The 57671-nt window shown below is 38.9% G+C and carries 48 protein-coding genes, 2 tRNA genes and 1 pseudogene (1 of these 51 running past the window's edge); 30 read left to right on the top strand and 21 right to left on the bottom strand.

Annotated elements, in window-relative coordinates:
* From DC53_RS0120585 to DC53_RS07860, 3 genes are all read left to right on the top strand, one after another.
* Positions 1 to 720, top strand: the 3' portion of a protein-coding gene (locus DC53_RS0120585; protein WP_007378515.1) for a family 16 glycosylhydrolase. It extends 483 nt beyond the left edge of the window; only the last 720 of its 1203 coding nucleotides appear in the window; its start codon lies beyond the left edge, outside the window; the stop codon is at positions 718 to 720.
* A gap of 80 nt (positions 721 to 800) precedes the next feature.
* Positions 801 to 1754 carry a hypothetical protein gene (locus DC53_RS07855; protein ID WP_033023827.1) on the top strand — a complete coding sequence of 318 codons (954 nt, stop codon included), beginning with the start codon at positions 801 to 803 and terminating at the stop codon, positions 1752 to 1754.
* Between the two features lie 473 nt (positions 1755 to 2227).
* Positions 2228 to 2995, top strand: a complete 768-nt coding sequence (locus tag DC53_RS07860) for a hypothetical protein (RefSeq protein ID WP_007378513.1) — start codon at positions 2228 to 2230, stop codon at positions 2993 to 2995.
* A gap of 149 nt (positions 2996 to 3144) precedes the next feature.
* On the opposite strand, the gene DC53_RS07865 is transcribed toward DC53_RS07860, so the two are convergent.
* The 4 genes from DC53_RS07865 to DC53_RS07880 all read right to left on the bottom strand — a co-directional run bounded on the left by DC53_RS07865 (position 3145) and on the right by DC53_RS07880 (position 6153).
* A tRNA-Val gene (locus tag DC53_RS07865) sits at positions 3145 to 3221 on the bottom strand.
* 357 nt (positions 3222 to 3578) lie between these two features.
* A tRNA-Val gene (locus tag DC53_RS07870) sits at positions 3579 to 3655 on the bottom strand.
* Positions 3656 to 3767: 112 nt separating this feature from the next.
* Positions 3768 to 4820, bottom strand: coding sequence for a DUF3080 family protein (locus DC53_RS07875; RefSeq protein ID WP_007375652.1), 1053 nt, complete (start codon positions 4818 to 4820; stop codon positions 3768 to 3770).
* Positions 4798 to 6153, bottom strand: coding sequence for an MATE family efflux transporter (locus tag DC53_RS07880; RefSeq protein ID WP_007375653.1), 1356 nt, complete (start codon positions 6151 to 6153; stop codon positions 4798 to 4800). Before DC53_RS07880 ends, DC53_RS07875 begins: the two co-directional genes overlap by 23 nt.
* Positions 6154 to 6281: 128 nt before the next feature.
* Between DC53_RS07880 and DC53_RS07885 the strand changes: the two genes are divergently transcribed.
* A complete protein-coding gene (locus DC53_RS07885) occupies positions 6282 to 6908 on the top strand; it encodes a riboflavin synthase (RefSeq protein ID WP_033015721.1) in 627 nt (208 codons plus the stop codon).
* A gap of 1 nt (position 6909) precedes the next feature.
* On the opposite strand, the gene DC53_RS07890 is transcribed toward DC53_RS07885, so the two are convergent.
* Both DC53_RS07890 and DC53_RS07895 read right to left on the bottom strand, forming a co-directional pair.
* Positions 6910 to 7113, bottom strand: a complete 204-nt coding sequence (locus tag DC53_RS07890; RefSeq protein ID WP_007375655.1) for a CPXCG motif-containing cysteine-rich protein — start codon at positions 7111 to 7113, stop codon at positions 6910 to 6912.
* Positions 7114 to 7228: 115 nt separating this feature from the next.
* Positions 7229 to 8101, bottom strand: a complete 873-nt coding sequence (locus DC53_RS07895) for a fructosamine kinase family protein (RefSeq protein ID WP_007375656.1) — start codon at positions 8099 to 8101, stop codon at positions 7229 to 7231.
* 124 nt (positions 8102 to 8225) lie between these two features.
* Here DC53_RS07895 and DC53_RS07900 point away from each other — a divergent pair, with 124 nt between their 5' ends.
* Complete coding sequence (locus DC53_RS07900) at positions 8226 to 8918, top strand: hypothetical protein (RefSeq protein ID WP_007375657.1); 693 nt, start codon at positions 8226 to 8228, stop codon at positions 8916 to 8918.
* Positions 8919 to 8976: 58 nt separating this feature from the next.
* Here the strand turns inward: DC53_RS07900 and DC53_RS07905 are convergent, their stop codons facing one another.
* Positions 8977 to 9336 (bottom strand): DUF3718 domain-containing protein, encoded by a 360-nt coding sequence (locus tag DC53_RS07905; protein ID WP_007375658.1) that lies wholly within the window; start codon positions 9334 to 9336, stop codon positions 8977 to 8979.
* A gap of 250 nt (positions 9337 to 9586) precedes the next feature.
* Here DC53_RS07905 and DC53_RS07910 point away from each other — a divergent pair, with 250 nt between their 5' ends.
* The 3 genes from DC53_RS07910 to DC53_RS07920 all read left to right on the top strand — a co-directional run bounded on the left by DC53_RS07910 (position 9587) and on the right by DC53_RS07920 (position 13115).
* Positions 9587 to 10372, top strand: coding sequence for a hypothetical protein (locus DC53_RS07910; RefSeq protein ID WP_002962505.1), 786 nt, complete (start codon positions 9587 to 9589; stop codon positions 10370 to 10372).
* A gap of 100 nt (positions 10373 to 10472) precedes the next feature.
* On the top strand, positions 10473 to 11855 hold the full coding sequence (locus DC53_RS07915; RefSeq protein WP_007375660.1) for an amidohydrolase: 1383 nt from the start codon (positions 10473 to 10475) through the stop codon (positions 11853 to 11855).
* Positions 11856 to 11867: 12 nt separating this feature from the next.
* Entirely contained in the window at positions 11868 to 13115 is a 1248-nt protein-coding gene (locus tag DC53_RS07920) for an amidohydrolase family protein (protein ID WP_007375661.1), read from the top strand.
* 291 nt (positions 13116 to 13406) lie between these two features.
* On the opposite strand, the gene DC53_RS07925 is transcribed toward DC53_RS07920, so the two are convergent.
* A complete protein-coding gene (locus DC53_RS07925; RefSeq protein WP_033030415.1) occupies positions 13407 to 15629 on the bottom strand; it encodes an NADP-dependent isocitrate dehydrogenase in 2223 nt (740 codons plus the stop codon).
* A 530-nt stretch (positions 15630 to 16159) separates the two neighbouring features.
* Positions 16160 to 16378, bottom strand: a complete 219-nt coding sequence (gene cspD / locus DC53_RS07930) for a cold shock domain-containing protein CspD (protein WP_002962500.1) — start codon at positions 16376 to 16378, stop codon at positions 16160 to 16162.
* Positions 16379 to 16587: 209 nt separating this feature from the next.
* Between cspD and clpS the strand changes: the two genes are divergently transcribed.
* Together clpS and clpA are read left to right on the top strand one after the other, a co-directional pair.
* Complete coding sequence (clpS, locus tag DC53_RS07935) at positions 16588 to 16896, top strand: ATP-dependent Clp protease adapter ClpS (RefSeq protein WP_007375663.1); 309 nt, start codon at positions 16588 to 16590, stop codon at positions 16894 to 16896.
* Positions 16897 to 16964: 68 nt separating this feature from the next.
* Positions 16965 to 19226: an ATP-dependent Clp protease ATP-binding subunit ClpA gene (gene clpA / locus DC53_RS07940; RefSeq protein WP_033030412.1), complete on the top strand. Its 2262-nt coding sequence runs from the start codon at positions 16965 to 16967 to the stop codon at positions 19224 to 19226.
* 214 nt (positions 19227 to 19440) lie between these two features.
* Here the strand turns inward: clpA and infA are convergent, their stop codons facing one another.
* The 4 genes from infA to trxB all read right to left on the bottom strand — a co-directional run bounded on the left by infA (position 19441) and on the right by trxB (position 22211).
* Entirely contained in the window at positions 19441 to 19659 is a 219-nt protein-coding gene (gene infA / locus DC53_RS07945; protein WP_002962494.1) for a translation initiation factor IF-1, read from the bottom strand.
* Positions 19660 to 19749: 90 nt separating this feature from the next.
* Positions 19750 to 20454 carry an arginyltransferase gene (locus tag DC53_RS07950; protein ID WP_033015719.1) on the bottom strand — a complete coding sequence of 235 codons (705 nt, stop codon included), beginning with the start codon at positions 20452 to 20454 and terminating at the stop codon, positions 19750 to 19752.
* Positions 20447 to 21163 carry a leucyl/phenylalanyl-tRNA--protein transferase gene (aat, locus tag DC53_RS07955; RefSeq protein ID WP_007375667.1) on the bottom strand — a complete coding sequence of 239 codons (717 nt, stop codon included), beginning with the start codon at positions 21161 to 21163 and terminating at the stop codon, positions 20447 to 20449. The genes DC53_RS07950 and aat overlap by 8 nt, the downstream gene beginning before the upstream one ends.
* Before the next feature lie 97 nt (positions 21164 to 21260).
* Positions 21261 to 22211: a thioredoxin-disulfide reductase gene (trxB, locus tag DC53_RS07960; protein ID WP_007375668.1), complete on the bottom strand. Its 951-nt coding sequence runs from the start codon at positions 22209 to 22211 to the stop codon at positions 21261 to 21263.
* Between the two features lie 287 nt (positions 22212 to 22498).
* On the opposite strand from trxB, the gene pssA reads away from it, so the two are divergent.
* Complete coding sequence (gene pssA, locus DC53_RS07965; RefSeq protein WP_033030410.1) at positions 22499 to 23824, top strand: CDP-diacylglycerol--serine O-phosphatidyltransferase; 1326 nt, start codon at positions 22499 to 22501, stop codon at positions 23822 to 23824.
* A gap of 108 nt (positions 23825 to 23932) precedes the next feature.
* Here the strand turns inward: pssA and ald are convergent, their stop codons facing one another.
* Positions 23933 to 25054 (bottom strand): alanine dehydrogenase, encoded by a 1122-nt coding sequence (ald, locus tag DC53_RS07970; protein WP_002962982.1) that lies wholly within the window; start codon positions 25052 to 25054, stop codon positions 23933 to 23935.
* A gap of 142 nt (positions 25055 to 25196) precedes the next feature.
* Between ald and lrp the strand changes: the two genes are divergently transcribed.
* From lrp to DC53_RS08010, 9 genes and pseudogenes are all read left to right on the top strand, one after another.
* Positions 25197 to 25676 (top strand): leucine-responsive transcriptional regulator Lrp, encoded by a 480-nt coding sequence (gene lrp, locus DC53_RS07975; protein WP_033014887.1) that lies wholly within the window; start codon positions 25197 to 25199, stop codon positions 25674 to 25676.
* A gap of 171 nt (positions 25677 to 25847) precedes the next feature.
* Positions 25848 to 28349: a DNA translocase FtsK gene (locus tag DC53_RS07980; protein ID WP_033030408.1), complete on the top strand. Its 2502-nt coding sequence runs from the start codon at positions 25848 to 25850 to the stop codon at positions 28347 to 28349.
* Complete coding sequence (lolA, locus tag DC53_RS07985) at positions 28346 to 28972, top strand: outer membrane lipoprotein periplasmic chaperone LolA (RefSeq protein ID WP_033030406.1); 627 nt, start codon at positions 28346 to 28348, stop codon at positions 28970 to 28972. Before DC53_RS07980 ends, lolA begins: the two co-directional genes overlap by 4 nt.
* Positions 28965 to 30308: a replication-associated recombination protein A gene (locus DC53_RS07990; RefSeq protein WP_033030403.1), complete on the top strand. Its 1344-nt coding sequence runs from the start codon at positions 28965 to 28967 to the stop codon at positions 30306 to 30308. Before lolA ends, DC53_RS07990 begins: the two co-directional genes overlap by 8 nt.
* Positions 30301 to 30681: a fluoride efflux transporter CrcB gene (gene crcB, locus DC53_RS07995; protein WP_021032117.1), complete on the top strand. Its 381-nt coding sequence runs from the start codon at positions 30301 to 30303 to the stop codon at positions 30679 to 30681. The genes DC53_RS07990 and crcB overlap by 8 nt, the downstream gene beginning before the upstream one ends.
* A gap of 9 nt (positions 30682 to 30690) precedes the next feature.
* Complete coding sequence (gene serS, locus DC53_RS08000; protein ID WP_008133608.1) at positions 30691 to 31995, top strand: serine--tRNA ligase; 1305 nt, start codon at positions 30691 to 30693, stop codon at positions 31993 to 31995.
* 592 nt (positions 31996 to 32587) lie between these two features.
* Positions 32588 to 32782: pseudogene (locus tag DC53_RS0120580) on the top strand (transposase); the annotation flags it as partial.
* 232 nt (positions 32783 to 33014) lie between these two features.
* Complete coding sequence (locus DC53_RS08005; protein WP_033030401.1) at positions 33015 to 33434, top strand: hypothetical protein; 420 nt, start codon at positions 33015 to 33017, stop codon at positions 33432 to 33434.
* A gap of 117 nt (positions 33435 to 33551) precedes the next feature.
* Positions 33552 to 33983, top strand: a complete 432-nt coding sequence (locus DC53_RS08010) for a hypothetical protein (RefSeq protein WP_033030399.1) — start codon at positions 33552 to 33554, stop codon at positions 33981 to 33983.
* A gap of 111 nt (positions 33984 to 34094) precedes the next feature.
* On the opposite strand, the gene DC53_RS08015 is transcribed toward DC53_RS08010, so the two are convergent.
* Complete coding sequence (locus DC53_RS08015) at positions 34095 to 35285, bottom strand: PQQ-dependent sugar dehydrogenase (RefSeq protein WP_033030397.1); 1191 nt, start codon at positions 35283 to 35285, stop codon at positions 34095 to 34097.
* On the opposite strand from DC53_RS08015, the gene DC53_RS08020 reads away from it, so the two are divergent.
* A complete protein-coding gene (locus DC53_RS08020; RefSeq protein WP_007375682.1) occupies positions 35270 to 35740 on the top strand; it encodes a hypothetical protein in 471 nt (156 codons plus the stop codon). The two genes, DC53_RS08015 and DC53_RS08020, sit on opposite strands and share 16 nt — an antisense overlap.
* Before the next feature lie 87 nt (positions 35741 to 35827).
* Here DC53_RS08020 and DC53_RS08025 read toward each other — a convergent pair whose 3' ends face one another.
* From DC53_RS08025 to DC53_RS08035, 3 genes are all read right to left on the bottom strand, one after another.
* Positions 35828 to 37090, bottom strand: a complete 1263-nt coding sequence (locus DC53_RS08025; protein WP_033030395.1) for a valine--pyruvate transaminase — start codon at positions 37088 to 37090, stop codon at positions 35828 to 35830.
* 136 nt (positions 37091 to 37226) lie between these two features.
* On the bottom strand, positions 37227 to 37886 hold the full coding sequence (locus tag DC53_RS08030) for a glutathione S-transferase (protein WP_033030393.1): 660 nt from the start codon (positions 37884 to 37886) through the stop codon (positions 37227 to 37229).
* A gap of 10 nt (positions 37887 to 37896) precedes the next feature.
* Positions 37897 to 40191 (bottom strand): peptidase U32 family protein, encoded by a 2295-nt coding sequence (locus DC53_RS08035; protein WP_033030391.1) that lies wholly within the window; start codon positions 40189 to 40191, stop codon positions 37897 to 37899.
* Between the two features lie 307 nt (positions 40192 to 40498).
* Here DC53_RS08035 and DC53_RS08040 point away from each other — a divergent pair, with 307 nt between their 5' ends.
* Together DC53_RS08040 and DC53_RS08045 are read left to right on the top strand one after the other, a co-directional pair.
* Positions 40499 to 42103 carry an ATP-binding protein gene (locus tag DC53_RS08040; protein WP_033030389.1) on the top strand — a complete coding sequence of 535 codons (1605 nt, stop codon included), beginning with the start codon at positions 40499 to 40501 and terminating at the stop codon, positions 42101 to 42103.
* Positions 42104 to 42227: 124 nt separating this feature from the next.
* Complete coding sequence (locus DC53_RS08045) at positions 42228 to 42935, top strand: response regulator (protein ID WP_033030387.1); 708 nt, start codon at positions 42228 to 42230, stop codon at positions 42933 to 42935.
* Between the two features lie 58 nt (positions 42936 to 42993).
* Here the strand turns inward: DC53_RS08045 and DC53_RS08050 are convergent, their stop codons facing one another.
* On the bottom strand, positions 42994 to 43665 hold the full coding sequence (locus DC53_RS08050; RefSeq protein WP_033030384.1) for a hypothetical protein: 672 nt from the start codon (positions 43663 to 43665) through the stop codon (positions 42994 to 42996).
* A 296-nt stretch (positions 43666 to 43961) separates the two neighbouring features.
* Here DC53_RS08050 and DC53_RS08055 point away from each other — a divergent pair, with 296 nt between their 5' ends.
* The 7 genes from DC53_RS08055 (at position 43962) to DC53_RS08085 (ending at position 53496) form a co-directional block, all read left to right on the top strand.
* Positions 43962 to 45089, top strand: a complete 1128-nt coding sequence (locus DC53_RS08055) for an endonuclease/exonuclease/phosphatase family protein (RefSeq protein ID WP_007375689.1) — start codon at positions 43962 to 43964, stop codon at positions 45087 to 45089.
* 47 nt (positions 45090 to 45136) lie between these two features.
* Positions 45137 to 45814, top strand: a complete 678-nt coding sequence (locus DC53_RS08060; RefSeq protein WP_007375690.1) for a L,D-transpeptidase family protein — start codon at positions 45137 to 45139, stop codon at positions 45812 to 45814.
* A 339-nt stretch (positions 45815 to 46153) separates the two neighbouring features.
* Positions 46154 to 47158 carry an HlyD family secretion protein gene (locus tag DC53_RS08065; RefSeq protein WP_033030382.1) on the top strand — a complete coding sequence of 335 codons (1005 nt, stop codon included), beginning with the start codon at positions 46154 to 46156 and terminating at the stop codon, positions 47156 to 47158.
* Complete coding sequence (gene rbbA / locus DC53_RS08070) at positions 47158 to 49971, top strand: ribosome-associated ATPase/putative transporter RbbA (RefSeq protein ID WP_033030381.1); 2814 nt, start codon at positions 47158 to 47160, stop codon at positions 49969 to 49971. The genes DC53_RS08065 and rbbA overlap by 1 nt, the downstream gene beginning before the upstream one ends.
* Before the next feature lie 2 nt (positions 49972 to 49973).
* Positions 49974 to 51095 carry an ABC transporter permease gene (locus tag DC53_RS08075; RefSeq protein ID WP_007375693.1) on the top strand — a complete coding sequence of 374 codons (1122 nt, stop codon included), beginning with the start codon at positions 49974 to 49976 and terminating at the stop codon, positions 51093 to 51095.
* 154 nt (positions 51096 to 51249) lie between these two features.
* Positions 51250 to 51669, top strand: coding sequence for an MAPEG family protein (locus DC53_RS08080; RefSeq protein ID WP_007375694.1), 420 nt, complete (start codon positions 51250 to 51252; stop codon positions 51667 to 51669).
* Between the two features lie 459 nt (positions 51670 to 52128).
* On the top strand, positions 52129 to 53496 hold the full coding sequence (locus DC53_RS08085; protein ID WP_239462850.1) for a hypothetical protein: 1368 nt from the start codon (positions 52129 to 52131) through the stop codon (positions 53494 to 53496).
* Positions 53497 to 54038: 542 nt separating this feature from the next.
* On the opposite strand, the gene DC53_RS08090 is transcribed toward DC53_RS08085, so the two are convergent.
* Positions 54039 to 54911, bottom strand: coding sequence for a LamG domain-containing protein (locus DC53_RS08090; protein ID WP_045984435.1), 873 nt, complete (start codon positions 54909 to 54911; stop codon positions 54039 to 54041).
* Positions 54912 to 55676: 765 nt separating this feature from the next.
* Positions 55677 to 57524, bottom strand: a complete 1848-nt coding sequence (locus tag DC53_RS08095; protein WP_033030379.1) for an ABC transporter ATP-binding protein — start codon at positions 57522 to 57524, stop codon at positions 55677 to 55679.
* Positions 57525 to 57671 lie beyond the last annotated feature (147 nt).

The raw sequence follows: 57671 nt of genomic DNA, 5'->3' as shown, positions 1-57671 counted from the left end.
GAAATAGATGTAGTGGAGCTAACTCAAAAACGCTCGGTAAGAGAGTCAGACCATGATCTGCATAATATTGTAGTAAAAAATGGCAAGCCTACTTGGATGCGCCCTGGTACATTTCCTGATACAAACCATAGCGGCTACCACCTACCTTTTGATCCGCGTAATGATTTTCATACCTATGGAGTTAATGTAACTAAAGATGACATTACGTGGTATGTAGATGGCGTTGTTGTAGGTCAGAAAAAAAATCTTTATTGGCATCGCCAAATGAATCTAACTCTATCGCAAGGTCTTCGCGCCCCGCATACCGAGTGGAAGTGTAATCAATTTTATCCATCAGCTAATAACTCAGAGCAAGGTTTTCCAACGTCTATGGAAGTTGATTATGTTAGATCATGGGTAAAAGTTGGGAATAATACAAATCCAGATGGAGGGGATTCTCAGGGCGGGAATTCATGCCCTGATACGTGGGTTGGTGTTAACAGTGTGAGTATAAGTTCACCAACACAAGCGTTGAGAAAAGGCCAGTCAGCAACGATTGAATCGACGGTGTTACCTGCCTGCGCAACGAACAAAAATGTTATTTATTCTACTAGCAATAAAAATGTAGCTACCGTGAATAATGCCGGAGTTGTTAAAGCCAAAAATAAAGGCAGCGCGACAATTACGGTTAAAACTAAAAATAAAGGCAAAATAGATACTTTAGCCGTGAGTGTAATATAAATTAAAACTAATTAGCCTCAAAAGGATTTGAGGCATGCTATTTTCAAGTCGCAGAGCAATGATTTTAGGGACTTAATAATATGACGAATACAAATTTACGCCGCTTGGGTCTTACTTTTATGTGCTTAATAATAGCTTGTGTATGTATACATTTGGCAAATAGCCCTAATGATAAGCCAATAGAAGATGGTAATATTAAATTTTATAAAGTAGACGTTCCCCCACGTTTTACAAAAAAAATACTTAATAGCAACAGTGCCTCTAAGTCTATAGTTAAAAAGCCGCAATATATAATTATGTTGAATAAAGCGTTATTAATAGGCGCTCAACAACAACGTATAGAAAAAATAAGCGACATTTTAAAAATGTGGATAAAAAAAGCGCCTTATTCTTGTTTGAGTTGGCTTAATCAGCAACGTGCTACTAAGGAACGTACGTTATATATCAGTAAAGTAATGCGTATATTAATCTCAGAAAATTTATCAATAGCAAGTGACATCATCTTAAGTACACAAGAGTTTTATTCAAATTTGAATATTGTTAACGAATACTTAAATGCACAGGCGAAAGTAAATCCTTATTATGCAATTGATTGGCTAAATGCATTAGATAATTCCAATATCAAAAAAGAGGCTGAACTCAGCTTGTTAAAAGTGTGGGCAAAACACGATCCTATTCAGTTACTAGAATACCTTGAAATAAATACACAAATAAAAGCGAATGATCGTAAACTAATTCAACATGAACTAGCGCTACAATTAACGAGTCAAAACCCACAAAAGCTACAAGATGAATTTTATACTTACCCATCATTATTACAGCCAGATTTAGCGTACTCTATTATTAGTCAATGGCCAGAAGGTGAACTTAATAAGGCACTAGAATGGATACATATGTTAGAGGGTGAGGAAGCAAAATTTTACGCGATACAGAGCTATATTGACTATACAGGCTCATCCATAGTTGGCCTTACTCCGCTAATAGAGCAAATTCACAACCCAACATTGCGTGCCCGTTTGTTTGATAAATTGTAATAAACCTATAATAAGCAAAGCTAAACAATACACTTAATGTATGTAAATGTAGTATGTTTTGGTGTGTATGTTGCTGCATGATTATCAGGAAATACTTAATCTAAAAGCCGTACTTTGAATAGAAAATGCTTAGGTCGTGTTGAACTTGGGAGGTTGAATTTACAGCAATTTGTTTGGTTTTTAGGCGGCGCAGAGCCTGTGTAGTGTGGTTATTCCCAATAAATAGTTGATAACGCAGCATAAATACCAAACATTCGCGCCCTTGGGTTCTTTCTAGGGATGATTAACTCTTTGTTGCTTATATTGATGCAGATAAGGGGCGTGAGCAGGACACGGAAGCTTTACTCGGTTTTTACTTATTCTTACATGAATGTAAGCCAGTAGAGTAACGCAGGAGCAGTTATCGAGCTCACTAGGTTACAAACTTCACGCCGTGATTAAGCCTTGTTATAAATTGATTTAATAGGAATAAAATGACTAACTCATCAAAGTTTACCAGTATTGCAAAGTATTTATTGAATAAAAGAGGGCACAATAATGAAGTTTCAGATTTCCCTGAAAACCTGACTATTAGCTCAATGAATGACGTAATTAATGTACAAAAATTAATGATTAAGCTAAATAATAACACGGTTTATGGCTGGAAATGTATGTTGCCATTAGACAATGGTGCATACATTTTAGCTCCTCTTCTTCACATGCCAATTAAATCGATCGAACATTGCGAGCTTATTACAAAGAACGATAAAGCATTAATGGAGCCTGAAATTGCCTTTGTGTTGAATAAAAATTTAGATATCTTTAAAGAATATAAAAATGAAGAGGTAGATAATGCAATTGGTAGTGCCCACCTTGCTTTAGAGCTTATTCAAAATAGATTCACAGACGATTATTCGGCTACACATTTCGAAAAATTAGCGGATGGTTTGTCTAATCAAGGTGTTTATTTAGGCCCTAAAGTAGACATTAAAAAAGTATATGAGAGCAGCAACATACATATTACTGTTAAGCAAGGCGATAGGGAGTCAAATCATATTGGTAAACACCCAGCTCACTTGCCACAGGAGCCACTTTATTGGGCTATAAATTTCTTAGCGGCTAATGGCTTTGAATTAAAAACAGATCAAATTTTCATTACCGGTTCTTATAACGGTGTGATGGAGTTAGATATAAATGAGGTAACGTCAATTAAATATGAAGGTTTAGGCGAGTTTAAAGTCGAATTTGTTTCTAATAATTAGAGCAAATCCTAAAGCAGAACCTATGGGTAGTGCTTTTTTTGGTTTTTTATTACTTTGAATTGGTACGACTGAGTGGATTGGAACCATCGACCTTTGGAGCGGGTGATCAAGAGTGGGTAGTGTTTTTTTGGTTTTTTATTACTTTGAAGTGGTACGACTGAGTGGATTCGAACCACCGACCCCTACCATGTCAAGGTAGTGCTCTAACCAACTGAGCTACAGTCGTACAATTTTTGAGGTTTAACTTAAATAGATTTACTCTTTAAGTTAAGAATAAATGTTGGTACGACTGAGTGGATTCGAGTTACTGACCCTTGGACCGGGTGGTCAAGAGTAGGTAGTGCTCTTTCCTTCAGATGTACTTTTATTTATTTTACTTAAACGTTGGTACGACTGAATGGATTCGAACTACTGACCTTTGGACCGGGTGATCAAGAGTAGGTAGTGCTTTTTCCTTCAGATGTACTTTTATTTATTTTACTTAAATGTTGGTACGACTGAGTGGATTCGAGTTACTGACCCTTGGACCGGGTGGTCAAGAGTAGGTAGTGCTCTTTCCTTCAATTATACGTTTCATCAATGTTGGTACGACTGAGTGGATTCGAACCACCGACCCCTACCATGTCAAGGTAGTGCTCTAACCAACTGAGCTACAGTCGTATTACTGTTTAAGTAAGTTGTTAATTACTTAACAACGGCGGCTAATATATAGCGTGGCGGGTGGTGAATCAAGCAAGTTTGTTATTTTTGAGTTTATTTGCCGTTTTTTTATTCATATTGGGCTTATTTCACACGTTTTATAAAATTTTTGCCACCAAACTACATGATCTACTGCTGAGCCTTTTAATTGATTTAGTAAATTGTTGGGTGAGTTTTCATCTATTAAATAATTAATTTGCTTAACCGTTATATTTTCTTCAAACCAAAGTCGGTTGTAAAGTGGTTGTAATACTTCAAGGTATCCGGTCAGTTGTGCTTGGTATGGCTGAATTTGTTTTAAATAATATTTTTGAAATACATTACTTATTATTTTAGCTTCTTTTTTATTTTTACCCGTAGGGCAAAGATCGCCGAAGCTTATTGTTTTTACAAACTGTGTTGCGCTGTTGTTGAGTGCTATTTGTTGCCTAGCGGATTGAATAAGCGCTTGGTTAAATCTGTATTTGTTGAGTTGCTCTAATGCATTAAACAGGCTGTCAGTATTAACTTGACTAAATTGCTGAGATTTTATCTGTTTTTTTATAGTAACAAGTTGCGTAAGCGCCTCTACAGTGTCGCTATACCCTGCAGGTTGCATTGAAAGCTCGTTTGATGTGAGTAACCAAGTGCGGTTGAGCTCAGGCTCTTTAAATAGCATGGTATTAAAGTAGTGCATTAAGTGTGCTTGCTTTTGTTTTTTTGCGTCACTTATTTTGCTATAAATAGCGGTATTGTCATCAAGTGTATTTAAGCAATTATCAGCGCTTTGAATGAAATTTATTTGGTACTTTAGTTGGCTCGCCGCAGTTGCTGTTTTGCCAAGTTGATTATTGTGCTCGCTTATAAGTACATTAAGCCTACAGCGGGTAAGCCCAGCAAATTCAACTATGCTTAGGGTAATTTTGCTCTCGCTGAGCACTGACGGTCTTGTTAGTTTTAATTGCTCAAGCACTACCGGTGTAATGGGGGAGGTGTTAAGTGTGTCACTTAAACGCGTTATGTAGGTATTATTTATTGAGCTAGGTGCTTTACTGCAACTAGTTAGCGTAAAAACGCTCACTAACAGCAATATAACGACTGGTAGTGAGCGCTTTATTATTAATTTACTCGGTAATGAATGGTTCACGTTTAAAGCGCTTATTTACTGTGAGCATCAACAATACGGCGGCAACGGTTAGCCCGACTATTATTCCGACCCAAAAACCGTGTGGCCCCATTGCTGGCACTATTATGTCTGTTCTTGCCAATACGTAACCTAAGCTAAAGCCGATTAACCAATACGATATAAAGGTGATATAGGAAATAGGTGCTGTGTATTTTAAACCCCGTAATACACCGTTTGCTGCTACTTGCAGAGCATCAGGTAGTTGATAAACACAGGCTAAAATCATAATTGAGGTAGCAAGGGCAATTACTTCGGGACTATCTGTGTACAACTGGCTAATTAAATCACGACCTGTAAATGTAATAAGTGCTAAAAACAGTGCGATAACAATCGCTAAAATATAACTGGTCGACACGGCGACCCTTAATTGCTTTAAATGATTTTGACCATATAGATTACCAATACGGATACTAATAGCGATAGAAAGGCTTAGCGGCATCATAAACAATAATGTAGTTACACTGGCTGCTATTTGATGACCTGATACAGCCACAGCGCCTAAATGCGCTATAAATAGAGGAATACAGGCAAATAAGGTTACTTCAAAAAAGGTGGCTAATGAAATTGGAATACCTAATTTTGTAATAGTTACAATGGTGGCTAGGTTAGGTTTTTCAAATGGAGTAAGCAGGCCTTTAGCGTCTACTTTTTTACTTAGTTGGCAGTAAGTCACTTGTGCAATTGCCATAACAGTTAAAACAATTGCTGTTGCAATACCACAACCCGCGCCGCCGTAGGCAGGTAAACCAAACAAACCATTTATAAAAATATAATTTACCGGAATATTCACAGCTAAACCCAGCAAGCTTATGTAAAAAGCGGGTTTAGTCATGCCCATGCCTTCGGTCATGTTTCTATAAGTGGTAAAAATTAAAAAGCCGAATACACCCCATTTAACAAAATGAATGTAGTCAAAAGCAAGGCTTGCAATTGCTGGGCTGGTATCGAGCCTTAATATAATTATGTCGGCTAGATAAGTGATACCGAACCCTATAGCACTCAATAGTACGGTTAAATAAAGGGCTTGTTGAAAATAATGGCTAATACCTTTTTTGTCATTCGCACCTGCGCACTGAGCAATGATACCGGTGAGCGCTAATAAAATGCCTTGTAATGCAAGTAACAAAGGATTCCAAATACCTGTGGCAATAGACAGTGCCGCTAAATCTGTAGGACTTACTTGACCGGCCATAATAGTGTCGACCACCGACATTAAAACAAGGGTAACTTGAGCTAAAAAAACAGGAAGAGCAAGAGAGAGTAAGCGTTTAGCTTCCCAATTACAAAAGGTCATAAAAACAGCTATTTAATAAAACAGAACACAATTGTAATCTATTGTGTTTCAAATAAAAATCTCAGTTGTGAATGATTTTATTAGTTGATACGTTAAACTATCACTTTGTAATAATTTTAAGTGATTTTATGTTTACAGGAATAGTGCAAACGCAAGCAACAGTGGTTTCTAAAACTCAAACAGCCGGCGTTCTACGTTTAGTTATATCGGTAAGTGATGAATATGTAAAACACCTAGATTTAGGCGCAAGTATAGCTATTAACGGGTGTTGCTTAACTGTTGTGCAAGTTGAACTAAGTAACCATGATGTGGTGGCGCAAGTACATTTTGATGTGATTGACGAAACCCTAAAGCTAACTAATTTAGGGTTGCTTGAGCTAGGCAGCTTAGTTAATTACGAGCGCTCAGTTACGTTTGGTACTGAATTGGGTGGGCATATAGTGTCTGGGCATATTCATTGTACGTCACAAATCTCTCAAATTGTGAAGCTTGAGAATAACTGTAAAATTCAATTAAGCTTACCAAAAGAGTGGAAAAAGTATGTGTTATATAAAGGCTTTGTTGCTATAAATGGCGCAAGCTTAACCGTGGGTGAAATTGACGAGCAAGGATTTTGGTTACACCTTATTCCCGAAACGCTCGCTATTACAAACATTGGTGCAGCACAAGTAGGTGATAAGCTAAATATTGAAGTAGATCAGCAAACTTATACTATTGTAAACACGGTAGAAAATTACTTACGCCATCAGGTTTAAATTAAAATATTTGTTCGTCGTCGCTGTCTACGTGTAGCTCTAATTTATTGTTAGCATAGTCTATATGCATGTTTAAATGAATTGGGTTACAGCAGGCTGCACAGTCTTCTATATAATCTTGATCGCCCATACTTGCATCTAAGTCTAAATGAATGTGGTGTCCGCAATGTGGGCAGGCGATTCGTTGTGACAAAAAGTCTTTCATAATCACTCCAGTTATAAATAATTAAGTGGTTGCAAATAACTCTAGCAAAAACTTAATGGATCAAAGCTGAACTCCTTACTTTACTAAATATAGTCGGTCTGGAGGATTGTGACACTTATTTTACATTGGTTGCTGTGAGCATTTCTATATGTTGTTTTGCTTCAGTGAGATAGTGTCCAGCAAAAATGTTAGCGTGATTTAAAATTGGGTATAATTGATAAATCAATTTTCGTTTTTGATAGTTTTGCGAAAGCGGATATTGCTGATTGTAGGCAGTATAAAAATTTTCAGGGAGCGGGGCAAACAACTCGCTCATCGCAATATCAACTTCCCGATCACCATAATAACAAGCTGGATTAAATACGGTTGGAAGCATATTGATAAACCCCATGTTTCCGCGCCAAAAATCACCGTGCAGTAATGATGGCTTTACTTGATGGCTATGGAGTTGTTCTTTTATCGTATTTATTAAGCGTTCGGGTTCAACAAAGTTAATGCCTTTTTCAGCGAGTAACTGTAATTGCCAGCCGATACGTTCTTCGGCATAAAATACGTCCCATTTTTTATGCCAGCGGTTAGGTTGTATGGTTGTAGCTAAATAATTGTCTACATCAAAACCAAACATAGCCTGTTCATGTATGGTGTGCATTTTAGCCAAGTTTTTACCCATAGCAGACCACGTATCATGAGGTTGTTTATCAAGTACTAGCCATTCTAAAACGATAAACGAAAATTCTATGTTTGCACCTGTTACAATGCAATCGGGCACCATAAATACACTATTTTGTGCTAAAAGTTCTAAACCGATAGCTTCACTTTCAAAACGTTCGAGTTCATTTTTTAATGCTACTTTTACTAAGTAGTTTTGTGTACCGTTACTTAAATGAAATAGTTTATCGGAGCTGGAACTTTGTAGTTGGCGTTTGTGGGTGTGTTTAAAATCATAATGAATAGCTTGGCTGATGTGCTCGTTTACTGTTTTCCACATAACAATTGCTCACCTTTTAAACAGATAGTTAAACTATGGCAAAAAGGAATTAATTTAACAATCTAAACGTTGTAAAATTAACGGCTATATTGCATAAAACTACATTTACTGTAATGGAGTAAGAATGAACAAAAGTTTAATAACCAATTCGCTAGCAGGTTTATGTGTTGTTGTAGGTTTTGTGTTTAACCAAGCAATTGTGCTATCTGTTGGTTTATTTGCACTTTCTGGTGCGGTAACTAATTTATTGGCTATTCATATGTTATTCGAAAAGGTTCCGTTTTTATATGGCTCAGGCGTTATAGCACTTAAATTTGAAAGTTTTAAAGTGGCCATAAGAAACTTAATATTAACGGAGTTTTTTTCAGAGCAAAAAATTAATAATTTACTAAATAAAGCACAGCCAAATATCGACTTTGAGCCAATAATTAGCAATGTTGATTTAAACCCTGCTTTTGACAATTTGTTAGAAGTAATAGAGCAATCTCAGTTTGGCAGTATGCTAGGAATGTTTGGCGGTACAGCGGCAATAGAGCCAATGCGTGAAAAGTTTATTGAAAAAATGCAACTGTCGCTTGGTGAGATCTCTCAAACTGACGATTTTAAAGCATTAGTAACCCAAACACTTTCACAAGGTAACAGCGCAGAGAGTTTATATAAAACAGTGCTTAAACTAGTTGATGAGCGCTTAGATGAGCTTACCCCTAAGATGGTGAAAGAGATTATTCAAACTATGATCCGCGAGCACCTAGGCTGGCTTGTTGTGTGGGGCGGTGTATTTGGTGGTTTATTTGGCTTAATAGCGGTGATTATCTAACTTAAAATGAATTAAGCAAGCGGTTTAACAGCCTGCTTAATTGCTTTTTAGCTGCCATTTATTTAGGGCTTGTAATAATAGTTACTGTAGGCATGTTTACTTTGGCTAAATCTTTAATTGATGTGCGTGTTGTCGCTTCAATATTTAGATAATTAGCGCTTTTATCTAAATTATAAAGTGATACAAATTCTGTTATTGGTAAGTTATTACATTGCAGTTTGTTGATGGCGGCTTTACTGGTACGTAAATCACGCAGTGTTGCACGCAATTTATAGGCTTTATTAGACGCAACAGCCATACAAGCCTGTGTACCTGGGCTTGTATCAGCAGCAACAAATTTTGCTGCTAAAGTTGGCGTTGTAATAAGTGCCGCGCTTAATACTAAGCCAGTATATAAAGTTGCTTTTAATATGTTCATAATTTATTCCTCATTATTTGCGGGTGCAGGGTAAGTATTAAACGAATTGAATAAAAAAGCTGTTAACCAAATGCAACAAGCTGTAAGCAAGTATGTGATTAATACACACTTATAATTAGATGTATGAATTAATAGCAATTTAAGTATGTTTTTTGACACACTTATATAAATTTTTTTATTACAGCTGATTTATTTTTTCAGGCTGTTATTATCGCCCCCATAATTTAGTCGTGTTTTTTTAGGAGCAACGGTGAGCAAAACGTTAGCCAGTTATTATCAGCAAGCATACGCTTGCGATCAGCAGCATTTTAACCAGTGTTTTTATTGTGGTTGTGAAGCAACAGAGCGCGACCATTGTCCACCATTGCATATGCTACAAAGCATTGTTGATTTAGGTGAAGAGGCTGACTTTATCTCTATCCCTGCGTGTTATGAGTGTCATGCACTTTTACATAACGAAAGACTGATGACGATTGATGAGCGTTTTACCAAGCTTAAAAAAAAGCTCTCAAATAAATATGCTAAACCACTGCGCGTTTATAACATGTGGGAAGAAAGCGAACTTGGCGACATGAGCGACGAGTTTGCCCATAGTATTCAAGCGGGTATGAAATTAGGAAAAGAAGCCGCTGAGCGTTTAGCCTTTACGGGTTTTAGCTATGCCACAGAAGATGCCAAAGTAGCTGTGCGTGAAAAAACGAAAGAGTTTGATGTAGAGGGCATGATATTTACCGACTTTAAAGAAGCGCTAAATTACTGCATTAATGATTTAAACGTACAAAAAAGTGACTTTTATAAAATTTTGGTTGAAGACTACCAAGGTGATTTTAATAAAGCATTGAGCCAGTATCGTCACCGTCATGACAAAGTAACTGCAGCTAAAGACGGTAATACACTTATTAAAGATTTTTCAAAGCTACATAAGCAAAACTCTGATTTTGTGACGCGTACGGTAAAGCACTTTATAAGCAAAGACCCCTCGCTTACCACCGAAGGTGCGCTTGAAAAGTTGTATAACAATTATATAAAGAAATAATTACAGATATTCATCTTAATTAACTGCGTTTTCACCTGTTTTTTTGGCTTTATTCCTTAGCTTTCGCTAAAGTAGCAAAAAAACAGGAGATCCAAACAACATGCAAAAATTTGCACCTTCTTTATTAGCAGTGGGCTTAGCTGCTGCACTTGTAGGTTGCCAAGAAAACGGCCCGCAAGACGATAAAATAACAATTAACAAAAACCCTTACCCAAGTACTTATCAGCCAGTTTCTACATCTAGCACATTAATTACCAATGCCACCGTTTTAACAGGTACTGGTGAGCGTTTAGATGAAACAGATGTATTACTTGTTGACGGCAAAGTACAACAAGTCGGTAAAGACTTAACAGCCACTGCTGATATTACAATTGATGCACAAGGCAAATGGGTAACACCGGGTATTATTGACGTACATTCACATTTAGGCGCATACCCAAGCCCGTCGGTTGAGTCGCATCAAGATGGTAACGAAATGACCAGCCCTAACACTGCAGAAGTGTGGGTTGAGCATTCTGTCTGGCCACAAGATCCAGGCTTTAACCGCGCCCGCGAAGGCGGCATTACTTCTCTGCAAATTTTACCAGGCTCAGCTAACTTATTTGGTGGTCGCGGTGTTACGCTTAAAAATGTACCTGCACACACTATGCAAGGCATGAAATTTCCTGGCGCGCCGTATGGTTTAAAAATGGCATGTGGTGAAAACCCTAAACGTGTTTATGGTCGCAAAGGCGTGCTGCCTTCAACTCGTATGGGTAATATGGCTGGTTACCGTATGGCATGGGCTGAGGCTGCTGAATACAAACGTGCATGGGATAAGTACGATGCCGATTACGCGGCAGGTTTAAACCCAGAAGCACCAGTACGTGATATTAAACACGATACGCTACGCGGTGTGCTTGAAGGCGAAGTGATGATTCATAATCATTGTTATAAAGCTGAAGAAATGGCAATGATGATTGACCTGTCAAAAGAATTTGGTTACCACGCAGGTACTTTTCATCACGGTGTAGAAGCATATAAAATTGCTGACTTACTTGCCCAAAATGGTTCGTGTGCTGCACTTTGGCCAGACTGGTGGGGCTTTAAAATGGAAGCCTACGATATGGTACAAGAAAACGTGGCTATTGTTGATGCGGTTAAAAACTCGTGTGCAGTTGTTCACTCAGATTCAGATACTACTATTCAGCGTTTAAACCAAGAAGCGGGCAAGGTTATGTACCGCGCTAACGAAAATGGTTTTGATATTTCTGAGCAACACGCTATTAAATGGATCACGTCTAACGCTGCTAAATCGTTAGGTATTGATGACAAAACAGGTTCACTAGAAGCCGGTAAGCAGGGCGATGTTGTTATTTGGAATCAAAGCCCATTTAGTGTTTATGCTAAAGCTGAACAAGTGTTTGTTGATGGTGCAAAAGTTTACGATAGAAACGACAGCGCGTATCAAGCAGTAAGTGATTTTATGTTAGGTCAACAATAAGGAGCACCCAGAATGAAAAATTTATCACGTTCGTTTTCGCTTTCTCTGGTTGCTGCAGGATTATTAGCATCTGGTGCTGTAAGCGCACAATCGCTAGCAATTATTAATGCAACATTACATACGTCATCTGATCAAGGTGTATTAGAAGCGGCAAGCATTGTAATGACAGATGGTAAAATCACCGCGATTAACCCAACTGAAGTGAAAGCCGATAAGGTTATTGATGCAAAAGGTCAAATTGTAACCCCTGGCTTTATTGCAAGTATTAACCAACTTGGTTTAGTTGAAGTAAGTGCAGTTGCGGGCTCGCGCGATGCAGGCGAGGATAAAGCCGGTATCGATTTTGACGTAAGCTTGGCTTACAACGCTCATTCAAGCTTAGTGCCTTATGCTCGTAAAGGCGGCGTAACACGCGATGTAATTACTCCACATGGCGGCGATAGCATTTTTTCAGGCCTTGCGAGTGTTGTTGATTTAAGTGGTAGTTTTGACAGCGACATACAAAAACAGGCCGCTTTAATTGTTTACTTAGGTGAGCGCAGCAAAGGCTCTCGTGCTTTTACTTTGCAAACACTGATTAATAAGCTTGATGAGCACAAAACTAAAGCTGGTAAAAAAGCCAAAAAAGATGATGACAAACCAAGTACTGAAGATAAAGTCATGGCAAAAGTACTCACTGGCGAAATGCCATTAGTGGTTGGCGTATCACGTGCGGCTGATATTATTGAGCTCATTAAAGTAAAAGAGCAATTTGGCATTAATTTAGTGCTTAACGGTGCGCAAGATGCTGTTGTAGTTAAAGAGCGCGTTGCTAAAGCAAATATCCCAGTGATCATTAGTGCAATGGATAGCTTACCAGGAAGCTTTGATTCGCTTCATGCGAGTTTAGATAATGCTAGTGTGCTTGAAAAAGCGGGCGTTAAAGTATTACTAACAGTAGGCGGCGATGCAAGCCACAACATTTATCAGCTACGTTTTGATGCTGGTAATGCTGTGTCGTACGGTATGAGCCAAGAAGGTGCGTTAAAAGCGGTTACATCAAACGTTGCTGATGTATTTGGTATTAATGCAGGTAGCCTTGAAGTTGGTAAAGCCGCTGATGTAGTAATGTGGAGTAATGACCCGTTTGAACTAAGCAGTCATGTGAGCAAAATGTTTATCAATGGGGTTGAGGTATCTACACAATCTCGTCAAGATAAACTTCGTGACCGCTATACGACAGATTCAAAAATGCCACGTGCTTATACCAACCCGCAATAATACTTAATCAATTTGAGGGATTAAATCTGACGGTAACTGCGTTAAAAATTTCTGATATAGAGCAACTAAATAACGAAATTTTTGCCTTGTTATCGACAAGATTTTCTTGCCTCAAAGTTGATCACTTAATTAAGCGAATTGGTATGATACTAAATAATTAATTAATTAAATAAATAAATTTAATTATTCAAAGGCCGCTATTTTATAAATAGCGGCCTTTTTTTGTAAAGTTTAGACATAAAAAAGCCGCTTACTTTTGCAAGTAAGCGGCTTTTAAATTTAAACCGATATTTATACTAATTTAGCAAGAATATCGTTAAATGTAGTGCTTGGACGCATCGCTTTAAACGCTGCATCATCGTTAGGCTGGAAGTAACCGCCTAAATCAACTGCAGGGCCTTGCGCATCGTTAAGCTCACTTACGATTTGCTCTTTATTAGACTCAAGGTCGCTAGCAATTTGAGTAAACTGTGCTTTAAGTTCACTGTCATCATTTTGCTTAGCAAGTTCTTGTGCCCAGAATAAAGATAGGAAGAAATGAGAACCACGGTTATCAATTTCTTTCACTTTACGTGAAGGAGACTTGTTTTCAGCAAGGAATGTGCCAGTCGCTTTATCAAGCGTATCAGCAAGTACTTGTGCCTTGTTGTTACCCGTAGTTACGCTAAGGTGCTCAAGTGATGCAGCAAGTGCTAAAAATTCACCTAAAGAATCCCAACGTAAGTGATTTTCTTTTTCGAATTGTTGAACATGCTTAGGTGCAGAACCACCCGCGCCAGTTTCAAATAAGCCACCACCGTTCATAAGTGGAACAATTGAAAGCATTTTAGCACTCGTACCCAACTCTAAAATTGGGAATAAGTCTGTAAGGTAATCACGTAATACATTACCTGTTACAGAAATCGTGTCTTTACCTTCTTTAATACGCGCTAATGAGAACAATGTTGCTTCAAGCGGTGCTAAAATTTGAATATCTAGGCCAGCGGTATCGTGATCTGGTAGGTATTTGTTTACTTTTTTGATTAGCTGCGCATCATGTGCACGGTTTTCGTCTAACCAGAAAATAGCTGGAACGCCTGTTGCGCGAGCACGATTTACTGCAAGCTTAACCCAATCTTGGATTGGTGCGTCTTTAACCTGACACATACGCCAGATATCGCCTTGCTCAACACTGTGCTCAAGTAATGTATTACCATTTGCATCAACAACACGGATAGAACCGTCCGCTTTAGCTTCAAATGTTTTGTCGTGTGAACCGTATTCTTCAGCTTTTTGAGCCATAAGGCCAACGTTTGGAACGCTACCCATTGTTGTTGGATCAAACGCGCCATTTTCTTTACAAAAATCGATAGTTGCTTGGTAAACACTTGAGTAACAACGATCAGGAATTACAAAGCTAGTGTCTTGTAATTTACCATCGTTATTCCACATTTGACCGCTTGAACGGATTGCTGCAGGCATCGATGCATCGATGATCACGTCACTTGGTACGTGTAAGTTTGTAATACCACGGTCAGAATCAACCATAGCAATAGCAGGGCGGTTAGCGTAAACAGCTTGAATGTCTGCTTCGATTTCTTCGCGCTTAGCATCGTCTAATGTTTGAATTTTAGAATATACGTCGCCTAAACCATTATTTACATCAACACCTAGCTCTTCAAAAAGCTCACCGTGTTTAGCAAACACATCTTTGTAGAATACTTTAACAGCGTGACCGAAGATGATTGGATCAGATACTTTCATCATTGTCGCTTTCATGTGAAGCGAGAATAAAACACCTTTTTCTTTAGCAGCATCAATTTCAGCAGCCAAGAAAGCTTGAAGCTTAGAAGCGCTAATGCTTGATGCATCAATTACTTCGCCAGCTAAAAGAGGTGTGCTTTGTTTAAGAACAGTAACGTCACCGTTAGTTGCAACATGTTCAATACGCACATCAGTGGCTGTATCTACAGTGACTGATTGCTCAGACCCAAAGAAATCACCTTCGCTCATGCTTGCAACGTAAGACTGAGAATCTTTGCTCCACGCACCCATTGAATGTGGGTTGTTACGTGCATATTCTTTTACAGAACCTGGTGCGCGACGATCAGAGTTACCTTCACGTAGTACTGGGTTTACTGCACTGCCTTTAATTTTGTCGTAAGCAGCTTGAATTGCTTTTTCTTCATCATTTTTAGGTTCAACAGGGTATTCTGGAAGCGCGTAACCTTTTGCTTGAAGCTCTTTAATTACAGCACGCAGCTGTGGAACAGATGCACTGATGTTTGGTAATTTGATGATGTTCGCTTCTGGTGTTTTAGCAAGCTCGCCAAGTTCAGCAAGTGCATCGCCAATGCGTTGTTCTTGTGTTAAATAATCAGGGAAGCTAGCAATTACACGACCTGCTAATGAAATGTCGCGAGTTTCAACTTCAACACCGGCCGCATTTGTATATGCTTGGATGATCGGTAGCAACGAGTAAGTTGCTAGTGCCGGAGCTTCGTCCGTTTTTGTATAGATAATTTTTGATGTCATCATCATTCCTAGATAGTCGACCGATATGGTCTTATTCAACAATGCAAAGAAAATCATTACTAATGAGTAAATATTATTAAACAAGTTAATAAACACGTACGCTCGTAATGAATAGTTTGTTAGGTGTTGGTACTCAGCGTTGCTACTCAGCGTTGCTTTTTTATAAAAGCAGAATAGTCACACCTGACGAACTAGAATTGTATTTATAGCTAAAAAATCAACAAAAATAAATCAGCCTTTAGCCTAGTACATTTAAAACTGGCAAAAGTATGATAACTGTTGTGTTAATGCGCTGTTCTAGCATTAAGAGTGTAACAAGCTTAAATAAAAAGGGCCAGAGTATGAACGAGCTCAATACTCAGTTAAACAATTAACTCTTAGAACATTGGGGTATATAAAATAAATTCAAGGAAAAGGGTTGAATTTGGGCAAAAAGGGGCAATAAATAAGGGTGAAGAGATAAAAAGTATGCTTAAGGAATTAAGCGAGGATCTAAAAAGGTCACTCGCTTTAGTCGAACAGAACATTGTTCACTCTATAATGTCGCCATCAGGGGCAATATTTTTAGCGTGGAGGCCCTTAGGCCCTTGTTCTAATTCGAAAGTTACATCTTGACCAGCTTTAAGTGTTTTATATCCGTCCATTACAATAGTTGAGTAATGAGCGAAAATATCATTCTCGCAGCCGTCTTCTACGATGAAACCAAAACCTTTGGCGTTGTTGAACCATTTAACTTTACCGCAAGCCATACTTCTACATCCTTCAATAAGTTGACTAATTTAGTTATTCTAAACCGTATAATTTGCTAGACTGATTAAGGTTTAATCAATCTATGTTTGACTGTAGTTTATTTAGCCAACCAGTCAAGTGTTTTGAGTTATTTTTTTAACATTTTATTTATTTTTTATTCAAGTTTGCTTGAGTTACAAAGACAAGACTATATTTAATTATGAGTGGTATGAAAGATTCAGGTGTAATTGACACAGTTCGCGACAGTGAAAAGCAAAAGCTACAACCACCGCGAAAATATAAAGTTGTTTTAAATAACGACGACTACACGCCGATGGACTTTGTAATAGAAGTTTTAACGACGTTTTTTAATATGGATAGCGATAGAGCAACCGACGTGATGCTTCAGGTTCATGAAAAAGGTAAGGGTATTTGCGGTGTTTACAGCGCCGATGTAGCCCATACTAAGGTTGAACAAGTTAACCGCTACGCGCGTGATAACGAGCATCCACTGCTTTGTAGTTGTGAGCAGGAATAAATACCAATTAGGGTGATCAAACATCCGATTGTTGTGGTATAAATTATTATCTCAGTAAGGGGTTGCCAATGCTAAACAAAGACTTAGAACTCACATTAAATGCCGCGTTTCGTGAAGCGCGCACTCGCCGTCATGAGTTTATGACCGTAGAGCACCTTTTACTTGCGCTGTTAGATAATCCTTCAGCAGGAGAAGCCCTAAATGCGTGCGGTGTTAATCTTTCTGGCTTAAAAACCGAATTATTAGAATTTATTGACGAAACAACACCCGTCATCCCAGATCTAGAAGAAGAACGTGAAACTCAGCCAACGCTTGGTTTTCAGCGTGTATTACAGCGTGCGGTGTTTCATGTGCAATCGTCAGGTAAAAATGAAGTTACTGGCGTAAACGTGCTAGTTGCTATTTTTTCTGAGCAAGAGAGCCAAGCTGTTTATTTACTTAAAAAGCAAGATGTATCGCGTTTAGATATTGTTAACTTTATTTCACACGGTATTTCTAAAGCCGATGATGAGTTAGGGGATGACACCGATGATATTCATGAAGAAGTGCAAGAAGTACAAAATGAAGAAGCAAGCAAGCTAGACAGCTTTACAACCAACTTAAACGTTCAAGCACGTGAAGGCAATATAGACCCTTTGATTGGACGTGACAGCGAAGTAGAGCGCACGGTACAAGTATTGTGTCGTCGCAAAAAGAACAACCCATTACTAGTTGGTGAAGCAGGTGTTGGTAAGACAGCAATTGCCGAAGGCTTAGCGTATCGTATTGTTAACGAGCAAGTACCAGAAGTAATTGCAGATGCAGTTGTGTACTCGCTAGATATGGGGGCATTGCTTGCGGGTACTAAATACCGTGGCGATTTTGAAAAGCGCTTTAAAAGCTTATTAAAAGAGCTACAAGCACAGCCTGGGTCTATTTTATTTATTGATGAAATACATACCATAATTGGTGCCGGCGCAGCGTCTGGTGGCGTTATGGATGCATCAAACTTGCTTAAACCACTGCTTTCAAGTGGAAAGTTACGTTGTATGGGTTCAACAACTTACAATGAGTATAAAAATATTTTTGAGAAAGATCGTGCACTAGTACGTCGTTTTCAAAAAATAGATGTGCTTGAACCAAGTGTTGCCGATACCACCAAAATATTAAATGGCTTAAAAGAGCGTTACGAAGAGCACCATGGTATTCGTTATACTCAAAAAGCATTAAAAGCAGCAGCAGAGCTAAGTGCTAAATACATTAATGAACGCCACTTGCCAGATAAAGCAATTGATGTAATTGATGAAGCCGGTGCAAGTCAGCGCCTGCAACCTAGCTCTAAACGTAAAAAAACCATTGGCGTGGCAGATATAGAACTAATTATATCTAAAATGGCACGTATCCCAGCGCAAAGCGTATCATCAACAGATAAAGAAACGCTTAAAAACCTAGACCGTAATCTTAAAATGCTTGTGTTTGGGCAAGATCAATCTATTGACGCGCTTACATCAGCTATTCGTTTATCTCGCTCTGGTTTATCAAGCGAAGAAAAACCAGTTGGCTCGTTCTTATTTGCAGGACCTACCGGTGTAGGTAAAACAGAAGTCACTAAACAGCTTGCTAAATGCATGGGTGTTGAGTTTATTCGTTTTGATATGTCTGAATATGTAGAGCGCCATGCTATTAGTCGGCTAATTGGTGCTCCACCAGGATATGTTGGCTTTGAGCAAGGCGGTTTATTAACAGAAGCTGTTATTAAAAACCCACATGCAGTTGTACTTTTAGATGAGATTGAAAAAGCGCATCCAGACATTTATAACATCCTACTACAGGTAATGGATCACGGTACGTTAACCGATAATAACGGTCGTAAAGCCGATTTTAGAAATGTAGTTGTGGTAATGACAACTAACGCTGGTGTGCAAGAAACCACACGCAAGTCGATTGGTTTTACAGAGCAAGATCATACGCATGATGCAATGGGCGAAATTAATAAAGTATTCTCGCCAGAATTTAGAAACCGTTTAGATAACATCATTTGGTTTAATCACCTTGAACGTGAAGTTATTTTAATGGTGGTTGATAAATTTATTGTGGAACTGCAATCCCAGCTTGATAAAAAATCGGTTAACCTTGAGCTTACGTCTAAAGCACGTGAGTGGTTGGCAGATAAAGGCTACGATAAAGCAATGGGTGCACGACCAATGGCACGTGTTATTCAAGAAGAGCTTAAAAAGCAATTAGCTAACGAAATACTGTTTGGTGAACTTGTTGATGGCGGTACGGTTAAAGTATCGGTTAAAGACAAGAAGATTCGGTTTGATTACGAGAGTAGCTTAACACCAGCGTAAAACGTTAATTAAAAAAGTTTAGTTAAATAAAATGGCTCGCTACATAATAGCGGGCCATTTTTTTGCCCTTTTTTATAGGCAACAAAAAACCCAGTAAAAACTGGGCTTTTTGTTTATTAAATGTAATTGCTAGTCAATGTCTATCAATTACATTTAATAAACGCTTAAAGCTAGTAAACACTAGCCAAAAACTAAATCTCGTTTACGCACTTACTTAGCGAGCACGGAATACGATACGACCTTTCGATAAATCGTAAGGAGTCATTTCTACCGTTACTTTATCGCCGGTTAAAATACGGATATAGTTTTTGCGCATTTTGCCTGAAATATGAGCCACAACTACGTGACCATTTTCTAGCTCAACTCGGAACATTGTATTTGGTAAAGTATCAAGGACTGTCCCTTGCATTTCGATTACGTCTTCTTTCGCCATGTTTAGCGTAACACCTCTTTAATAGTTAAACGCTGCAGATTTTGCCCAAAATACACCAATAAGTAAAGGCGCAGGGGCTATATTTGCAAATTAAATAGCCACCCACTCATCATTAAGCTGTTTTTGAGCTGGTAAAAACTGAGTTTTGTACTTCATTTTGTTGCATTCATCAATTTGATAGCCCAAGTACACGTATTGCTTATTTTGCTCTTTTGCAAATCTAAGCTGCTCTAATATCATCACAGAGCCTAAACTATAGTGTTCAAAATCGGGGTCGAAAAAGGTATAGATTGCAGAAATAGCGCTATTCATACAATCAGTTACGGCAACTGCGACTAAAGTATCTTGGTGCCATAGTTCAATAAATGTGATTTTGAGCCAACTGCAAAGTAAAAAGCTTTGAAACTGTTCTTTTTCAGGAGGATACATACTTCCATCCTGGTGACGCATTGTTATGTACTTACTATAAAGCGGATAGTACTCAGGTCGCTCTTGCGTCGAATATTTCACTTCAAACTGGCTTTTTGCTTTGTTTAGTTTACGTTTTTGCGATTTTGAGGGGATAAAGTCTTGTGCTAATACACGTACAGAATTACATGCACTGCATATTGGGCAATGCGGACGGTATATTTGGTTACCACTGCGACGAAACCCCAAACCTAATAATGACTCAAATTTGTCGGTACTGTAGCAACTAGGATCTAGAATAACTAAAAGTTGTTCTTGTCTGTTGGGCAAATAACTACAGTCAAACTCTTGGGTTAAACCAACACGTGCAGGAAGTTGTTCATTCATAGATTGCGTCAAGTTCTTGTGGCTCCCACATAATAGGGTTAACGATATAGTTATGTGCAGCTTTTAGTTTAGTCAAAAATGTTGAGCGAGGAATTACTTGTGCACCGAGGGTCATTAAATAAGGGTTTTCTAACTGGCAATCAATAAAATGCGCATTGTGACGTTTAAGCCAATTTACCAGTGCCCACATCGCAAGCTTAGAGCAATTGGTTTGATGATGAAACATCGACTCGCCACAAAATACACCATTTTGCATAATACCGTATAAGCCTCCTGCAAGCTCTCCGTTACTCCACACCTCTAAACTATGAGCAATGCCCGCATTGTGTGCATTAACGTAAGCGCTGAGCATGTCAGAAGTGATCCAGGTACCATCGGTGTCAAGGCGTTGATCGCGACATGCTTCTATCACCTCTTCAAAGGCATTATTAATGGTTACTCTCACAGGGTGCTTTTTTAAATGCTTACGCAGACTCTTACTTATATGAAAATCATCCAGTTCAAAAATCCCGCGTTCGCTCGGCGACCACCACATAATAGGCTCATCTTCACTAAACCAAGGGAATATTCCGCTTTTGTAGGCATTACTTAGGCGAGGTAAACTTAAATCTCCGCCAATTGCGAGTAAGCCATCAGGGGATTCTAATGCGTATTCCGGATTGGGGAATGCTATATCGTTTTCGCTTAATTGGTATAGCTGATTTCTCATACAGTACTTATCTTATAATTGATCGTAAAAGTGTAACTATATTTTAGGCATAAAAAAAGGGCTGAATAATCAGCCCTATAATAATTTATTTAATTGCTTATAAATTATCTAAGAAACGTTCTGCATCAAGGGCAGCCATACAGCCTGTACCCGCTGATGTGATTGCTTGACGGTAAATGTGGTCAGATACATCACCAGCAGCAAAAACGCCTTCTACACTTGTTTGAGTCGCGTTACCGTTCAATCCAGACTCTACAACTAAGTAGCCATCTTTCATTTCTAGTTGGCCAACAAACATATCTGTATTTGGCTTATGGCCAATAGCAATAAATACACCAGCTAAATCTAGTTCTTCAGTTGCATCAGAGTGTGCATCTTTAATACGAACGCCTGTTACACCCATTTGGTCGCCTAATACTTCGTCAAGCGTGCGGTTGTAATGCATTACAACGTTACCGTTTGCTGCTTTTTCAGCAAGGCGGTCTGCAAGTATTTTTTCACTGCGGAAACTATCACGACGATGAATAACATGTACTTCGTCAGCAATGTTAGATAAGTAAAGCGCTTCTTCAACCGCCGTATTACCACCACCAACAACCGCTACTTTCTGACCTTTATAGAAAAAGCCGTCACATGTAGCACATGCTGAAACACCACGGCCTTGGAAATTAGTTTCAGACTCTAAGCCTAAGTATTTAGCAGACGCACCCGTTGCAATGATTAACGCATCACATGTGTAAGTACCTTGGTCGCCAGTTAGTGTGAAAGGGCGCTTAGATACATCTACTTTATTAATGTGATCAAACACAATTTCAGTTTCAAAGCGCTCAGCGTGCTCTTTCATACGATCCATTAATGCAGGACCTGTTAAGCCGTGTGCATCACCAGGCCAGTTTTCAACTTCAGTCGTGGTTGTTAATTGGCCACCTTGTTGAATGCCTGTAATTAAAACAGGGTTTAAATTTGCACGTGCTGCATATACTGCGGCAGTATAACCAGCTGGGCCAGAGCCTAAAATTAGTAGCTTACAATGTTTTGCTTCAGTCATTATTTTTTCCTAAACGTTTAATACGGTCTTTAATGCGCTCGATTCTAAGAAAAACAAGGCAGAAGTAAACAAAATCCGAGATTATTTTTTTTAGCAAATCGAAAAGCTGTGCAGTATTGTGTACTAGAGATTGTGGCTTTTGCGTTTAATAAAGTAAAGTAGCTCAATAAATAGACTAACAGGCAACAAAACAACGTTAATTCATGACCACTTTGATTTTTTTTGTTATGTTTTACCTAATTTTATTTGTCACTGATAAATCATGTGACCCAAGTGAATAGGCAACTATGTTATTTTGGCAGGAAAAACCCGCATTCGGGTTGACTTCAAAAGACGTTAACGTCTTAACCAATGCGCAAGATTACCGAACGCAATTGCTACGTTTGATCAGTAGCGCAAAAAAACGAATTTATATCACAGCGCTTTATTTACAAGATGACGAAGCAGGTCGCGAAATTTTAGAAGCTTTGCACCGTGTGTCATTAACAAACCCAGCACTTGAAATAAAAGTGCTGGTGGATTTTCATCGTGCGCAACGTGGTTTAATTGGTGCAGAGAAATCTGATGGTAACGCAAGTTTATACTGTGACGATTTAGAAAAGTTTAAATTGAACGTACAAGTTTATGGCGTACCTGTAAAAGCTAAAGAATTATTTGGCGTATTACATTTAAAGGGTTTTGTCATTGACGATACCTTACTTTACAGCGGCGCAAGCTTAAACAACGTGTATTTGCAGTATAACGAGCGTTACAGACTCGATCGTTACTTTTTAATAACGCAGAGCGAGCTGTGTGATTCAGTGGTTGATTTTATTGAGACAAAGCTAATTAGCTCCGTTGCTGTGCCACGCATAGACACACGACCGCTTAAGCGTTTACACGACTTCAAACTTGATCAAAAGCAATTAATGCGTGATTTAAAAGTCGCAAGTTACAACGCAGCAGAGCAACTAAATACGCAAGCATTAGGTATTCGTTTGTTTTTAGGGCTTGGTCGTCGTAATAACGAATTAAATCGTTTAATAAAAGCGTTATTTGATACCACAGAGCAAGAGCTTGTGTTGTATACGCCATACTTTAATTTTCCGGCGCCACTTATGCGATCACTGCGCCGATTATTAAAGCAAGGTAAGCAAGTTACTATTGTGGTGGGGGATAAAACAGCCAATGACTTTTATTTACCGCCAAGTGAGCCGTTTAGTAAAATAGGGGCATTACCTTATTTATACGAAACTATTTTGCATAAGTTTGTAAAAACGCAAAAACGTCACATCGATAACGGTAATTTAAATGTGTATCTGTGGAAAGATGAAAGTAATTCGTTTCATTTAAAAGGTATTTGCTCAGATAGAACAAAACATTTACTGAGTGGGCATAACTTAAATCCGCGTGCATGGGGTCTTGATATCGAAAACGGTATTTTAATAGAAGATCCAGAGCAAACAATTATGGATGCTATTGATAACGAAAAGCAGGAAATTTTACAACACTGCCGACGTTTAACAGGCCCAGATGATTTAGAAACAATGGATGATTACCCGCAGCCAGTTAAAAAACTACTTGGCCAAGCTAAGCGCGTAAAAGTAGATTTTATAATTAAGCGTTTCATATAAATTTACTTTAAATCAGACATAAAAAAAGCAGCTAATTAGCTGCTTTTTTTATGGGTTGTAGTTAGGTAGCTACATTACTTAATACCAACCTAACTACGAAACGCTAAATTATGCGTTTTCTACCGCTGTGCGTGGGTCAACATATTCCATGTTGAACGCTTCAGCTACTTCTTTGTAAGTTACTTGGCCTTTAATTACGTTTAAGCCTTTTAAGAAGTGAGCGTCATCTAGTAGCGCCTTTTTATAGCCTTTGTTTGCAAGGTTAATGATGAAAGGCAATGTTGCATTGTTAAGTGCAAACGTAGATGTGCGTGGAACTGCACCTGGCATGTTAGCAACACAGTAGTGAACAACTTCATCAACGATGAAAGTTGGATCAGCATGCGTAGTTGCTTTAGAAGTAGCAATACAGCCACCTTGGTCGATTGCAACGTCAACAATTGCAGAGCCAGGTTTCATTGCTTTAATGTGCTCTGCAGTGACTAGTTTAGGTGCAGCTGCACCTGGGATTAGTACGCCACCAATTACTAAATCAGCTTCTAGTACGTGTTTTTCTAGTGCATCAGCAGTTGAGTAAATAGCTTTTACTTTATTACCAAATTGCGCGTCTAGTGCACGTAATACGTCGATGTTACGATCAAGAACCACAACTTCAGCACCAAGGCCAACAGCCATTTGAGCAGCGCTACGACCAACCATGCCGCCGCCAATTACAACAACTTTAGCTGCTTCAACACCTGGTACGCCACCTAATAGCATGCCGCGACCGTGGTTAGATTTTTCTAGCGCTTGTGCACCAGCTTGAATAGACATTCGACCAGCCACTTCGCTCATAGGCGCAAGAAGCGGTAAACCACCGCGAGAGTCAGTTACAGTTTCGTATGCAATACAAATAGCTTTACTTTTTACAAGGTCTTCAGTTTGTGGAAGATCAGGTGCAAGGTGTAAGTAAGTGAAAAGGATTTGGTCTTCACGCAACATTGCACGTTCAACAGCTTGCGGCTCTTTTACTTTTACAATCATGTCGGCTTTAGCGAAAACATCAGCAGCAGTTGCTAAAATTTCAGCACCTGCTTGTGTGTAGTCTTCGTTAGTAAAACCAATGCCCATGCCTGCATCAGTTTCTACAATCACTTGGTGACCGTGGTTTACTAATTCACGAACACTCGCAGGAACCATACCTACACGGTATTCATGGTTTTTAATTTCTTTAGGTACACCAATAATCATAACATTTGCCTTATTAAGAACGGATTAACATTTTTCACTATTATATTCATCATAAGCCAGTGTGTCTCACCTTTTTTAAAGTGGGTTCTAGTGTTATTATCTAAATAATAAAAATAAACAGCATAAAAAACTAGTTGGTACTATGCATCAGTTATTAGATAGAATTGACCGAAAAATTTTGATGGAATTACAACATGATGGGCGCCTTTCCAATGTTGAACTGGCCAGACGAGTTGGCCTAAGCGCCACGCCCTGTCTCGAACGGGTAAAAAAACTAGAACGAGAAGGTTACATATTAGGTTACAAAGCAGTGGTCGACCCTGCTAAGCTTGGGCAAGGTTTATCGGTGTATGTAGAGGTAACAATTACCAAAACATCACCCGATGTATTTGATGAGTTTAGTGCTGCTGTAAAAAAGCATGAAGAAATTATAGAATGCCATTTGGTGTCGGGTAATTTCGACTTTTTACTTAAAACACGCGTAAATGATATGTCAGAATACCGTGGCGTATTAGGCGACATACTATTGAAACTTCCAAATGTAAGTGAAAGCCGTACTTATGTAGTAATGGAAGAAGTAAAAGGTGAAGAAGGTGTAATTATTCGCCCGTATATTGCTTAACAGTATTTATAATAGGCTGACATTTGCTTTTATCTGCCTAAATTATAAAAACGTGTTCATAATCAGGCCATCAAGGTTAAGATAAAGTGCAACAAATTGCATTTCCTGCTAAGGTATTTCACTGCTAAGTAAGTGTGAATAAAATAGAATAATAAAGAGGAATAGGGAACTATGCGCCTAAACGGTGTGCAAAGACTATTAGAAACAGGGCTGATTATCAGTACCTTTACAGCAATATTTATTTTATGTGCCTTAATCAGCTTTGATCCAGTTGATCCTTCGTGGTCGCAAACTGGTGAATTTAGAAACGTAAAAAATATTACGGGCACAGCTGGTGCATGGATAGCTGACATTTTATTACTTACTTTTGGTTGGTTGGCTTATTTAGTACCTGCTGCCATTCAATTATTTGGCTACTTGTTATTTAAACAACCTCACCGCATTTTACAGCTTGATTACACTACTTTAGCGCTGCGAGTTATTGGTTTTGCTTTATTTATTACCTCAGCTACCGCTATTAGCAGTATCAACTTTGACGATATTTATAACTTCTCTTCTGGTGGGGTAGTGGGCGATGTTATTGCATCAGCCATGATGCCTGCATTTAACTTTACCGGTACATCTATATTATTGCTGTGTTTCTTTTTTGCCGGACTAACTCTATTAACGGGTGTATCGTGGGTTGATTTTGTTGATTATCTTGGCGATTTAATGGTTAGGTTTTATCGTTTTATCGTGTCGTATGCAAAAGGCTGGATGCACCGAGAACACGCTGCAGGTACAGTAAATAATAACGATGAAGTAGACGCCCATTTTGAAGACGATATAAAAGAGCAAATAGAGCTGCCTGCATCGGCTAAAAAAGCAGATAAACAAAAAGCAATTAACAAACCGCAAACGCCATTTAGCGAGCCACAAATTAGTGACGACTTTATGCCGTTTGATGAACTCGACGATATACTCGATCAAGAAATTGGCTTTAGCGCCATAGACGACGAGCCAATGGACACGGCTGCTGCATTAAATGCACTTGATCAAAGCCAAGTTGTAGAACCTGAAAAGCCAGTTACAACGGTTGTATCGCCAGCAAGGCCAATGCCTAAGCCAAAAGCAGCCTATCAGCCACCACCAACAGCAAAAGAAAAATTTGAGCAATTATTAACGCAAGAGCCACCACCGGGGCCATTACCGTCACTTGATTTACTCGATAGACCGGACAAAGCTAAAAACCCAATTTCGCAAGAAGAACTCGATACAGTATCGCGCCTAGTAGAGACAAAGCTGCTCGACTTTAACGTACAAGCAACTGTTGTAGCGGTATACCCAGGCCCCGTTGTTACACGTTTTGAACTTGATTTAGCGCCAGGTATAAAAGTGTCTAAAATTACGGGCTTGGCTAAAGATTTAGCCCGTTCGCTTTCGGCAATTAGTGTACGTGTTGTAGAAGTTATTCCGGGTAAAACCTATGTTGGTATTGAACTTCCAAATAAACACCGTGAAATAGTTCGTTTATCAGAAGTTATAAACGCCCCTAAATTTGAGCAAAATCCGTCGCCACTTACCATGGTGCTTGGTAAAGACATTGCCGGTCAGCCGGTATGTGCTGATTTAGGTAAAATGCCACACTTATTGGTGGCCGGTACTACTGGTTCAGGTAAATCAGTGGGCGTTAATGTCATGATAGTAAGCTTGCTGTACAAATCGGGTCCTGACGATGTACGTATGATCATGATTGACCCTAAAATGCTTGAGCTTTCAGTATATGAAGGCATTCCGCATTTATTGTGTGAAGTAGTGACCGACATGAAAGAAGCCGCTAACGCACTGCGTTGGTGTGTTGGCGAAATGGAACGTCGTTATAAATTAATGTCAGCATTGGGTGTGCGTAACTTAAAAGGTTACAACCAAAAAGTGCTTGAAGCCAATGAAGCGGGTTACCCAATTCTTGATCCATTATTTAAAGACACTGATGGCATGAAAGAAGGCCCCGACGAGCTAGGTAAATTACCAAGTATTGTTGTAGTAATAGACGAATTTGCCGACATGATGATGATAGTAGGTAAAAAAGTAGAAGAACTTATTGCACGTATAGCCCAAAAGGCACGTGCGGCAGGCATTCACTTAGTGCTTGCTACGCAGCGTCCGTCGGTAGATGTAATTACCGGCTTAATTAAAGCTAATATTCCAACACGTATGGCGTTTCAGGTATCGAGCAAAATAGATTCACGGACAATACTTGACCAACAAGGCGCCGAAAACTTACTAGGTATGGGTGACATGCTTTATTTACCGCCAGGCACTAGCGTACCAGAGCGTGTGCACGGCGCATTTGTAGACGACCACGAAGTACACGCCGTAGTAAACGATTGGAAAGCGCGTGCTAAACCAAATTATATTGATGAAATACTCAATGGTGATGCCAGTGAAGATATTTTATTACCAGGTGAAGCTAGCGAAAACGCAGATGAAGAATCAGACCCGTTATACGACGAAGCTGTGTCGTTTGTAATTGAAACCGGCAAAGTATCGGTATCGTCAGTGCAACGTAAATTACGTGTTGGCTATAACCGCGCAGCACGTTTAGTAGAACAAATGGAAACATCGGGTATCGTGAGTTCACCAGGTCATAACGGTGCTCGCGATGTATTAGTGCCTAATGGAGCAAATTCATGAAAAAAGTTAACGCCTTATTATTAGTATTAGGCAGCGTACTTGCCGCACCAAGCTTTGCTGACGGCAGCCAAGCATTACAAGACAGACTTGCCATTTTAAAAAGTTTCAAAGCGCAGTTTGCACAAAAAGTAACAGACAAAGAAGGCCAAGCTGTTATGCAAGGCGAGGGCACAATAGCGCTTCAACAGCCTATGATGATTCGCTGGCAGCAAACAAACCCAGACGATACGTTATTTGTATCAAACGGTGATAAAACTTATTACTTCGACAGCTTTGCTGAGCAAGTAACGATTATGAAAACCAGCGGTTTAATCGATTCAACACCGTTTGTGTTACTTACCTCAAAAGATCCAGCACAATGGGAAAAGTACAGCGTACTTGCAACAAATACAGGTTTTAGCGTAACACCAAATAAAGGCGTAGAAAGCCAAGTTGAGCAACTTGATATAACCTTTGCAGGTAATGAGCAAGGCCTTGCTAAATTAGTAGTTACCGACAATTCAGGGCAGTTATCGTCATTTACATTTAATGATGCACAAGTTAATGCGCCGCTTGATAAAAGCACGTTTGAATTTACGCCTCCCGAAGGTGTTGAAATAGACGATCAGAGTAACGGTGAGTAATTTAGGTTTTAACTTTGGGCCTGATGTACGCCCACTTGCCGCGCGTATGCGCCCTACAACGCTTGATGAATACATTGGTCAGCAGCATTTATTAAGCGCTGATAAACCACTGCATCAAGCCATTGTCGCAGGGCGATGCCATAGTTTAATTTTATGGGGTCCGCCTGGTGTGGGTAAAACAACACTTGCGCAAATAATTGCCAACCATGCTGATGCCTCACTTATTCAAATGTCAGCGGTAACCGCAGGCGTAAAAGATATACGCGATGGCGTAACGCAAGCGCGGGACAACCTAGAAAGCCGTGGCCAACGCACCCTTATGTTTGTTGACGAAGTTCATCGCTTTAATAAATCCCAACAAGATGCCTTTTTACCGCACATAGAAGACGGCACCTTTATATTTGTAGGTGCAACCACAGAAAACCCATCGTTTGCCCTTAACAACGCTATATTGTCGCGTGCACGCGTGTATGTTTTAAAATCGCTTGCCGATACCGACTTATACACCGTAATAGAGCGCGCACTTAAACAAGACGAGCAGCTAAGCCAAAAGCACATCACTATTGCCGACAACGCTAAAAAGGCACTGTGCCAAGCAAGTGGCGGCGATGCGCGTAAAGTACTTAATTTACTTGAACAAGCAGTTGATTTAACGTCCGAGCAAAACGGTCAATACAACGTAGATGAGCACGTACTTAGCCAAGTGCTACCAACGCACTTAGCTAAATACGATAAAGGCGGCGATGAATTTTACGATTTAATATCAGCCTTTCACAAATCAGTACGAGGTAGCTCCCCCGACGGTGCACTGTATTGGTATTGCCGAATTTTAGCCGGTGGCGGCGACCCTTTGTATGTTGCAAGGCGATTACTTGCCATTGCAACAGAAGACATTGGTAACGCCGATCCGCGCGCAATGGAAGTTGCCCTAAATGCATGGGATATATTTCAACGTGTTGGCCCAAGCGAGGGCGAGCGTGCAATTGCACAAGCCACACTGTATTTAGCCAGCGCACCTAAAAGTAATGCGGTGTATATGGCGTTTAATCAAGCAAAAGCAGATGCCAAAAACGAGCCAAGTTACCCAGTGCCGGAGCACTTACGTAATGCCCCAACTAATTTAATGAAAGACTTAGGGTATGGCGCTGAGTATCGTTATGCGCATAACGAAGAAGGTGCATTTGCCGCAGGTGAAAAATATTTACCACCAGAGATGGACGGCAAAGAGTATTACTTACCGAGCGAGCGCGGACTTGAGCAAAAAATTAAACAAAAACTCGATTACCTAAAAGAGCGCGATGCGCAAAGCCCACTTAAACGATATGAAAATGATTAAACTTTATATGATGATCGCCCTTGGCGGAGCCTCAGGTGCGTGTTTACGGTTTTTTATTAGCGAAAGCATGCTAAAACTCCTCGGTAGGGGATTCCCTTTTGGCACGTTGACGGTTAATATTCTGGGTTCATTGTTAATGGGCATTTTGTACGGTTTGATAGATAAAGAAATTATCACCGCAAGCCCCGCCAAAACCCTTATCGGTATTGGCTTTTTAGGTGCATTAACCACCTTTTCAACATTCTCAATGGACTCGTTGTTGTTATTACAACAAGGTCACTTTATTAAAATGGCCCTCAATATCATCTTAAACGTGATGGTGTGTATTTTTATGGCTTGGCTGGGCCTTCAGCTAGTAATGCAAAAAGGTTAAAAAACTAACATGTTAGATTCTAAATTTTTACGTCAAGACATCGAACAAACTGCAGCACGTTTAGCGGCGCGCGGTTACGAACTCGATGTAGCGACGGTAACGGCACTTGAAGAAAAACGTAAAACATTACAAGTAAAAACGCAAGAACTTCAAAGTCAACGTAATGCAAGCGCAAAAGCAATTGGTCAAGCCAAAGCAAAAGGCGAAGACGCACAGCCATTACTTGATGCAGTGGCTAACTTAGGCAGTGAGCTAGACGCCGCTAAAACAGAGCAAGATGAAGTATTAGCCGCTATTAACGACATTGCGTTAGCAATTCCAAACTTGCCAGACGAGTCAGTACCTGCAGGTAAAGACGAAGATGACAACGTTGAAATTTTAACGTGGGGCACACCTAAAAAGTTTGATTTTGAAGTTAAAGACCACGTAGATGTAGGCCAAGACCTAAACGGTTTAGACTTTGAAATGGGCGTTAAAATTAGTGGTGCACGCTTTACCGTAATGCGCGGCCAAGTTGCGCGTATGCACCGTGCACTAACGCAATTTATGCTAGATACACACGCTGATAAAAACGGCTATACAGAAATGTATGTACCGTACTTAGTAAATAGCGCAAGCCTTTATGGCACAAGCCAATTACCTAAATTTGCGGGCGATTTGTTCCACACATTAGGCCTTGTAAACGACGACGGCGAACAACAAGCCGGCTTTAGCTTAATTCCTACAGCTGAAGTACCGCTTACAAACAGCGCCCGCGACGAAATTTACGATGAAAGCGATTTACCAATTCGCTTAGTTGCCCACACTCCATGTTTTAGAAGCGAAGCAGGCAGCTATGGTCGCGATACACGTGGCTTAATTCGTCAGCACCAGTTTGATAAAGTTGAACTAGTACAGCTTGTAAAACCAGAAGACTCAATGGCAACACTTGAAGAGTTAACAGGTCACGCAGAGCAAATACTACAAGCGCTAGAACTTCCGTACCGTAAAGTAATTTTATGTATGGGCGACATGGGCTTTGGCTCAGCTAAAACATACGATTTAGAAGTATGGCTACCTGCGCAAGACACATATCGCGAAATTTCATCATGTTCAAATATGGCTGACTTTCAGGCGCGTAGAATGCAAGCACGTTTTCGTCGTGAAGGTGTTAAAAAGCCAGAGTTACTACATACACTAAATGGTTCAGGCTTAGCCGTTGGCCGTACATTAGTAGCCATACTAGAAAACTACCAACAAGCCGATGGGTCAGTAGTCGTACCAGAAGTATTACGCCCATACATGGGTGGACTTGAAGTAATTGGTAAACAATAAAAATCAAGTTTAAGTTAAGCAAGCTTTAAGCTTGTAAATCTTAAGACGAAAGCCGCTGTTTGCAATGAACAGCGGCTTTTTTGTTTTAGGTTAAAAAAGGTAATAATAAGGTTCAGCTAATATGTAGGACGTGCTTTAGCGCGTTACAGCTCTTTGACAAAAATATACGCCTGTCCCTTTTATCAGTTTCTTGCGCTACATTTTGCGAATTTACCAAATGGTTTAAACATAACATAACTTCACTTGAGTATCTCCCATAGAGCCAGGGTGGTAATCCGGCCTCACAAGCAAGTTACTGTGAAAATCTAAACCGGCATCATGCAGTCATTTTCATGCGTGTAATTTAGGTTTAAGACTGCCAATGATTTATTTAATGAGTCAAATGAAAGTAATTCAGTGGTAGATTTTTATCTGTTCAATTAGAGTAGCTGTCCTGTTTAAATACTGTCTAAATACAAATACGATTGTCCTAGCTATCGACATCATGGGCATGATCCAAACCAGTACCGTATGAGTGTAGTGGGACAGTGATTTTGGCCACCCATTAAGAAAGAAATGTTATGCTAATAAGCATACCAGTTTGGGTGAAAAAATGACGAAATTAAAACGCGCAACGTATTCAGCGGCAATTAAATTAGAAACGGCTCAGCTTGTAGTCAACCAAGGTTACACACAAGACGATGCAGCCAAGGCTATGGGTGTTGGTAAATCAACCGTAAGTAAATGGGTTACTCAATTAAAGCAAGAACGTAATGGTCAGTTACCATCGGCTTCACCAATGACGCCCTAACAAATTGAAATCCGTGAACTTAAGGTGGCTGTCTGGTTTGGTCCATGATTTACAATTGGAGTGGCTGTCTAGTTTAATGCGGTCTAGTTTAATGCGAGCTTTGATATTACGCGTAAACATTCAACAACCGATTGTACCCAGATAGAAATCCGGCTATGGTTTGTTTATCAAGATAAATAAACAAGCTAATTTACAGGTTTGCTATGTCTCACGAAGGTTTTATCGCTCTATGAATGTTTTTCTAATAATTGCAGGTACATTAAGTGGTGTTGTAGCAACTTTGCATTTAGGTTGTATTTATTTTGGAGGTTCTTGGTATCGGTTCTTCGGTGCAGGAGAGCAAATGGCATTACTTTCTGAGCAAGGAAGTATTAAACCAACTCTTATTACTAGTGTAATTTTTCTGATTCTATCAACTTGGTCATTGTATGCATTTTCAGCCGCAGGTGTTATTTTTACACTTCCATTCATCCGCCTAGCTCTTGTATTAATAACTTTAATTTATTTAGCCCGAGGTGTTGCAGGGTTCTTTTTAATAAATAACCCTATGGGGCGTTCGCCTGAGTTTTGGGTTTGGAGTTCTATTATTTGTTTATCTTTTGGTATTGTTCACCTTGTTGGTTTAAAACAACAATGGGCAAGCTTGTGAGTAGAGTGTAATCTAATAAAGAATCAAACGAGGGCTATTACAATTGGCTTTTGGTAAAGCATTATATTTATAGTTAACTACTTCTCACCAATAATTGACTGAACAAGGAATATTAAAATGGATAAAATGTCAGTTCACATAAACTCTAAACCTTTAGAAATTTACCCGCAAAAACAAACTTTAAAGGTGGTAGCTGATGAAGTAACCGAAAAAGCGACTGTGCACAAAGTAGCTGTTCAAAGTGACCAAGTGGATATATCCGAAGAAGGAAAAGAAAAAAGTCTGGAAGACCAAAATCGAGAGGCGTTACGTAAGTTATCAGGCAATGAAGATGTAAATCAAGCATCACAATCTGAAGAAGATCCTATTGATGAACAGATTGCTGAAATACAAGAAAAGATAGAAAAACTACTACAGGAAACTGCATTATTACGCAGCAAAGAAGATGAAGAGTCGCAGGCTAAAGTGAAGGTACTAGAAGCCGAAATTACAGGGCTTAGCACTCAACTTATTGAGTTATTGAAACAGAAATTAGAATCGGGCAAATAACAAGCACAGTAAGTATATGGTACGCAGTTGAAAACTTAAAAACGTTATTAAGTACGTAATAAAGCCGCTACCTTACTCTAAAAGCGCAGCGGCTCTTATCTCCTTTGTGAATTAATTTGATGTCATCAACATTAGCTTTGCCTCTTTGCCGTCTGTTAATACCGCGACGTTACCTTTATCAGTTATAAACACATCTCTTAACCTGCCTGCGGCCTTGGGAAATACGTGAGACTGCGTAAATTCACCACTTGCCAGATTAACGCTGTAGAGCTTTTTATCAACAAGGGTAGTGATAAGCACATGTTGCTGTAACGAGGGAAAAGTTGCATGTTTAGAGCCGTAATATGCCATGCCGGAAGGCGCTATTGATGGCGTCCAATTAACACTTGGTTTTTGCATGCCTTTATATTCGGTAAATGGTGAAATACGCGCTTGTGAGTAATCTTTGCCATAGGTGATTACCGGCCAGCCGTAATTAGTGCCAGCGTTTAAGTAGTTTAGCTCGTCACCGCCTGCAGGGCCGTGTTCGTGGCTTACAATTTGCTGCGTATCGTAATCATAAACTAAGCCTTGAGGGTTACGATGACCAAGTGAGTAAACAGCATGTGCATTTAGCTTTTTGTGATAAATAAATGGGTTATCTGTTGGAATGGTGCCATCTAGGTTTATACGTAATATTTTACCAAGTTGGCTGGTGATAACCTGTGCTTGCTCTCTAAAATCAAACCCATCGCCTGTTGAAACTAATAACGTATTGTCAGGTAGGACAAGGGCGCGTCCTGCGTAATGTTGCGGTATGTTTTTATCAGTCGCTACTTTATAAATAACGTTAGGCTTTGAAAAGTCAGTACCATTAAACGTGGCTTTGGCAACAACAAGCCTGTTTGCGCTTGCATCACCTTGGGCATAAGTAAAAATAACTTCTTTTGAGTCGTTATAATCTGGTGATAATACAATGTCGAGTAAACCACCTTGGCCTGCAACGTATAAACCTGTTAGGTTTAATTTTACTCTTGATTGCGCATTGTTTTTAACTATAACGACGTGACCATCACGCTCTGTAATTAACCACGTGCCGTTTGGTAGTTCAACCATGCTCCACGGAGACTGTAATTGCGTAGCCAGTGTTTTTGTACTGTATTGCTCCTTTGGTAACGCAACATCGGCATTAACAGAAAACGAAAAAAGCGAAAGCAAAGTAAAAAAAGAGATACATTGTTTACGGGGCAAGCCTTTGCTAGCATGGCCAGTATAGGAAAAAAGCTTTATTTTAAGTTGAGATAACCATGTCGTTTTTAACACGTATATTGCCTTCATTTTTAGTTTCTTGGTTACTTACATTCACACTTGCTAGCTTGTTTCATAGTCAATACGTTGTCAATCAATTAGTTAATGTAGGTGTGGTGGTGGGCTTTAGTGATCGTGCTAGTTTAACCCTTGATGATTGGTTAGGCTTATTACCTACCTACGGCGCTATTATTGCCGTAGCACTTGCCATCGCTTTTTTTGTTACCGTAAAGCTTAACAAAAAGGTTCAAAAATACAGTACTCAGTTATTTATTATCGCTGGCATTGTGGCATTTACTGTTGTGTTAATTGCCATTGAATCAATTATGAATATTCATATTATAGCGGGCGCAAGGGGCTGGGGTTTTTATGCTCAACTGCTTGCAGGCGCAGTAGGGGGCTTTGTGTTTGCGATGCTTACTAAGGCCCTAAAAACTAAGGCAATAAAAGAGCCTCAACCTTCTACTTAATAAAGCTAAGTGGCCTTATAGTAAGTGGGGCTTATAAAATGTGATTAAAGCCTACGATAGTAGACTCTCACCACAGCTTTTATAAATTCACGCCATAACTGCTTTAATTGCTTCTAAGCCTTTTTTTAGGGTATCTGCATCGGTAGCGTAGTTAATACGAATACACTCGTGCTTGTGCGCCCAGCTGTCGTCAATACCAATAAAAAAGTTGTGACCTGGGATCACATACACGTCTTGCTCTTTAAGTTGTTGATACAGTACCTCGCTTGTTATTTTTGCATCTTTAAACCACAGCCACATAAAAAATGCGCCTTCAACTTTGTGTAAATAAACAGGCAGTTCGGCAAATACTTCATCAAACAACTCAATCGCTATGTGTGCTTTATTGCGATAAAAAGGCAGTACAACGTTGCGGCACAGTGGGAGTAGTTCGTTGTCGTTAATTAAGCGTGTCACTAAACTTGGACCAATACTATTTGGCGATAACACCATGCTGCCATTTACGCGGCCAATTGCTTTAATAATCTTATTGTTTGCAACCACAATACCGCTGCGTAAACCCGGTAGGCCCAGTTTTGAAAGTGACATACATAAAATTATATTTGAGTTCCACGTTAGGTTTGCGTCGGTGTAAATACAACCTGGGAACGGATCGCCGTATGCGTTATCAATAATGAGTGGAATACCATATTGCTTAGCAAGCAAATCAAGGTGTTTTACTTCATCGTCAGTAATTACATTACCTGTTGGGTTGGTAGGGCGTGATACGCACAGCGCGCTTATGCTGCTGTCGTTTGCTAATGTGTTTTCAACCGCTTTAAAATCAATGACGTATTTAAACTGTTTTGATGTGCTACCTGTATTTAAAATTTCGATATCAGGCTTTATGGCAACAAACATATCAGCCGATAAACCTTGGTCGGCATAACCTATATACTCTGGCGCGAGGGGGAATAAAATCTTTTTGTGGCTGCCATCCGGCATTTCGCCTGCCAACATATTAAACAACACAAAAAAGTTAGCTTGGCTGCCATTGCCAAGTGCTACGTTATCGGCGCTAATATCCCATGCGTACTCTTTACTTAGCTGGCCTGCTAATGCAGCTCTAAACTCGTCGTTACCGGTTGGGCCATCGTAAAGCCCAAATACTTGCGATACTTTATTGCTGGCAACTAGTTTTTGTAATTCACTTAAAAAAACCTCATTTACTTGTGGTACTAATGCGGGATTACCGCCACCCAGCATAACAATATTAGGATTGTTGCTGTTTTTAGCACCGCCTAAATCTTCCATTAACTGAGTAATGCCGTTGGGTTGTGTAAATTTAGTGCCAAAGTTTGAGTAGTTCATAATGCATAGCGTTTGTTAATAATGGGGAGGGCAGTATAGCGTAAATATAGGGCTTAAATCCGATGATGAGAATAATTCAATGCTGAGGTTTACAGCTAGTTATAGTAATGTAATTCCTTATAAAACAAAGGCTAAGTTAAGACTTTTTAACGCCGTACAAAAACTCTTCGCCGCAGTCCATATACAAATCAAATTTGGCCATGACTTTGGTAAACATAGGGGCGTGTAAAAACTCGTTTAACCATGCGCGTACATGCGTGTATTCACTTTGTAAGTACCAATGTTTATCTACACGGGCAAACTGTCTAATAAATGGCAGTAATGCGTAATCGGCTAGACTTTTTTCATCGCCCATTAAGTATTTATGCGTGGTTAGTTTTGCTTCAAATTGCTTAATAAATTCTTCGCAGGCTTTTTGGTAATAAAGGTGCGCCATGTCTTTTGTACGCGCATAAAATTTGTACTTTTCGAGCACGGGTTTAAATTGCGTGTCGTTTAGCTTAATTAACTCAAGCATGTGCTCAAGTGCTAATGGGTCTTGAGTATGCAGTAAATTATGCGGATCGTTTTGCTTTAAAGCCCACAGCATAATATCTAGGCTTTCATCTATTACTTGGTTATTCGGCAGTAATAAAACAGGCACCGTGCCTTTTGGCGATATTTTCAAAAGATGCGGTGGCTTGTTTTTAGTTTTAATAGCGCGAAGTAAAACGTGTTGCTCTGCCATTAAAATACCCATTCGTGCACGCATTGCGTATGGGCAGTGTTGTAATGAATATAATAATGGCAGTGTCATTTTACTTACCTTAGCTATTTAAGCCTTCAACATATTGCTGACGTGTTTTTACTTTTACCATGTGATTTAACTGATCAGCAGCGTGTGTTTGCCCACTAATTAAATCTTGAAAATGCGCAAGTAACACGGCTTTATCTAGTTTTTCTTTATCGCCTGAGCCAATGTCGGTTAAATCAATCATAAACTCGTCAAACTTGTCGGCGTAATCGGTTACGATATCCATGTTTAAAAATTGCTCATGGTTATAAATGCTCGGGTAGCCGCCTTTTTGTTTATCAATGGCAAAGCTAATGCCTTTTACATTGGTAACGGTTGTTTCTTTTTTACAGCTCAGCATACAGCTTGCATCAATACGTGGCTTTTTACAGCCAACGGTTTGCTGGAAAAAACACTGTCGGCTGGTCATCATTAGTATTGGGTGATAAATGCTGTACATCATTTTAAAGTTGTTAGGGCGTTTAATACTACGCATTTGCTGTTTGTTAATCTCGTTTGAAATAAACGCGCCTTTTGCGTTTAAATCTTCTTGTAGTGTTAGTAACGCATAAGAGTTTGTAGTGTTTAATAATGGGCCGGCAATCCAGTCAATGCCCATTTGCACTGCTTTAAATGCTACGCCTGTGTTGTTACTAATAATAAGCTTAGGTTTTACAACCTCGAGCAAACGCACTGCTTCTTCAAAATCTTTACCAATTAACACCGCCGGGAACCACGGAATTAACTGCGGGTGCTCTAAAAATACGTTGATGTATTTATCGTTATCGGTTCTAAAGCTCTCAGGTAATTTAAAGTAAACATCGCCATCTGTTAAATTACATAGGTGAACGTCTTTTATGTCCGATATTAAAATAGAGAGCGTTGTTTTGTTTTTATCTGCTTTTTCGTGGTTTACTAGTTTTGGTAATTCAACAGGGGCGAGTACGTCTTTGCCTTCGTTTAATAAAAACGCGACTTGCTTTTTAATACGGGCGAGCTCTTTAAAGGGAATACTTAAGTTGTCGCCGAGGTTTGAGTAATCCATATTTTTAATTTCAAAATTGGCATTACTAAAGGTTTTAAAGCGTTTATCAATAGCTGTAATATCGACAACCGATTTATCGGCAGTTTGCATCACCATTTGCGATTTTACTTCAAAGCGTAGAGGTTCTTTTTCGTTTTTATTCGAAAGCGTAATATCGTTTTTATCTTCAATAATTATGTTTACAGTGAATGGCTGATTTAATTGCCCTGAAAATTCTAATGTAAGCTCGCGCTTTGAAATATCTAAAAATTCAATTTTCTTTTTAACTAACGAATCAATTTCACTTTTTTGAGTGGAAAGCTCTTGCTGTGCATCGTAAATTTGCACGACCGAAATTGCGTTGTTTTTTTCGTTAGCGTGATCAAAACTATGGTCACGCGGGTTGTCGGTAAACATGTTTTTGGTCATGTCACCGGTTAAAAATTTATTAGTAAAGTTACGGTTAAATACTTTGTATAAGCTTGAGTCGTCTTCAATTAGGTTACCGGTTTGCACAAAAGTGTCTATCTGTTTGCGCCAGCTATCAATAACCGTATGTACGTAGTTAGCACCTTTAATTCGGCCCTCTACTTTTAGCGAATCAACACCTGCGGCTACCAGCTCTGGTAGGTCAAAATAGGCTGAGTTGTCTTTTAAGTTTAATGGGTGTTTGTTACCCATAGCCGTTGGCTCGTATTCATCACGACACGCTTGCGAGCAGCGACCACGGTTACCCGAGTTACCTACACTCACTGAGCTTGAATAACATTGCCCTGAAAATGCAATACATAATGCGCCGTGTACAAACACTTCGGTTAATACATCGCATTTATGCGCTACGTCGGTCAGTATTTTAATTTCAGTTAAGTTAAGCTCGCGCGATAAATTTACACGTGTAGCGCCAATGCGCGCTAAAAACTCAACCTGTGATTCGTTATGCGTAGTTAACTGCGTTGATGCGTGAATATGCAAAGTAGGAAAGTGCTTTTTAACTATATTGAACAACCCTAAATCTTGTACAATAATGCCGTCGAGCGTGGTATTTACCAGCTGATTTAATAGCTTAAATAGCGCGCCCATTTCGTGCTCTAATATAACTACATTTAGCGTTAAAAATATTTCACAGCCGTATTCATGGGCTAGGCGAAGTGCGCCGTTAAGCTCATCAAACGAAAGATTAGACGCTCGGTTACGTGCATTAAAGGTATCTAATCCACAATAAACCGCATTAGCACCGGCTACAATGGCGGCTTTTACCGCGTTAACATCACCGCCTGGGGCTAATAGTTCAATCTTTCTACTCATTACAATGTCACTTCGCTCATATTTAATTGCCGCGAATTTTATCTGGTTAGTAGCATGAATGCTATTTATTGAGAGATATAATGATTTTAAAATGTAAAATCAAGCTTTTAAACGAGCAGCTTTAAACTTTGCTATAGAAAGGTGTTGTTATTTGTACATATTAAACGACTACTTAACTTAATTGGAGTAAGTGGCGATTATGTTTTATTTGAAAGTCGAGTCAGATTTTAGTGTTTGCTTAATCAACAATAGTATTTATATAAATGTATGATAAGGTTTATGTTTACTTATTGACCTCATATAACACATGAAAAAATCGCTACTTTTTTTACTAATTATTATTATCTCTTCAGTGGTGAGTATTCAGTTATTTATTATTCCGCAATTTGAAAACAAGGTGAGGCATCCCACTGAAAAATGGGCGTTAGAGTTTTTAACATCGGGTTCTACTGATTTACTTGCCGACCAACTTAAAGGTATACCTAAAAACGACAGATTAACTTATTTAAACAATATACAGGCTAATTTTGGCTTTGCGCTTTCTTTGCAAGCATATAATCAAAGTGATTTTTCGAGCGAGCAAAACACCTTACTTACAGAAAATAAAATTTTAGGCGACCCATTTGCTGATTTAGTTTATCGAAAAATTGATGACAGCCAGCTCTTAGTTATTGTTAAGCCAAACTCTGTGCCCAAGCATTTAGTAAATGAAGCACAGCGTTGGATGATGGGCACTTTTTATTTACTTAATAATAGGTTAATACAGTACCCTAAAAAAGAGTGGCCGCAGGTTATTGATTCGCTAAGCCATGAATTTGCATATCCTGTGATAATGAAAACCTTGAGCGAATTAAATTATACATCGCAGCAAATGGCTGAATTAGAACAGGGCGTGATGGTTTCTATATCATCAAACGATTCTGATTTTATAGGGTATCCCGCCGATATAGTGATGCAACGTATTGGCAATAGCGATCAGGTTATTGTGCTAGGCCCATTTAGCCCTGAGCTAAAAAGTAAAGTTGTGTATATGTTGAGTGTGTTTTATTTTATATTCGGCTTTTTTTTACTGATCCCTATTATTATTTGGTTAATTCCTGGGTGGCGTTCTATGCGATCTCTTAACAAGGTTGCTGCGCTGCTTGGGCAAGGTAAGTTTGAAACGCGGGCTAAGCTTATTCGTTTTAGTCATTTAAATAACTTATCTAAAACATTTAATATAATGGCCGAAAAAATACAGCGTTTAATTTCTTCACATAAAAATTTGGTTAATGCGGTGTCGCATGAGTTACGCACACCTATTGCGCGTATCGAATTTAACTTAGAATTACTTCGTGGCAGTACAACAAACGACTATCAGGTAGGGCAGTTAGATCGTATTGAAATTTCGCTAAATGAATTGAATTTACTTGTGTCTGAAATGCTTACCCACGCTCGCTTTGATAGAGAAGCCCCAACATTAGCATTAGAAACCGTTGAGCTTAATCAATGGATAAAACAAGAGCTAATTGTTTGGCAAGAAGCAAACCCAAAAAAAACAATTACGTTACTTGAAAATGCTGAGTGTGAAGCACTGTTTGATAAGTTTTATATGAGCCGAGCTTTAAGTAATTTGATTCGAAATGCGATTGCTTATGGGCGAGATGTTATTCAGATCAGTTATCAAAAAGTAGGGAAAGGTTGGTTACTATATGTAGAGGATGACGGCGATGGCGTTGCTAACTCAGCTCGAAGAAAGATATTTGAGGCATTTTACAGAGAAGATGAAAGTCGTAATTTACAAACAGGCGGAACCGGTTTAGGCCTTGCTATTGTGAAGCAAATATTAGATTGGCATGGCGGTGAGGCGAGTGTTGATGAGTCTTCTTTAGGTGGCGCACGTTTTATTTTTCACTGGCCTACTAACATGTAAGTCACGGATAGGTTTGCAATTAGTTAAAATGATTAGACACATAACTCTGCTTAGTAAGAGATCAATCTTATAATCGTTAAATAGAGCCTGTATATAAGCCGATAGGTATGACATGGAATACGTTATGAAACCAAAAATTTTAGTTGTAGAAGACGATTTGCCGTTGGCAGAGTCTATTGATGAGTATTTAACGCTTGAAGGGTATGAGGTTAAAATAGCGGCTAATGGGGAGGATGCGGTTACAACTATTCTACAGTGGCAACCTGCATTAGTTATTTTGGATGTTATGTTGCCCAAAAAAGATGGCTTAACGGTGTGTCGTGAGGTTAGGCCTTTGTACAATGGTTATATTGTTATGTTTACCGCACGGGAAGAAGAAATTGATCAAATTGTTGGGCTTGAAATTGGCGCAGATGACTACTTACTCAAACCGGTAAAACCTCGTTTATTACTTGCTAAAATTAAAGCGTTTTTAAGGCGTGAGCAACCTATGCAAGCTGCAGGGATAAACACACAAGCTAAAGGTTTTATAAGCTTTGGAGAACTCGTTATTGCATCCCACAATAGAACGGTTACGTTAGGTGGTTTGCCAGTGCAACTTACCGATGGTGAATACGACCTTTTAATATTGCTGGCTAAAAATGCTGGCACGGTTTTGTCTCGTAATAGTATTGTTGAACAGTTAAAAGGTTATTATTATGACGGTATTGAACGTGGTATAGATAACCATATTAGTCAGTTACGCAAAAAATTGGGCGATGATGCGCGTAATTCTTTAAAAATTAAAACGGTACGCTCAAAAGGATATTTGTTTGTTGTAAGTGCATGGTAAATTATAGGGTTTGTAGCAGTAGCATATTAAAGCTACTGCATTTAAGGCGCTATAAATGTTATTCCTCAGCCATTACTCGTTTACCGTTTTTATCAATAATAAGTAAATAAGAAGCGCCAAAATCACCAGTGCATAAATCAATAAATTTATCATCAATTTTTAAACCATTAGCGCAGCTGTTAACGCTTAAGTAGTCGGTGACTTTGCCTTTTTCAGTGGTTATTGTTTTAGTGTTATCGATTAAAACAGTGTAATTACCGTTAGCAAATAAACGTACATTAAATACGTCTGCATTATTGTTTTGCTTTTTACTAATCACCGAAACAGTTTGTTCGCCCGATGCTTTCCAGGCAATAACCCATAGGTTATCGTTATTGCTTAAAGTTTTGGTTATACGCTCTTCTTGGTTTGTGGTAATGCTGTTTTTAACACCTAAATTGATCATATTGTTAATTGCTTTATAGCTGTAACGATAAGTTGTGTTTACTGTGTTACTTGCTACATCGGCTGAAATAATAGTATCGTTATCAAATAGGCCGCTATAACCTGTGCTAATGTTCCTTTTTTTAAGATGAAGATCGGCCATGTAGTCTAGTGAATTTACAAAAGATACTCTTGCCTCATGAGTTAATTTATTATCTAGCTCATCTGAGCTTTCACCACAGCCACTTAAAATAGTTGCAAAGCCAAACAACAATGAAATACGTAGTCCTTTATTACTGGTGTTCATAATAATCTCCATAATTTTTAGTTTTATTGCATTTAGTAACTGATTCTAGAAATGAGGTATTTAAGTCGTAAATTTATAGCTCAAAGGCTAACATATCAGTAGACATGTAATTCTCAGGGCTTGTCGGGTATTGTCATGAATTGTAAGAAGCTGTTAATTTTTTATGTGTTTATCAATTTCGCAGTGGGTTACTTCTTATTTTTATTAATTTTATACAGGCTAATTTTATCAGTAATCTTCCCCCGTTATGTACGCAAGAAAGTGCAAACTCTATTCCTGCCATTGAGTCAGAAATCATGAACACCCAACTAAAAATAGCCACATTTAACCTGTTTAACTACCTTGAGCCGCCCAATGCATACTATGAATTTGAGAAAATTTATACCGCGCAGCAGTGGGCTAAAAAGCAGCGTTGGGTTGTTGATTACTTAACAGATCATGCCCCTGATGTGATTGGTTTTCAGGAAGTGTTTAGTATTGATTCGTTAAAAGAGCTAGTTGCTGAGCAAGGCTATAATTACTTTGCAGTAGTTGATACGCCAGAGGTGATTGATGATTTTATTTATAAACGGCCAGTAGTAGCGATTGCCTCTAAATATCCCATAGTTGAAGTAGCAGCGGTTGAGCATGACAGCGAGCTTGCAAGTACGCTTGGCCTTAATAGTGAGTTTACTTTTAGTCGTAAGGTATTGAGAGCGACCGTTACTTTGCCTCATATAGGCAATACTGATTGTTACGTGGTGCATTTTAAATCTAAGCGCCCGATGATTAATGTTGATGAGCACAATAAAGAGCTTGCACCCGAGCAAAACATAATTGAGATTTTAAAAGCGAACGTAGCGGGTGGGTGGGGCTCAACTATTCAGCGTGGCAGTGAAGCTACATTGCTAATGATACAAATGATTACTCGCCGTGAAGCTACGCAGCAACCCATGCTATTAATGGGGGACTTTAATAATGAACTTGCGGATGGGGTATTAAGCCATTTACTGACGAGTACGCTACGCTTTGCACCTGCGTTTGACGCTAAAACCTACCTTGCTAAATATTGTTTAAATGATTCATGGGATTTGTTTGTTAAGTCGCAGCTAAGTAATGATGAAGCAATAACAAACGATGTACAAAGTGATTGTGATAACAGTAACAGCGAGATTGTTGATTCAGCGGATAAAAGCCAAGTAAAAAATATAAACATAACAAAGGCAGCACCGTTAAGGCCGGCAACACATTATTATGGTGCGAGCAGCTCTGTGCTTGATTACATTTTATTGTCGTGTGAGTTTGATGCTAGTTACGATGACAGTTTTTTTGAAGTCAGTGGTTATAACACTTACGACAGGCACTTAATAAATCCCGAGTATGATCGAGACGATCTAAGCACCGACCACGGTGTTGTGTTGATCACACTAAAATTAAGGTCTTAAAGGGTGTTTTTATTATGAAGAAATTAATTACATTCTTGGTTTTTTTTATGTTTAATTCTTTTGCTGCAGAATTTCCTACCAGTGCACGTTCTGAAAAAGCGATATCAATGGTTGCACCCACTTTAAAAAAGCAACTATCTGATAAAGGGCTTGAATATGGTGCACCTATATTTATTCGAATATTCAAAGACCCAGGTATTCTTGAAGTCTGGCTGGAGTCGGATGATGGCACATTTATACACTTCAAAAATTATGAAATTTGTACTTTTTCAGGTGATCTTGGCCCTAAATTAAAAGAAGGCGACAACCAAAGCCCTGAAGGCTTTTATTATGTTGATGCTAGTGGGCTCAATCCTTGGAGCAATTATCACTTATCATTTAATTTGGGCTTTCCAAATAAATATGACCGGACACACAACCGAACTGGCAGTGCACTGATGGTGCATGGCAACTGTGTTTCTATTGGCTGTTATGCGATGACTGATGAATATATAAATGAGATTTACGCGTTGGGTGCTGCAGCGTTAAAATCGGGGCAATCTTTTTTTAGGGTTCATTCATTTCCGTTTATGCTTGAGGATGAAGTTTTATCAAAGCATAAAGCAAACCAATGGTACCCTTTTTGGCTTAACCTTAAAGAAGGTTACGATTACTTTAACAACTATAAAAAGCCACCAAATGTTGAAGTTTATAAAGGAATGTATACGTTCGAAAATAGATATTAATGGTAAAAAATATACGTAAATAATCGGGCTGTTTAATTATATTTTTTGTCGTTTAAAAATATTAACCGTTTTGATTGGTTGTTAGCTTATTTGAAATCTTTATTATTGAGTTGAATGTTTTTTGATCTGCATCATGCTTATAAACGGCGGTTATGATAGATTATTAATAGGGATACTGACATTTAAAATTCATTAAAATCATCTACTATCGTGAAGTAACAAAGTAGAGTCACACCAGTGATAGTTAATACCAAAAATAGTGCAGTATTAGCCTAATCTTATGAAATAGGCCAAGACTGGCTACATTTACCTACTTTTATATACATGGAGTTTTACCGCATGACGATTAAATCGACACTCAAATCTCTCAGTACAATCGCTGCTGTGATCATATTGGGTGGGGGTGGTTGGTATGTTTGGCAAACTCAGCAACCCGCACTGCTATCTGAACAATTGCCAGAGAGCGTAGCCTATGGAAATGGCCGCATTGAAGCGACCGAGTACGATATTGCAACAAAATTGCCGGGGCGCTTGATTGAGGTTTTAGCACAAGAAGGTGACATGGTCGAAGCCGGTCAAACATTGGCGGTTATTGATACTGACGATTTAAATGCACAATTACGTGAGGCTAATGCTGGGTTACGTGTTGCTACTGAGTCACGTAAATATGCTTTGGCAATTGTAGAACAACATAAAAGTGAACTTACTTTTGCAGAAACCGAGTTACGTCGCTCTGTAGCACTGCTCAAACAAGGGCATATTTCAAAAGAAGTAGTTGATCAGCAACGAACAAGCGCTGCAACAGCGCAAGCGGCTTTAAAAGCGGCAAATGTAAAAGTGGTGCAGTCGGATGCAGAAATAGACGCAGCACAAGCGCGTATTGAGCGATTACAAAGTAATATTGCCGATAGCACCCTTAAAGCGCCTATTAGTGGCCGAATATTATATAGATTAGCAGAGCCAGGTGAAGTGCTTGGCAGTGGTGGGAAGGTTTTTTCTTTGCTTGATTTAACCGATGTGTACATGAGTATTTATTTGCCAACAGCGCAAGCTGGCAAAGTAACAATAGGCTCTGAGGCACGCATTGTAATAGATGCAATTGCGCAATACACGTTACCCGCTAAAGTTACTTTTGTATCAGCGCAAGCACAATTTACGCCTAAATCGGTAGAAACACGTAACGAGCGTGACAAACTGATGTTTAGAGTAAAAGTGAAGCTAGATTCAAAATTATTAAGCGATCATATTGAACAAGTTAAAACAGGCGTGCCTGGACTTGCTTATGTTTTATTAGCACCAGAGCAAAATTGGCCTATGCAGTTGCAGGTTAGAGTGCCTGAATAATGGCTGATGAAAACAATGGCAAAAAGCAGAGCAACAAAGCTAAAAAGCCTTTTAGTGTGGTTAAGCTTACTCAGGTTACGCATCGCTATGGCAATAATTTAGCGTTGGATAATATTAATCTGGAGTTACCTGCGGGCAGTATGGTGGGTTTTATAGGCCCTGATGGCGTAGGTAAGTCGAGTTTGCTTGCACTTATTGCAGGAGCACGTGCCGTTCAAAATGGTGACGTTGAAGTGTTAGGGGGCAATATGCGTAGTAGCCGCTTTCGTACTTCAACTTCGCCACGTATTGCTTATATGCCACAAGGATTAGGCAAAAACTTATACCCGACACTCTCTGTTTTTGAAAATATTAATTTTTTTGGTCGGCTTTTTGGGCAAGAAAAAAAAGAGCGTCAGCACCGAATCAAAAACTTATTAAAAAGCACTGGACTCACTGAGTTTGCCGATCGTCCTGCAGAAAAACTCTCAGGCGGAATGAAACAAAAACTCGGTTTATGCTGTGCGTTAATTCATGACCCTGAGTTATTAATTTTGGATGAACCAACAACGGGGGTCGATCCGCTTTCTCGTCGCCAATTTTGGCAATTGATTAACCATATTCGCGCTCAGCATAGTGGTATGAGTGTGCTCGTTGCGACCGCTTACATGGAAGAGGCAGATGATTTTGATTGGCTAATCGCCATGGACGATGGCAAAGTTATAGGTACTGGTAGCCCAGAGGTGATTAAGGCTCAAACAGGAAAAAAATCCCTTGATGAAGCATTTATATCATTACTACCTGAAGAAAAGCGTCATGATCATCACGTACTTGTGGTTCCTCCTCGTCAGAATAATCTAAAAACTGATGAAGCTGCTATTCAGGCTACAGCGCTTAGTAAAATATATGGCGATTTTACAGCGGTTAACAATGTTAGTTTACGTATTGAACAAGGCGAGATTTTTGGCTTTTTGGGATCAAATGGTTGTGGTAAAACCACAACTATGAAAATGCTGACAGGCCTTCAACCGGCAAGCAGTGGCGAAGCTAAGTTATTTGGTCAAGTTGTTGATGCTAACAATATAGAAACTCGTAAGCGCGTTGGATTTATGTCGCAAGCATTTTCACTTTATAATGAATTAACCGTTGAGCAAAATATGGTGTTGCATGCGCGCTTATTTCATTTGCCAACAGAGCAAATTTCGCCGCGTGTTGATGAATTAATTATACGGTTTAACCTTAAAAAATACCGTGATGATTTTCCTGTCGATTTACCGTTAGGTATTCGCCAGCGTTTATCGCTTGCGGTTGCGGTAGTGCATAGCCCTGAAATGCTTATACTTGATGAACCTACCTCGGGCGTAGATCCTGTTGCACGTGATGACTTTTGGGAATTACTTATTGAGTTATCGCGTGAGCAGGGCGTTACTATTTTTATTTCGACTCACTTTATGGATGAAGCCGCACGCTGCGATAGAATTTCGTTGATGCATGCAGGAAAAATACTTGCCAGTGATACACCCGCTGCACTTTGCAAAGCGCGCAGTGCAGATACGCTCGAAGATGCCTTTATTGCTTATTTAGAAGAGGCGGTGCTTGAGTCTCAAGCGAGTTCTGCTTTGTCTACAACGACGGTCGATGAGCCTGAACCATTACCAGAGATTGAACCTAAAATACCGCCAATTGGTAAAAAGAAAGCGAATACCGCTTTTAGTTTTTTACGCTTGTTTGGCTATGCTCATCGCGAAACGCTGGAGCTATGGCGCGATCCTATTCGTTTAACCTTTGCGTTGTTAGGCTCAATTATTTTAATGTTTATTTTAGGTTATGGGATTACCTTTGATGTTGAAGATTTGAGCTTTGCGGTGATGGACCAAGATCAAACCCCTGAAAGTCGCGATTACGTTCAAAATATTGCCGGATCGCGCTACTTCATACAAAAAGCTGATATTAAAAGCCCTTCAGAGCTAGATAAACGAATGCGCAGCGGCGAGTTAAGTGTGGCCGTTGAGATCCCACCTAATTTTGGCCAGCAATTGAAACGCGAGCGCACGCCAGAAATTGTAGTTTGGATTGATGGTTCAATGCCTTTTAGGGCAGAAACTATATCGGGTTATATGACGAGTTCGTATTACAGTTATCTAACTGACTTATCATTGCGTACTTATGGAGTCATACCCAATTTGGTACCGGCGAATATTGAATCACGCTATCGTTATAATCAAGACTTTAAAAGTATTGAGGCCATGGTGCCTGCTGTTATTCCACTTTTGTTAGTGTTTATTCCTGCAATATTAATGGCGTTGGGTGTTGTACGTGAAAAAGAATTAGGTTCAATCACTAATTTATATGTTACACCGGTTACGCGACTCGAATTTATTATTGGTAAACAACTGCCTTACATTTTAGTTAGTATGGTAAGTTTTTTTGGCTTAGTTGCCCTAGCTGTCACTGTATTTGGTGTTCCGCTAAAAGGAAGTTTATGGGCGTTGAGCTTGGCTGCTTTATTGTATGTAACAGCAACAACTGGTGTAGGGCTGTTAATTTCGGCTTTTACTAAGACACAAATATCGGCATTAGCGGCATCAACTGTGGTTGTATTGATGATTGCTGTTAATTTTTGCGGGTTGATTGACCCCGTTTCATCCTTAGAAGGCTTTCCTGCAATAATCGGAAAACTATTTCCAACTACATACTTTTTAGAAGCATGCCGTGGTGTGTTTAATAAAGCACTTAATTTTTCTGATTTATCGGCGCAGTTTTTACCTTTGCTTACTTTTATACCAGTGCTGACGTTAGCCAGTGTATTTTTACTTCCAAAGCAGGATAAATAGCCATGCAATGCCTTAGTAATATTCTTAATTTAGGTATCAAAGAACTGCGTAGCTTATGGCGCGATAAAGTGCTGTTATTATTTGTGTTTTTTGCTTTTACAGGATTAATTTATGTTGTGTCTTCGGCAACTTCCATTGAGTTAAATAATGCACCTATTGCAGTTGTTGACGGCGATCAATCACAACTATCTAAGCGTATAATTAATGCATTTTACGACCCTTACTTTAAAACGCCTGACGTTATTGCGTTAAGTGCAGTGGATCCTTCGCTTGATAACGGAAGTTATACCTTTGTGCTAAATATTCCGCCACACTTTGAGCGTGACGTTCTTGCAGGTAAGCAACCTACATTACAAGTGAATATAGACGCCACACGTATGTCGCAAGCATTTATTGGTGATAATTATATTCAAACAATTATTAGTGCTGAAATTAATGAATTTGTTCAAGGCTATCGAACGGTATACACACTGCCTATTAAGCAATCGGCGCACATAATGTTTAATCCCAATATGACCAGTGTGTGGTTTGGCAGTGTGATGGAATTAATGAACGTTATTACCATGATTTCGATTATTTTAACCGGAGCTGCGGTGATACGTGAGCGTGAACACGGTACGCTGGAGCATTTATTAGTAATGCCATTAACGCCATTTGAAATTGTAATTGCTAAAATTTGGGCCAATGGTTTAGTTATTTTATTACTGACCACTTTTTCACTTTTTATTGTAATTGAAGGCTTTTTACAAGTGCCTATTCATGGCTCAGCAGCGTTGTTTTTATTGGGCGCCGCCATTCATTTATTTGCGACAACATCATTGGGAATATTATTAGGAACGCAGGCGCGTACCATGCCGCAATTAGGCTTACTGATGATCCTTATATTATTGCCATTGCAAATGTTGTCGGGCGGGGTTACCCCTCGCGAAAGCATGCCTGATATAGTACAAAATATTATGTTATTTGCACCTACGACTCATTTTGTAAAGTTTGCTCAAGCCATCTTATATAGAGGAGCGGGGTGGGATGTAGTTTGGCCTTACTTTTTGGCTTTATTCGTAATCGGCAGTGTATTTTTTATATTTGCATTATCGCGGTTTCGTAAATCAGTCGCGTTTGGATAATAAGGTTTATCTAGTCGGTAATTTTTATAAAAAGGTGGAATTACTTACATTCATAAATAGTTTTACTAAATTAAACTTATATTTATCAACAAACTAAGTGCGGCCTAAAACTTGCTGGATAATACCAATTAAAAACACAATAAGGGATTTAATAATGACTGAAGTTACACTTTCGGCTTACTTAGCGTTTTACCTGTATTTAATTATGTTGGTTGTACAATGGGCAGTGGCTACGTTTAGTAAAGCAAAAGAGCCTAATGCGGTGCCAGGTAAAATTGATGAAGATTTATCGCACGACAGCTTTATATTCAGGGCGCATCGTACATTTCATAATACGCTTGAAAACAGCGCATTATTTATAGGTACTGTGTTATTTGCATTTGTAATTAATTACCAAAGCCCAATATTTGCAATGTGTATTTGGGTGTACTTAATTGCGCGTTTAATTCACATGGTACTGTACTACGCTATAGCAACAGAGAAAAACCCAAGCCCGCGTAGTTACTTCTTCTTAATTGGTGTGATTGCAAATGTGGTTATGCTAGTGATGATTGGTTTGAGGTTAATTGTATAGCTTATCTATTAAAGTAATAAATATTGTTCATCACAATATTTATAATGAAAGCGAAGTGATTTTATAATTACTTCGCTTTTTTTGTAAAGGGAGTGGGTCTCATTAAAATGATAGGGCTATTTTTAACCGTGAGCATTTTGATTAAATTTTATTTACCTCTGTTTATGTGTCTTTGGTGTTAATTTAATGTATTTATTATATTAATTGACGCGTGATAAATAGGCAGGCAATATCTAACTATCTAGTAAATTATTTACACTACCTTTAAGTATTATCCAGGCAATTTGCTGTTTGGTTTTTACTTAGCCCGCGAGGTTACAAATCTTACGACGTGGTTAAATCGTCTCAGATAGAGCAAATTTAATCCAAAGAGGTGAACAGGGCCTGCATAAAACGTATTATTTACGGTATTAAAATTGGTATAAGGAGGCACTTATTAAAATTAAAATAGTTTTAGCTTTGTCGATTGCCGCACTATTTGTTTTTTATCTACGTGCCGAGTTTTTTTTGCTAAGTCCAGATGCCTCTGATACTGATGACTCACCCGAAAGTGAAGTTACTTTAGAGACAACACGCTTTGTTTCAACTAAGGCGGATCAGCACTTGGGAGTTGTGTTTGATAGCTGTGATACGAAATTAAGCGATATGAAAGTCAATGATGAGTTTTCTATTTGTATTGAACTACTTCTTATTGAATTACGTGATGAAACGGTAGAGATTAAACTTGCAACAACGCAACCTCTTTATTTGGCATGGATTAAGGTAAATTGGCCATCAGCCTTAGAGCATATGCTTGGGCTGGATACCATAATGCGTAATCGCTTACTAAATAGTGTTATTCCTGTCATTGGTCAATATGATCTACAAAATTTGTCTGAGTGGATTCAAAATAAAGGATTTGATAATAGCACTCAAGTTGATTTAATCACTGTTGCATACTCTTCGCTTATGGATGAGAGCCCCATTACAGCCATTGAAGACGTAAGATTTTCTTTGAGCCCTGCCGTTAAATCTGGTGTGATTGATAAACTGTTAAATCAATGGAGTAGAAAAAATGCTGGCGCAGTGATGGAGTGGTTTAGCCAACAGCCACGCCCAGATATGTATGCGCATTTAATGGGTTTTGTTTTGATGCAATTAATACAGCAGCAACCAAATGATGCTGAAAATATAATTTCAGAATTGCCTAACTCTCAATTAAAATTTGAGACCATTAAATTTTACACAAAAAAACTCGCTTCAGAAAATTTAGAACAGTCTTTGAACTGGGTTAATAGTATTGAAGATGAAGCAAGTAGGCATATAGGAATAGTGCAACTACTGAAATATATGGCGACTAACGAGGAATATATAGGTCGTTCGTTTGACGTGGCATTAGCGCAAGAAGATCCTTTTTTCCGTGATAAGCTATTAAATAACCTTAGTATTGATATACCTTATAATAAATTAGGTATGTTGATTGATTTAGCGCCCACACTGCCAGTTTCTGCTAAAAAATGGGTAATGAGCAATATTGGCTCTCGTTTAATTGAAAATGATCCTGATATGGCACGTGATTGGCTGAAGTCATTAATGCCGAGTAATGAAGCTAGTTATGCAAAACGTATTGTTGGCGAAAAATCTATTGAACGTGATTTACCTTTTGCTACAGAGCTTGCTAATGATATATCGGATCAAGATGAGCGAATGTTATTAATAGAATCAATATTAAAATTTGTTTACGGACAAGATGATTTTGATTTTGAATTATTATACGAAACATTAAGATTGTCATCGAGTGAAATAGATCAAGCGAAAATAAAATTTTATAACGCTGATACGCACTAGCGCCTGCTTATCTTTTGAGGTTAAATTTACAGCAGTGCGTTTGGTATTTAGGCAAGGCAGAGCCTATGTAGTGTGGCTATTCCCCAATAGGTGACAACTATACATAAAGAACACACGCGCTGCCCTCGGTTTCTTTCATCGTTGCCTGTTATAGGTAGGAGGTAAGGAGTGAGTAGGACGCAGCAGCAGTTACCGAGCCCACTAGATTACAAATCTCGCGCTGCAATTAAATTCCCCCTGAGTTGAACAAATTTAATCCTCAAAGATCAGCAAGCGCTGCTAGCAACATAAAGCTTGTTAGCTTAATTATTAAGCCGACAAAGTATTTATGAACAAATTTATTTTTATGAAGATAATAGTAGATGCCGATTTTTATTTTTAATTAAATAGAGAGGTGGTGATGTATTTATTTTTTGAGATTAATTATACTTAATGCGGCTTTAATAGCCGCATTAAGTAGTTTTGGGGAGCTTAAATTTTATTGCTCCGTGTCGTATAACGAGAAGTAATAAAACCTAGTATTACAAATATTTTAGAATGACTTAGTTTGCTTTGTAAACACGTACCCAATCAATCCAAAATATACTTTTGTTTGAATCCGCTAGCTCGGTTGAATTCGGTTTTACATCACGCCAAGGCTGATGTTCCATATCTAAAATGATGTGCATTGGTTTATTTAGCCCTGTGCCGCCTGTATAGCCTTCAGGATCAATTATATTCGGACCCGAAACGCTGCGAACTAATACACCATCAATATAGTAATCTAGGTTCCATGCGTCCTTCCAATGTACACCGTAGCGACGAAATTTATTTCGGTATGTTTCACCGCTATTGTATACCCATGCGCCTGCATCTTTTGGTTGGTAATCTTGAAATGGCTCACGTATAAAAACATGGTGACTTACGTGCATACGTTGGTCAAACCACTCTTGCCCTACACGATCACTGCCGTAGGACTCCATTGCATCAATTTCTTGAGTTGAATCAGAGCTCAGCATCCATACGGCATTAGCCATAGTGTTATTACTCGGTTTTACCATTGCCTCAAGATAAAGTGGGTATGTAAAAGTTGCTTTTGAAGAAACAATTCCTGCAAGCACTTTATTTGTTCCTGCTTTTTCAGTTGCCTGAAGGCCTAACGCACCACCAGTAGTGTAGGAATGACCTGAACTGAATTCAGTATCACCAGGCCCAAGCCAAGCATTAATATACGAAGCATTCCAACGATTGGTAAATGCTGCCGGTTTATTTGAAGTACCGGCTTGGTAGTTAAATTGGTCGGAAACAGTTTGTAATTGCCATGTTTTACCTGATCCAGCAGAAGCCGGAATACTATATGCGTCCCAATCTGCAGCATGTGTTGCTGTGCAGAGTATTGCGCAAGTAGAACAGGATAGTAGTTTTAATATATTCATATAAAATCTCCATGCAAATTAATGTAGATATGCTTCTTTAACTAGTGCGAGTGACTTTTGTGAATTTAATCATCGAAAGATAAACAGGCCCTAGATGAAACAATCTCTTTTGTGTGTACCTTCTATTATTTGTATCCATATTCAAACTCAAGCTTATGAAAATACCAGCATAAGCACACCGACATGGATACGTTTTAATAAAAGTGAAATAGTGTGTAATGTAACTTTGTTGTACTGATTTTAAAGTAACACCAAAGCAACTGTTTAATATTTACACAATTACACATTGTTAACAATAGATAATTAAATATTTATTTTGTTAACAATTAAATTACACCTGTTAACATTGTTTTTTTGCTTAGGCGAGATGTTTTTTTCTGTATCAATCAGTTTAACTTTTATCAAAATAGAGATATTACTACTGCTAATAAATACCTAATATTGGAACTAGAGAAATATTTTTAATGAAGCAAGGTTGGATTGTTTTTATAACTTGATGTATAAATTGAAAAATAATTTATTTTTACAATTTTTATTTAAATCTATAGTAAAGAGCTATGCTAGGGACGTTGAGTTATTAATATTTTAACAATTAGAAATATGAAGTGAATGAACGTTTTACAAAGCAGTGAACGACACTAATATTTAGACAAATGTTTCATGAAACAAAAAATTTACATTTAAAGCGAAGAGCCTTGTAAGCAGCTTCGCTTTTATGTTTTTAGTTGCATCAAAATAAAGGCTAATATCTAGGGTCTTATATGATCAATCTACTCCTATAAATCCGCCAGTTTGGTGAGTCCAAAGTGCAGCGTAAATTCCGGCTTTAGCGATTAGTTCCTCGTGAGTGCCTTGTTCAACCACGCCCCCATCATCGAGTACAATTAATCTATCCATTTGCGCAATGGTTGAGAGCCTATGCGCTATGGCAATAACTGTTTTGCCTGTCATTAAATCATCAAGACTTGCCTGAATTGCAGCTTCTACTTCAGAGTCGAGTGCGCTGGTGGCTTCGTCGAGTATAAGTATGGGGGCATTTTTAAGTAGCACACGTGCAATAGCAATACGTTGGCGTTGACCGCCCGAAAGCGTAACACCGCGTTCGCCCACCTGTGCATCAAAGCCTTTATTGCCTTTGCTGTCGACTAAGTCATTTATAAACTCAAGTGCTTTAGCTTGTTTGGTGGCGTTGAGCATTTCATCGTGGGTTGCATCGGGGCGACCGTACAAAATGTTGTCTTTTACTGAGCGATGAAGCAAGGAGGTATCTTGCGTTACCATGGCTATATATCGGCGTAGGCTTTCTTGGCTTACGTCTGTGATGTTTTGCCCATCAATTTTTATTGTTCCTGAGTCTGTATCGTAAAAGCGCAGTAATAAGTTAACAAGTGTTGATTTACCCGCGCCAGAGCGACCGACTAAACCAATTTTTTCGCCAGGTTTAATATTTAAGTTTAAACCGTTCATTACTGGGCTTCGATTAGTTTCGTTTGACGCTTTACCGTAGTTAAAGTGTACGTTGTTAAACTCAATGGCGCCTTGGCTTACGTTAAGTGTATCGGCGTTTGGTTTATCGGCAACTTCGATAGGGTTTGACAGTGTTTTCATACCATCGGCTACGGTGCCAATGTTTTCAAATAAGCTGCTTATTTCCCACATGATCCACTGCGCCATACCGTTTAATCTAAGCGCTAAGCTAACAGCAACTGCAATGGCTCCGGCGCTAATTGCGCTAAGCGACCATAAATAAAGTGATACAGCGGCAACCGAAAATACTAATAGATAATTTAAGCTTTGAATAACAAAGTTTAAGCTGGTTACTAAGCGCATTTGCTTGTACACGGGCTGTAAAAATACATCCATGCTTTGTTTTGCGTACTGCTCTTCACGTTGGGTATACGAAAACAATTTAATGGTAGAAATATTAGTGTAGCTATCAACAATACGACCAGTCATTTCTGAGCGCGCATCGGCTTGTGAGCTGGCAATTTTTTTAAGGCGGGGTACAAAATAAAGCTGCACGCAGATGTATAAAGCTAACCAAACTAATAAAGGGATCATTAAGCGCCAATCGGCTTCGGCAACTAAAAATACCATAGAGCCAAAATAAACCACGATATACATTAATACATCGAGTAGTTTAGTCACTGTTTCGCGAACGGCTAAAGAAGTTTGCAGTACTTTAGTGGCTATTCTTCCTGCAAATTCATTTTGATAAAAGCTAACACTTTGGCGCAGCAAATAACGATGCGCTAACCAGCGGATAGACATAGGGTAATTGCCCAGTAATGCTTGGTGTAAAATAGCAGAATGAAAAAATACGACGATGGGCAATACTAATAACAGCATAACAGCCATTTTAATAAGTTCAGACTTTTGCTCTATAAACAAAGTTTCGGGAGTGTAAGCCGTTAACCAATCGACAAGTTGGCCCATGTAGCTAAATAGAGAAACCTCTAAAATAGCAAGCATGGCGGCGCTGATTGACATAAGTAGTAGCGACAGCTCCATTCCTTTGGTGTAGTGGCGACAAAAAGCAAATAAAGTAGAAGGCGGCTGAGTGGGTTGGTCCTCAGGAAATGCTTTTGTCATTTTTTCAAATAATCGATACATTTTAAAAACTTAAATGGCAAATAATGGCGAGTATTATACCATTTAAGTATTTTTAAATGCAGGTTTGTAGGTCATTAATTATCAGGGCAAGAGCATGAAAAAAGTCTATGCGTTCAGTACCTTTTCAAGGTAGGCTGTACTGCGCAT

Origin of the sequence: Pseudoalteromonas fuliginea (assembly GCF_000690055.1) — a bacterium.
GTDB lineage: Bacteria > Pseudomonadota > Gammaproteobacteria > Enterobacterales > Alteromonadaceae > Pseudoalteromonas > Pseudoalteromonas fuliginea.
This window is presented reverse-complemented; position numbering and strand designations above follow the sequence as displayed.

Bases quoted from the DNA above. Each gene is read 5' to 3' on its own strand.
- DC53_RS07855 (WP_033023827.1), top strand. From the start codon at position 801: ATGACGAATACAAATTTACGCCGCTTGGGTCTTACTTTTATGTGCTTA.
- DC53_RS07860 (WP_007378513.1), top strand. From the start codon at position 2,228: ATGACTAACTCATCAAAGTTTACCAGTATTGCAAAGTATTTATTGAAT.
- DC53_RS07880 (WP_007375653.1), bottom strand. From the start codon at position 6,153: ATGACCTTTTGTAATTGGGAAGCTAAACGCTTACTCTCTCTTGCTCTT.
- DC53_RS07885 (WP_033015721.1), top strand. From the start codon at position 6,282: ATGTTTACAGGAATAGTGCAAACGCAAGCAACAGTGGTTTCTAAAACT.
- DC53_RS07890 (WP_007375655.1), bottom strand. From the start codon at position 7,113: ATGAAAGACTTTTTGTCACAACGAATCGCCTGCCCACATTGCGGACAC.
- DC53_RS07895 (WP_007375656.1), bottom strand. From the start codon at position 8,101: ATGTGGAAAACAGTAAACGAGCACATCAGCCAAGCTATTCATTATGAT.
- DC53_RS07900 (WP_007375657.1), top strand. From the start codon at position 8,226: ATGAACAAAAGTTTAATAACCAATTCGCTAGCAGGTTTATGTGTTGTT.
- DC53_RS07905 (WP_007375658.1), bottom strand. From the start codon at position 9,336: ATGAACATATTAAAAGCAACTTTATATACTGGCTTAGTATTAAGCGCG.
- DC53_RS07915 (WP_007375660.1), top strand. From the start codon at position 10,473: ATGCAAAAATTTGCACCTTCTTTATTAGCAGTGGGCTTAGCTGCTGCA.
- DC53_RS07920 (WP_007375661.1), top strand. From the start codon at position 11,868: ATGAAAAATTTATCACGTTCGTTTTCGCTTTCTCTGGTTGCTGCAGGA.
- DC53_RS07925 (WP_033030415.1), bottom strand. From the start codon at position 15,629: ATGACATCAAAAATTATCTATACAAAAACGGACGAAGCTCCGGCACTA.
- cspD (WP_002962500.1), bottom strand. From the start codon at position 16,378: ATGGCTTGCGGTAAAGTTAAATGGTTCAACAACGCCAAAGGTTTTGGT.
- clpS (WP_007375663.1), top strand. From the start codon at position 16,588: ATGAAAGATTCAGGTGTAATTGACACAGTTCGCGACAGTGAAAAGCAA.
- clpA (WP_033030412.1), top strand. From the start codon at position 16,965: ATGCTAAACAAAGACTTAGAACTCACATTAAATGCCGCGTTTCGTGAA.
- infA (WP_002962494.1), bottom strand. From the start codon at position 19,659: ATGGCGAAAGAAGACGTAATCGAAATGCAAGGGACAGTCCTTGATACT.
- DC53_RS07950 (WP_033015719.1), bottom strand. From the start codon at position 20,454: ATGAATGAACAACTTCCTGCACGTGTTGGTTTAACCCAAGAGTTTGAC.
- aat (WP_007375667.1), bottom strand. From the start codon at position 21,163: ATGAGAAATCAGCTATACCAATTAAGCGAAAACGATATAGCATTCCCC.
- trxB (WP_007375668.1), bottom strand. From the start codon at position 22,211: ATGACTGAAGCAAAACATTGTAAGCTACTAATTTTAGGCTCTGGCCCA.
- pssA (WP_033030410.1), top strand. From the start codon at position 22,499: ATGTTATTTTGGCAGGAAAAACCCGCATTCGGGTTGACTTCAAAAGAC.
- ald (WP_002962982.1), bottom strand. From the start codon at position 25,054: ATGATTATTGGTGTACCTAAAGAAATTAAAAACCATGAATACCGTGTA.
- lrp (WP_033014887.1), top strand. From the start codon at position 25,197: ATGCATCAGTTATTAGATAGAATTGACCGAAAAATTTTGATGGAATTA.
- DC53_RS07980 (WP_033030408.1), top strand. From the start codon at position 25,848: ATGCGCCTAAACGGTGTGCAAAGACTATTAGAAACAGGGCTGATTATC.
- lolA (WP_033030406.1), top strand. From the start codon at position 28,346: ATGAAAAAAGTTAACGCCTTATTATTAGTATTAGGCAGCGTACTTGCC.
- crcB (WP_021032117.1), top strand. From the start codon at position 30,301: ATGATTAAACTTTATATGATGATCGCCCTTGGCGGAGCCTCAGGTGCG.
- serS (WP_008133608.1), top strand. From the start codon at position 30,691: ATGTTAGATTCTAAATTTTTACGTCAAGACATCGAACAAACTGCAGCA.
- DC53_RS08005 (WP_033030401.1), top strand. From the start codon at position 33,015: ATGAATGTTTTTCTAATAATTGCAGGTACATTAAGTGGTGTTGTAGCA.
- DC53_RS08010 (WP_033030399.1), top strand. From the start codon at position 33,552: ATGGATAAAATGTCAGTTCACATAAACTCTAAACCTTTAGAAATTTAC.
- DC53_RS08020 (WP_007375682.1), top strand. From the start codon at position 35,270: ATGTCGTTTTTAACACGTATATTGCCTTCATTTTTAGTTTCTTGGTTA.
- DC53_RS08025 (WP_033030395.1), bottom strand. From the start codon at position 37,090: ATGAACTACTCAAACTTTGGCACTAAATTTACACAACCCAACGGCATT.
- DC53_RS08030 (WP_033030393.1), bottom strand. From the start codon at position 37,886: ATGACACTGCCATTATTATATTCATTACAACACTGCCCATACGCAATG.
- DC53_RS08035 (WP_033030391.1), bottom strand. From the start codon at position 40,191: ATGAGTAGAAAGATTGAACTATTAGCCCCAGGCGGTGATGTTAACGCG.
- DC53_RS08040 (WP_033030389.1), top strand. From the start codon at position 40,499: ATGAAAAAATCGCTACTTTTTTTACTAATTATTATTATCTCTTCAGTG.
- DC53_RS08045 (WP_033030387.1), top strand. From the start codon at position 42,228: ATGAAACCAAAAATTTTAGTTGTAGAAGACGATTTGCCGTTGGCAGAG.
- DC53_RS08050 (WP_033030384.1), bottom strand. From the start codon at position 43,665: ATGAACACCAGTAATAAAGGACTACGTATTTCATTGTTGTTTGGCTTT.
- DC53_RS08055 (WP_007375689.1), top strand. From the start codon at position 43,962: ATGAACACCCAACTAAAAATAGCCACATTTAACCTGTTTAACTACCTT.
- DC53_RS08060 (WP_007375690.1), top strand. From the start codon at position 45,137: ATGTTTAATTCTTTTGCTGCAGAATTTCCTACCAGTGCACGTTCTGAA.
- DC53_RS08065 (WP_033030382.1), top strand. From the start codon at position 46,154: ATGACGATTAAATCGACACTCAAATCTCTCAGTACAATCGCTGCTGTG.
- rbbA (WP_033030381.1), top strand. From the start codon at position 47,158: ATGGCTGATGAAAACAATGGCAAAAAGCAGAGCAACAAAGCTAAAAAG.
- DC53_RS08075 (WP_007375693.1), top strand. From the start codon at position 49,974: ATGCAATGCCTTAGTAATATTCTTAATTTAGGTATCAAAGAACTGCGT.
- DC53_RS08080 (WP_007375694.1), top strand. From the start codon at position 51,250: ATGACTGAAGTTACACTTTCGGCTTACTTAGCGTTTTACCTGTATTTA.
- DC53_RS08090 (WP_045984435.1), bottom strand. From the start codon at position 54,911: ATGAATATATTAAAACTACTATCCTGTTCTACTTGCGCAATACTCTGC.
- DC53_RS08095 (WP_033030379.1), bottom strand. From the start codon at position 57,524: ATGTATCGATTATTTGAAAAAATGACAAAAGCATTTCCTGAGGACCAA.